The organism is Phyllobacterium sp., assembly GCF_037994405.1.
Taxonomy (GTDB): Bacteria; Pseudomonadota; Alphaproteobacteria; order Rhizobiales; family Rhizobiaceae; genus Phyllobacterium.
In genome coordinates this window covers 1-46,299 of sequence record NZ_JBBNAN010000043.1, presented here as the reverse complement: position 1 = coordinate 46,299, position 46,299 = coordinate 1, and the positions used below count along the sequence as shown (strand labels likewise).

Genomic DNA, 46,299 nt, shown 5'->3' with positions numbered 1-46,299 from the left:
CGGTGAGTGGATCGATGATCTTCAACTGCTCGATGATGGAGCCGGGCCACCCATGCGTGACGATCACTGGCAAGGCATTCGGACTTTTCGAACGAACATGGATGAAATGAATCTCCAGCCCGTCGATGGTCGTCATGAATTGCGGCAACGCGTTCAGCCGGGCTTCGAGCTTGCGCCAATCGTAATCTGTTCCCCAATAGCGCGCGAGTTCCTGAATTGTCGCGAGTTGCACGCCTTGCGATGCATCCGCTACCGTTTCCTGCTTCGGCCACTTTGTCGCGGCGATGCGTCGGCGGAGATCGACGAGTTTCTCGTCCGGAACGTTGACGTGGAAGGGGCGGATCTCGTCACTCGTAGCCGCGGACGCCGCCCGATACGCAGGAAAAAAGCTCGCGGCACCCGCAGCTGCAATTCCCATCGCGGCGGCGCTCAAGAGCTTGCGCCGGTCCTGATTGATAGCTTCGGAACCCATTCGCGTACGCATCCTAACCGTGTCGTCGCGGCCGCTCGGATTTTCCTTGTCTTTCATTGTAGTCCTCCCGTTGGTCAGGCCAAAAACAAAGAGACATGTTCCTGCGGGTAATCCGACATCGTTACGCCCGTAGCATCTCGTGTGCTCTGTGGGTGCGGCCCTGCAAAACTGCACGCCGCTGATAACAGGAGTGAGCGGCGTGCCAATGATCGTTTCCGGATGTGTAGGGGGGCAAGTACGTAACGGTAACATCCATTTCTCTTGCGTCAGTGGCATTATCGTCGTCATTCGCAACGGGATGCAGTCCCCAACTTGGCCACACGCCTGCGCTGCTTGATCGCAAAATTGGTAGGTCCTGGTCAATTTTCAGTATCGCTCAAAAATATCGGCGCAACGCGGACTTCAAGAAGTTCCACGCAATCAAAAGGTCTTTCAACTGATGCAGCGATAGAAGACTTTCAGGAAAACAATCAAAATCGGCTATAGGCATTTCCAAAAAGGAACGTTTGTTGGTGCCGCAATTGTTGTACGACATTGTTTTTCCACGCTCCCTAAATGGCAGCGGCAATTTGTTCATGACGCGAGCACGCGGCATAGGATCAAGCTACAGTCGAATTCGCAGCGATGACCTTTAAACTGCGCATCCTTCCAGAAACAAATCTGCACACATTTTTGCCCGATGTGCAATTTCCTCGGTCTTGGGCGCGGGTTTCTGGCGTAGCATCGCGGCGCGCTGTGGCTCCATGATCATCATTCCCCGCAGCATGCCGCACGCGGCGTGTGGGTCGTCAAGCGCAATTAGCCCTCGTTCGACCTGCGTACGGAGCCAATTCTCCATCAATGTGTTGGTTTTGACGATCGCCTGTTCGTAGAACGATGCCGCAATTTCTGGAAAACGGTCGGATTCGCCGATAACCAGGCGCATGATAGTGACGGTTTCTTCTGAGAGTGTGAGCCTGCCATAGGCCGTCAGCATCCGCTCGAGGCCTTCTCTTAGGTTCGCGGTTGCGAGTGTGCCCGCGTCCACTGCCAAAAAGAAACGACCGATACGATCCGATATCACACTTGTGAACAGATCTGCCTTGGTCGGGAACAGCCGGTAGAGTGTCTTTGTCGAAACGCCTGCGTTCTGTGCGATCGCGCTGATGCTTGCGGCCGCGTAACCACTTTCATGAAACTGATCGTTGGCAGCTTCGATAATGACGCTTCTCGTGTCGTCGTCACAGCGCACCTGTGGCCGGCCCCGGGGGCGTTTCTCAATCTTGCGAATTACGACCATGTTGATTTTCCAAATTCTTGTTGACATCCATTTTATAGAGCGTATTTTGGAAAAAAGCAAGTTTCCTAAATATCGACATATGCATCAGAGGCCGCGGCCCTCGTGACAGCGACCGGCAAACCGGAGAGACCACAATGACCAAGCTGCATGCCCTGAACAACAACGTCGCCCACGCCGCTGAAGCTGAAATTCAGCCGATTGTGGCTCCTTCTCTGGACGCGGGTGTTCGCGTTTCCGAAGCACCCCATTCGCCCCTCGTTGATGAGAAGCCCGTCCGCAAGCGCGGTGTCCGTTCTCTGCTGCTCGGCGCAACCGCTATCGCTTTGATCGCCGCCGGCGTCTACTACGGGCACGGCTACTGGACCGTCGGCCGTTTCCAGATTGCGACGGACGATGCCTATGTGAAGGCTGACAACAGCTCCATTGCTCCCAAGGTCTCGGGTTACATCGCCGATGTCATCGTCGGAGACAATGATACCGTAAGGGCAGGCCAGCCGCTTGCCCGCATCGACGATCGCGATTTCAGGGCCGCTCTCGATCAGGCAAAGGCCGACGTCGCCGCCGCAGAGGCAACGATCCAGGCCAAGCAGGCGTCACTTGAAATCCAGCAATCCACAATCGCAGCCGCCCGTGCCACCGTCGAGGTCGATCAAGCCAACGAGACCTTTGCGGAGCAGAATGACAAGCGTTACGCAAGTCTTGCCACCAGCGGTTATGGAGCGATCCAGACGGCGCAGCAGGCAGCATCTCAAATCGCCGCCGCCCGGGCTACTGTCGTTCGGGATGTCGCTTCGCTGGAAGCTGCTGTGAAGCAGGTCGATCTTTTGAAGGCAGAGCTTGCACAGGCGAGGGCGACTCTCACGCACGATCAGGCTGTCCAGCGTCAGGCTGAACTCAATCTCTCTTATGCAACGATTGTTGCTCCGGTCGATGGCGTCGTAGGAAATCGCACGCTTCGCATCGGCCAATTTGTCCAGGCCGGCACGCAACTGATGTCGGTCGTGCCGACCAGGGCGGCCTACGTTGTTGCCAATTACAAGGAAACGCAGCTTACCGACGTTCGTGTCGGCCAGCGGGTCGATATCGACGTTGATATGTTCCCAGGGCGCGTCTACCACGGCCATGTCGACAGTCTTGCGCCGGCGAGCGGTCAGGAATTCGCGCTGCTGCCGCCTGACAACGCAACCGGCAACTTCACCAAGGTGGTCCAGCGCATTCCAGTGAAGATCATTCTCGATGCCGACAGCGCGACTGCAGGTGACCTGCGTCCCGGCATGTCAGTCCAACCGAGCATCGATACCAAGGCCGACGCTAGCCAGCGCCAGAGTCATTGACCGGCGGGATCAGGAGGATCGTGTCATGTCCGCTATCACATTCACCGGCGCGGCGGTTCCGCAACGAGCCAGCACAAAGGAATGGATTGCCGTTCTCGCCAGCATGATCGGCGCCTTCATGGCAATCCTCAACATCCAGATTACCAACGCCTCGCTGCTCGATATCGAGGGCGGCATCGGAACCGGTGTGGATAACGGCGCCTGGATATCCACGTCCTATCTGATCGGCGAAATCGTTGTCATTCCGCTCACCGCGTATTTCAGCAGCGTCTTTTCCTTTCGCCGCTACATCCTCGCGAACTCAATTCTATTTCCGCTGTTCTCGATAGCCTGTGCCTTCACCCATGACCTTGGCTCGATGATCTTGATGCGCGGCTTGCAGGGCTTTGCCGGCGGCGTCCTGATCCCTATGGCCTTCACCATGGTTTTGACGAAGCTGCCAAAGCCGCAACAGCCTGTCGGCCTCGCCATTTTCGCGCTGTCGGTCACCTTCGCTCCAGCCATCGGCCCGACGATCGGGGGTTACCTGACCGAGAATTACGGATGGCAAACGATCTTTTTCATCAATGCCATTCCGAGTGCCATCATGGCCATCGCTCTGGCCGCGACGCTGGAAAAGACGCTGATGCAGCTGCATCTTCTAAAAGAAGGCGACTGGGCGGGTATCTTCACAATGGCCGTCGGCCTCTCGGCATTTCAAACCGTGCTAGAAGAAGGCAACAAGGAAGACTGGTTCTCCTCGCCCTTCATTTTGAAGCTCAGCGCAATAGCCGTCGTATTCCTTGCCAGCTTTATCTGGATAGAGCTGACCGTCGAAAAGCCGTTGGTCCAGTTGCGCCTGTTAAAACAGCGCAATTTCGGCATCGGTGTCGCCGTTAACGTGCTGGTTGGCGTTGCCCTGTTCGGCACGGTCTACATCCTGCCGCAATATCTCGGACAAGTGCAGCGTTATAACGCCGAGCAGATCGGCAATGTGCTCGCCTGGACCGGTCTGCCGCAATTGCTCCTGATCCCGCTTGTTCCAATGATGATGAAGCGCTTCGACGCCCGTTATATCGGCTTCCTCGGCATCAGTATCTTCGCGATCAGCTGCTTCATGAACATCACGCTCTCGGCCGACACCGGGGGCGATCAGTTCTGGATACCGAACATCGTCCGTGCAATTGGTCAGGCACTGGTTCTGACGCCGATCACTGCCATCACCACGGCGGGCATCGCCGCCGCCGATGCTGCTGCGGCGTCAGGACTTACCAATATGCTGCGCAATCTTGGTGGTGCTGTCGGAACGGCAACATTAGGAACCGTGCTGACCAAGCGCGAGCAGTTCCACTCAAACATCATCGGCCAATCGATCACCTTGACGCGCGATGAGGTTCGCCAGCGTCTCGACCAACTGACAGGTTATTTCATGTCGCATGGTGTCTCCGATCACGCCACTGCGGCACAGCAAGCCGTCATCGCGCTGGGTCGAGTGGTTAAACGCCAAGCGTTGATCATGGGCTTCAGCGACACGTTTGCCGTGATCGGCGTCCTGCTCGCCCTTGCTGCAATCGCTCTGTTGTTCGCCGAGAAACCCAAAGGAGGGGGCGGGGCCGGTGCCCATTAGGGTGACAGGACGGTTCCTTAGCAACAGCCCGACGGCGCCGTTTTGGTGCAGAATCGTTTATCTTTTACCTGTTCTTTTGATCACCGAGAGCATCGTCAAGAACACTGGCACGGACCCAAAATACATCTACGTCTTGTTCGAGGACATCGCCCCATCAGACTGGGCGGGAGCGGGCCAGCTCTTCGGCGAGGAAGCCGAGAACGCCTGAATCACCTGGTCGGCGCGTCCGATCGCGCCGACATCATTGGTAGGAGAACTTCACACGCGTACGATGAAGGCCGTCGTGATTAAGGAGCCGGCGGACCCGAGGTCCTGCAACTTGAGGAACGGCGCCATCCGGGCGCCAGAAAGGGGCTGGGTCAGGATCGCGGTAAAAGCGTTCGGTTACTGATGGGCCGCGGCTCGGGCTGGAGAAGGTCTTCGTAAACCACAAAGCGATCTACCAGGGGATCGCCGATGGCCGTCGGAGACAATGGTCGGAAGGAATGCAAAGAGTGGCTATTTTCGTGCGAGTCTCTTCATCGAACCGAGGATTAGTCGCCGGGGAGATTGTAGCCGGCATGTTCCTTGCCCCCCGTGTGCCCCGACGCTTTGGTAATTGGGGGAAAGTCCGCTGTGTGTATGGCGCGCCCGAAAGGATTCGAACCTCTGACCCCCAGATTCGTAGTCTGGTGCTCTATCCAGCTGAGCTACGGGCGCGTGCCACAGTTGCGCGTTAGTCTGCGCAGCGCGGTTCGTAATGGGTTGAGAACTGAATTGCAAGCTGCTTCGGCAAAAAAACCGCAACTATTTTCCACAGGACTGATACCTGGTGAATTCTTCGGCGGCTTAGCGGTTGAAACAGGCACTTGGCCAAGGCGCGTGTCACCCTGAACAAAAAGGCCCGGACTTTACCGGGCCTTATCGTAAACTCGATCCTACAGATTGCGGCCAATAGCCAGATATTTATCGCGCCGATCCTGTCTCAAGGTGTCGCCGTCCATGTTGCCCATGGATTTGAGTGCGACATTGATGATATTGCCGGTCGCTTCGATCGCCGCATCCTTTCCGCGGTGAGCGCCGCCCACCGGTTCGGGAATGATGCCATCGATGATCTTCAGCTCGTAAAGGTCTTGAGCGGTGATGCGCATTGATGTGGCAGCGTCTTTGGCCCGGGTCGAATCATGCCAGAGGATGGATGCCGCCCCCTCCGGAGAAATCACCGAATAGATCGAGTGTTCGAGCATGTAGACCCGATTTGCCGTCGCGATGGCGATGGCGCCGCCGGACCCGCCTTCACCAATGATGACGGAGACGATCGGCACTTTCAGATTGAGGCATGCGGCGGTCGAACGGGCAATGGCTTCGGCCTGCCCTCGTTCTTCTGCCGCGATGCCCGGAAACGCGCCTGCGGTATCGACAAGGGTCAACACCGGGAGCTTGAACCGGTCGGCAAGCTCCATCACGCGCACGGCCTTGCGGTAACCTTCGGGCATAGCCATGCCAAAATTGTGCTTGAGCCGTGTCTTCGTATCGTTACCCTTTTCCTGTCCGATGATAGCAACGGCCTGGCCGTTGAAACGCGCAAGACCGGCCTGGACAGCATCGTCATCAGCGTAATTGCGGTCACCGGCAAGCGGCGTGAAGTCGGTAAAGAGCTTGGAGATGTAGTCCACGCAATGCGGACGGTCTGGATGACGGGCAATCTGCGCCTTCTGCCAGGGGGTCAGCTTGCGATACAGATCGCGTAGCGCCTCAGCAGACCTTTTCTCCAGTCGTGTGATCTCGTCATTGGTATCGAGAGCATCGCCTTCTTCGGCGAGTTTCTTCAATTCTATAATCTTGCCATCGAGATCGGCAACCGGCTTTTCAAAATCAAGGTAGTTGTACATGGACGACGTGTCTGCCTGCAAAACGGTGGATTTTTCATGGTCTAACTGGCTGTTGCCGAAGCGCATGTCAAGGAAGCAAGCCCATATGGCGCATTGGCCGCGCAAGTTATAGGGGTAATTCCGGCGAAGGTGTGGTGGTTACTTCGCTCTGCTCTCGCGTTTTGTCGTTTTCGCAGGTGCAGGTGCCTTGGTTACTCTACGCCGCTTTTTAGGCTTGGCATGCTGCCAGCCGATCCACTGCCCTTCGCCTTCATAATTGTGAAAGCCGACCGCCGCGGCGTTGAGTCCTTGCCGCAACACATGCACGTCAAGTCCCTGCATATGGCGCAGAAGGGGCGGAGGAAGATGGTTTATATCAAGCCACTGCACATCGAAATAGATATGCTCAGGTCCGTTTTCGCTGGTTACCGTAAAGAACCACTGGCTCTCCATATAGTCGCCGAACCATGGGTCCGGGAACATTGCGGGTGAAAAGGCAAAACCAAATCCAGTGATCTCTTCCCAGCGCCAGCTTTGCCGCCACCCCATTGACCGTATCAGGTGGCTGGAGCGGCTGAACCCCGTGTCGTCAAACCGGATCACCTCGCCGTCCGGTTCAACAGGCGGTGGCTCAGGTCTGGAAATTATCTTCTTCAACAGTTGCCACATGGACAGTCCGCCAAAAGCTTCAAGGTCCGAAGCCTAGTCTGCCAGAGGATGGTGCTCCGTGACAAGGCGATGCAGGCGTTCTTCCATGACGTGCGTATAGATCTGCGTCGTTGAAATGTCTGAATGACCCAGCAATTGCTGGACAGCCCGCAAATCGGCGCCATTTTGCAAGAGATGGCTGGCGAAGGCGTGGCGCAGCACATGCGGGGAAATTGCAGATGTTTTCAGCCCGGCCCGTGCCGCAAGCCCCTTCAATTCTCGCGCAAACACCTGCCGTGCCAGAAAGCCACTTTCGGAAAGGGCAGGGAATAGCCACTGGCTATCGGAAAGATTGGGCAGCGCATCCCGCATCGCCAGATATTTGGTCATGGCGTCGCGCGCTTTTCCGGAAAGGGGGACCATGCGATCTTTTGACCCTTTGCCACGCACCATCAGGAAGCGGCTATCTGACCGCGCCACGGTAACCGGAAGTCCGACCAGCTCGGAGACGCGAAGACCCGTTGCATAAAGTATCTCAAGAAGCGCGTGCAAACGAAGAGCGTTAAAATGTGCCGTATCGGATGCTTTCGCATCCTGTGTTTCGAGTTCTGCGCGTGCTAGCAGCTTTTCCACATCGGCCTCGCTCATAATTTTGGGCAAAGAGCGATCTTTCTTTGGCGTATCCAATGTGCTGGTAGGGTCGTCGGTGCGGATATTCTCGGTATAGAGAAAACGGAAGAACTGACGCAAGGCGGACAGGCGCCTTGCCTGCGACGTCGCAGCAAAGCCCCGTCCGGCGATATCGTCGAGATAGGAGCGGATGATAGCGGGCTCCGCCAGGGTAAGTTGCAGACCGGCTGTGGCGGTGAAAGCTGCGGCATCTTCGAGATCACGGCGATAGGACTCAAGCGTGTTTTGAGCTGCGCCCCGTTCGGCGCTCATCATTTCGAGAAAGGACTCTATGGCGGCTGCAGCGCGCATGGCTTACTTCGGCATATCGGGTTTGGGATTGAGCTTCTCAGCCGGGATTCTAATGGTCATCTCGGTCTGTTTTGGATGCACGAAAGTCACCAGCGCAACCATGCCCGCGTAAACAAGCCCTGCGAGGACTGCGAGAGTGATGATCAATCGTGTTAGCGTTGGCATTTTCTGTTCGAATCGTTGTTGGCTGGGGTTTCGGTTCCATAATCTTGCAATCAAAACCCTTATGATTTGATGAAGCTGGCGAAGGAACGTCCAACACTATAGTTTGCTTGACGGCAGCGCTGTTTTCCTGTCGAAACGCAATCATGAACACCACTGAAGACATTCCTGGGGCAGCCCAGATACCGGAGTTGGCAAAATCCATTCGAGAGCGCCTTGGACACAAGTCAATCGTGCTTGTCGGGCTAATGGGCGCAGGTAAATCCACCGTTGGTAAAAAACTCGCGACCCTTGTCGAATTGCCTTTTTTCGACGCGGATCACGAGATTGAAAAAGTCTCGACCATGACGATTCCGGAACTCTTCGAATCCTATGGCGAGGCAGAGTTTCGCGATCTCGAGCGGCGTGTCATCGCCCGCATGCTCGAGGAGGGGCCAATCGTGCTGGCGACCGGCGGTGGGGCTTACATGAATGATCAGACGCGCAGGACGATCGCGTCGGAAGGCGTTTCGCTCTGGCTCAAGGCGGAACTCGATGTGCTGATGACCCGCGTGGTCCGCAAACAGAACAGGCCTCTTTTGAAGAACGACAATCCACGAGGCGTAATGGAACGGCTGATAACCGAGCGATACCCTGTCTATGCCCTTGCCGATCTGACGATTAATTCTCGGGAAGAAAAGAAGGAAGTCATTGCCTTCGAGGCGATGCAGGCGATTGCCAGTCACCTTGATGGTATCGTCGTGACCAATGAGGAAACCGGTTCATGACGGATCTGCCAGGCCACAATGCAGTTACCACCGTTCCCGTCAAGCTCGGTGACCGTTCCTATGACATTCTCATTGGCGCGGGTCTGATCGATCAGGCGGGGCGCGAGATTGCCGACCGGGCAAAATGTGTACGCGTCGCCATTGTGACCGATGAGACCGTTGCTGGTCTGCATCTCGATCGCTTGACGCGCAGTCTCGCAGCTGCCGGCATCGATTCCACCCCAATTCTTGTAGCGCCCGGCGAAAAGTCCAAGGGGTTTGCGACGTTGGAAACTGTGACCAATGCAATCTTGGCCGCGCGTCTTGAGCGCGGCGACGTCGTCGTCGCGTTCGGTGGCGGTGTCATTGGGGATCTCGCCGGTTTCGCCGCCGGGATTGCTCGCCGCGGCATGGGGTTTATCCAGATGCCTACGTCGCTGTTGGCGCAGGTCGATTCTTCCGTCGGCGGGAAGACTGGCATTAATACGGCCCACGGCAAAAATCTCGTCGGCGTGTTCTATCAACCGCAGCTTGTCCTGGCAGATACGGATGTCCTCGATACACTTTCGCCGCGCGAATTTCGTGCTGGCTATGCAGAGGTAGCCAAATACGGCCTGATCGACAGACCGGATTTCTTCGCCTGGCTCGAAAAAAATTGGCGCGGGATTTTCGATGGCGGCCCTGAGCGGACGGAGGCGATCGCCATATCGTGCCAATCAAAGGCTGACGTCGTGGCACGGGATGAACGTGAGACGGGGGATCGCGCGCTGCTTAATCTTGGCCACACATTCGGTCATGCCCTGGAAACCGCCACGAACTACGATTCCGGGCGTCTTGTGCATGGCGAAGGCGTTTCGATCGGTATGGTGCTCGCCCACCAGTTTTCCGCCAAGATGAATTTGGCAAGCCCAGATGATGCTGCCCGGGTCGAGGCGCATTTGCGTGCTGTCGGGCTTCCGGTTTCCATCAGTGACATACCAGGGGATTTACCACCGGCCGCGAAATTGATGGACTATATTGCTCAGGACAAGAAAGTAGCGCGTGGAGCGCTGACTTTCATTCTGACGCGCGGCATCGGTCAGTCATTTATTGCAAAAGACGTACCACCATCGGCTGTGTTGAGCTTCTTGCAGGAGAAACATCCACAATGAATCTGGAAATCTGGATCTTTTGCGGAGTTATATTCGGTTTGATCCTGATATCTGGACTTTTTGCAGGTTCGGAAACTGCTCTGACTGCCGCGTCGCGCGCGCGCATGCACCGCCTTGCCAAACGCGGCGATCGCCGCGCCAAAATCGTAGATGTCCTGATCGAAAAACGTGACCGCCTGATCGGTGTCATGTTGATCGGCAACAATCTGATCAACATTCTTGCGTCATCTCTGACCACGAGCCTGCTGCTCGACCTCTTCGGTCAGGCGGGTGTCGCCTATGCGACTGCGATCATGACTGTTCTGCTGGTCGTGTTCGCTGAAGTTCTGCCGAAATCCTGGGCGGTTTCCAGCCCGGATCGCAATGCTCTGGCGCTCGTCCGTTTTGCGCAAGCGACGGTGTTCATCTTTGGCCCGCTCTCGGATCTCGTAAACTGGATCGTTCGCCAGATCCTTGGATTGTTTGGTATCAACCTCGCAGCCGGAAAATCCATGCTTTCGGCGCAGGAAGAACTGCGCGGTGCAATTGATCTGCTGCACAAGGAAGGTTCCGTCATGAAAGGTGATCGCGACCAGATCGGCGGGCTGCTCGATCTGCGCGAGCTTGAAGTTTACGACGTAATGATCCATCGGACCGACATGGATTCGGTCAATGCCGATGATCCGATCGAAACTGTTGTCGGCGAGATTCTGGCGAGCAACCACACCCGTATTCCGGTTTGGAAGGATGCAACCGACAATATTGTTGGCGTTGTCCATGCCAAGGATCTCGTGCGGGCGATTCGCGACGCAGACCGGGATTTCTCCAAGATCAACATCATGAAGGTTGCGACGAAGCCATGGTTCGTGCCGGACACCACGACGCTTCAGGACCAGCTCAACGCCTTCTTGCGACGCAAGGCACACATCGCCATCGTCGTTGACGAGTATGGCGATGTGCAGGGTCTGATCACGCTGGAAGATATTCTGGAGGAAATCGTCGGCGACATAGCGGATGAGCACGACATCGATGTACAGGGTTGCCGCCCGCAGCCGGACGGTTCAGTCCTTGTCGATGGTTCCGTGCCGATCCGCGATCTCAACCGGGCGCTTGACTGGCATTTGCCTGATGCCGAGGCAACGACCATAGCCGGTCTTGTCATTCACGAAACACAGAGCATTCCGAAGGAGAAGCAGGCGTTCACCTTCCACGGCAAACGCTTCACGATCCTCCGGCGTGAAAAAAATCGCATCACGCGTTTGCGCATTCGCCCGATCGAGGATGACGACAAGACTAAGCAGTCCTGAATTCGGCGACCGGCCGGAGTAAGTTTTACTTCCGTGTTTCCTCGCCGGGTGCGGCAGGCTCAAGCGCCAGCGCATGTACGCTGCCTTTCAGCTCATCCTTCAGGACTTCATTGATCGCACGGTGACGGGCGACGCGCGACATCCCTGCGAAAGCCTCCGCGACAATCCGCACGCGAAAATGCGTTTCGCCTGACCCATCAAATGTGCCATGATGATCACCGTCTGAATGATGGTGACCAGCGTGGAGGTGGCTTTCATTGATGACTGCCAAAGAAACGGGATGAAAGGCCTGCGTCAGTTTGTTTTCGATCGCTGACTGAGTGGACATTTCGTTCTCCTGCGCCCATATGGTAGTTTCACTTGGCAAATCCGCACATGATCACAAATTTACCGCCATTTCAGGCGTTAGGTCGATCCATGGGTAAATGTCAATTCATGCTTAGATCAGATAACTTGAGTCGATGACCGCAAATTCGAAATATTTTGACAGCATCCGTATCCGGCCGAAAAAGGCGGAAGAGGAAAAATCACGCACACCGGTGTGCCAGTGGGACGGTTGCGATAAACCCGGCCCGCATCGCGCACCCGTAGGTCGTATGAAGGAAGGCGAGTTTTTCCACTTCTGCATTGATCACGTGCGTGAATACAACAAGGGCTACAATTATTTCTCCGGCCTGTCTGACGCCGAAGTGGCGCGCTATCAGAAGGAAGCGCTGACTGGCGACAGACCCACTTGGACCATCGCCGGTCTGCCGGGAAGCGGCGCTGGCGCGAGCGCACAAGCTGCAGCCGCCGGTGGGGCGAGAACATCACCTGATTTTTCAAAATTGCGCTCGGGCCGTGCGGCCTATCAGAACAGATTCCGTGATCCTAACAGCGTGTTCAACGAAGCACGGGTGCATGTGCGCAAGCCCAAACCTTTGGAAGCAAAAGCGCTGGATACGCTCGGACTTGGCGCAAAAGCCAGTGGCGAAGATATCAAGTCGCGCTATAAAGAACTGGTGAAGCGCCATCACCCCGATGCAAACGGCGGGGATCGGGCTTCCGAGGATCGTTTCCGTGACGTAATCCAGGCCTATCAATTGCTCAAACAGGCAGGTTTCTGCTAACCACGATTGAGCCGAATTCGGAGCCCCTTGGGGGTTTCAAGACTGTGACTACATTTATGCGTCTGCGCGTGCAGTCGCGCTGGAGGCATGATGAACAAGGTTGATCGCGATATTGCGAATTTGCCGGACACAACGGTTTCTGTCGCAAAGCTTTTCGGGTTTGAATCCGACATGATGGTTCCTGCCTACAAGGCAGGCGATGCTTATGTGCCGGAAATCGATACCGATTATCTGTTCGACAAACAGACCACACTCGCCATTCTTGCCGGATTTGCCTACAACCGCCGCGTCATGGTTTCCGGCTATCACGGTACTGGAAAATCGACCCATATCGAACAGGTCGCCGCACGTCTCAACTGGCCTTGTGTCCGCGTCAATCTCGACAGCCATGTCAGCCGTATCGATCTCGTCGGCAAGGATGCGATCGTCGTGAAGGAAGGCATGCAGATCACCGAATTCCGCGATGGTATCTTGCCTTGGGCCTACCAGCACAACGTCGCTCTGGTTTTCGACGAATATGATGCCGGCCGACCGGACGTCATGTTCGTCATACAGCGCGTACTGGAATCATCCGGCCGTCTGACGTTGCTTGACCAGAGCCGGGTCATTCGTCCGCACCCAGCTTTCCGCCTGTTTGCAACGGCCAACACAGTTGGCCTCGGTGATACGACGGGTCTTTACCACGGCACCCAGCAAATCAATCAGGCGCAGATGGACCGTTGGTCCATCGTGACGACACTGAATTATCTGCCCCATGACAACGAGGCGGCGATCGTTGCGGCGAAGGCAAAGCATTACCAGAACAGGGAAGGCAAGGAGATCATCTCCAAGATGGTCCGTGTCGCCGACATGACCCGTTCTGCCTTCATCAACGGCGATCTGTCGACGGTCATGAGCCCGCGTACGGTCATCACATGGGCCGAAAACGCCGATATCTTCAAGGATATCGGTTTTGCCTTCCGGCTGACCTTCCTCAACAAGTGCGATGAACTGGAACGTCCGATCGTTGCCGAATTTTATCAGCGCGCCTTTGGCAAGGAACTGCCTGAATCGACGGCCAATGTCGTCATAAGCTGAGTATTACGCGAAATGGCAGGTCCGGGAGACAACTCACGTGCGAATCCGAAAGGCCCGGTTGATTCCGAGCCCTTCAAGCGCGCCGTTACGGCGTGCATGCGTGCCATCGCCGGCGATCATGAGATGGAAGTCAGTTTTGGCAATGACAAGCCTGCTCTGACCGGACATCGTGCGCGGCTCCTGGATTTGCCCAAGCGCCCGTCGGCCAATGACATTGCGATTACGCGCGGCATTGGCGATTCCATGGCGCTGCGCAAGGCATGCCACAATGACCGTATTCACGCCACGCTTGCGCCGGAAGGCAAGCAGGCGAGGGCAATCTTCGATGCAGTCGAGCAGGCGCGGGTCGAAGCGATCGGCGCGCTGCGCATGGACGGCGTTGCCGAGAACCTGACTTCAATGCTGTCGGATAAATATGCCCGCGCGAATTTCCCGGCAATCACCGACAAGGCCGAAGCTCCTCTCGAAGAGGCGGTGGCGTTGTTGGTTCGCGAAAAGCTGACAGGCCGCAAGGCGCCGCAATCAGCTGGCAACGTGCTCGACCTCTGGCGCGACTGGATCGAGGAGAAAGCCGCAAGCGATATCGATCATCTTGCTGGCAAGATCAACGATCAAAACGCATTCGCCCGTGTCGTGCGCGAAATGCTGGCTTCCATGGAGATGGCGGAAGAGCTTTCGCAGGAAAGTGAGCAGGACGACAGCCAGGACAACGACGAAGACGCACCCGAACCCGAGGAGAACAACGAGGGCGGTTCGGAAGAGGACCAGGGCAGTGATTCATCGGAGAATGATGATTCCGACACGTCCAGCGATGAGAGCCAGGCCGGCGAGACCGAGGCTGCGGATGCGTCCTCCGACGATATGGATGAGGATTCTGATGCCGACGCGGAAATCCCCGGCGAGGCGCGCCGCCCCAATCCTCCCTTTTCCAATCTTGGCAGCGAAAGCGGCTACAAGATCTTCACGCAGGAGTTCGACGAGACGACCGATGCGGAAGAGCTCTGCGACGAGGCCGAACTGGAACGCCTGCGCGCATTCCTCGACAAGCAGCTGGCCAATCTGTCCGGTGTTGTCGGGCGGTTGGCAAACCGGCTGCAGCGGCGGTTGATGGCGCAGCAAAACCGCTCCTGGGATTTCGATCTGGAAGAAGGCTACCTCGATTCTGCCCGTCTCGTGCGTATTGTGATCGACCCGACACAGCCGCTCTCCTACAAGCAGGAACGCGATACGGATTTCCGCGATACGGTCGTCACCCTTCTTATCGACAATTCCGGATCGATGCGGGGGCGCCCGATCACTGTGGCTGCCACATGCGCCGATATTCTGGCACGCACGCTGGAACGTTGCGGTGTCAAGGTCGAGATCCTCGGCTTCACGACGAAAGCGTGGAAGGGCGGTCAGGCGCGTGAAGCCTGGCTGGAGCGCGGCAAGCCGGCAAATCCTGGCCGTCTCAACGATCTGCGCCACATCGTCTACAAACGCGCTGACGCCCCATGGAGGCGCTCGCGTCGCAATCTCGGCCTGATGATGCGGGAAGGTCTCCTGAAGGAGAATATCGACGGTGAGGCCCTGATCTGGGCGCATCAGCGCTTGCTCGGACGTCCTGAGCAGCGCCGCATTCTGATGATGATTTCGGACGGCGCGCCGGTCGATGATTCCACACTGTCGGTCAATCCCGGCAATTATCTCGAACGGCACCTGCGCGCGGTGATCGAGGAAATCGAGACGCGTTCACCGGTCGAACTAATCGCCATCGGTATCGGGCACGACGTGACGCGTTACTATCGCCGCGCAGTCACGATTGTCGATGCCGAGGAGCTGGCCGGTGCGATGACCGAGCAATTGGCGTCCTTGTTTGAAGAGCAGGAGCGGCGCTCCCCCGCGAAATCGGCGCGGATGCGATAATATGAGCTGGATCGCGCTGCATTTTCGGCGCGTTGCCATATTGCTTACAGTTCCCTTTCTTTTTGCAGCACCTTTATTGGCCGCGGACCAAGGGACTGTTGCTGCGGATATCACCTCCCGGACGATCACCAGTTTTCGTATAGGATCATCAGAAACGCGTTTTGGCGCACTGACGTTTGTTGGTGGTCTGGAAATGACTTCCGGCAATCGTGAATTTGGCGGGCTTTCCGCATTCCGTTATCTGGATTCTGGAAAGGAGTTTCTAGGAATTACCGACACCGGCTTCTGGTATGCGGGCAAAATGGAACGGGATGAGCGCGGCCGGCCCGCGTCAGTCAGCGGTTTCCGGCTTGCCCCGATCCAGAGCGAAGAGGGCACGCCGGTCGAAGGCAAGTGGAACTCCGATGCAGAAGGCATGAGTGTGTCTGGCAAGACTGTCACGATGTCGTTCGAACGGATCCACCGGATAGCCGAATTTACACTGGACCTTGAGAACTTCGCATCAAAGCCGCGTGACCTTCCACTGCCGATCCCGAGGAATGAACTGCGCAACAATCGCGGCATCGAGACGATAGCGTATGCGCCCGCCTCCAGCCCGCTTGAGGGAGCGCGTGTTGCGATAACGGAGAAGAGTATCAACAAGGCGGGCGACATGTTCGCCGCTGTCCTTGAGGGGTCACGAAAGGGAACCTTTTACGTCAAACGACGCGATGATTTCGATATCAGCGACGGTGATTTCTTGCCCAATGGTGATCTGTTGCTTCTAGAGCGGCGGTTCAGCATCGCGAGCGGCGTGACCTTGCGCATTCGCCGCATTGCGGCAGACGATATCAATCCTGGGGCAACGGTCGATGGCCCCTTCATCCTGCAAGCGGATATGCGCGATCAGATCGACAATATGGAAGGGCTGGACGTCTGGCAGGCCGAGGACGGGAGTACGCGTATCTCAATGGTCTCAGATGACAATCATTCGATCGTCCAGAGAAATCTCTATCTGGAATTCCGGTTGGCCGAATAGATCGCCGGGGCGAAGATGGCAAGGATAGCGCCGTAAGGCACGAGCATGACGATTGCCATCACCATCTTGACCATCAAGTCACCAAAACCAAGCGACATCCACAGCGGAATTTCCTTGCCAAAGAATGGTACAAGCATGGCCAGCGACGAATCCGCTTGACCGGTCATGGCATCAACCCAGGCGAACCTGGCTGCAAAGGCAATCGAGAAAAACAACAGCGTATCGAGGAGCGAACCGAAAATGGCGGAGGCAAAGGGTGCTTTCCACCAGGTCAGCTGCCGCAATTTGTTGAAGACAGTAATATCGAGAAGTTGCGCGGTCAAAAAGGCCGTACCGGAGGCAATCGCAATGCGCGGCGTAGCCAGCCAGATCGACAGGATAACCGCGATCGTAAAGCCGACATAGACGACTTTGCGCGCAAAGGCGGGCCCATAGCTGCGATTGGCCAAATCATTGACCAGAAAGGCTATGGGATAGGTGAAAGCACCATAGGTGAGTATGTCACCCAATCCGAAATGATTGAAAGGATACTGAACCAGAATATTGGACGCAGCAACGACCCCGCACATGGCGAGGACTGGAAGGATAAAATCCGATGGGGAATAGGCGCTTTTGAGCTGCATTTTTTTATCCTGGGTAATGGAACCAGCGGCGGTTGAATCAACAATAAGGCCAGCGGAAGCTGGCCTTATTGAATACAAAAGGTCGCGTTTGCTGATTAAGCAGCAACCGGGGCTTCGAGAAGCTTCTTGGCGATCTGACGCTTCAGGAGACGGGCGCGCTGCGACAGTTCCTTCTCGTCAGCCTTGACCAGGAACGCATCCAAGCCACCGCGATGCTCGACGCTGCGCAGGGCATGGGCCGATACGCGCAGACGGTAGCTCTGACCGAGAGCTTCCGAGATCAGCGTTACGTGGCAGAGGTTTGGCAAAAAGCGGCGGCGCGTCCTATTGTTCGCGTGGCTCACATTGTTACCGTACTGTACCGATTTAGCGGTCAATTCACATGTGCGGGACATTGGGTCTCACCTTCAAATTTCATTACCTATAGCCCGAATGTTTCTTGTTACCATCGCACGTCGCCGTGCAGCGGCGCGCTTATCGGACAGGCGGCCTATTGGGAAGTCGCGTTTCTATAGTGATATGAGCCGCGCGCGTCAAGTGCGCTTCTGCCATGTTTGGCATGGCTTTTGCGTAAAGACGCCTGCATTCTTATGTTTATCACAACTTTGCCTGCTTTATACAGTCGAAGCCTAAGGACAGGGACCGCTTTGGACGGGAATGACAGAGAATGAAAGCCAGCAGGCATTTTGCCGGTCGAACAGTTTGGACTATTCCCTTTGCTGCACTTGCGCTGATGGCGGCAACGCCGGCTCGACCGGCCGATTCCTATCAGACAGATTATCGCGTTTCGCTATTTGGTTTGTCGATTGCCAAGGCAAGTTTCTCAACCAAAGTCGCGGATGGCACTTACGAGGTGAAGGGCACCCTTTCCAGTTCCGGCCTCGCCAGTCTGTTTGACGACACAAAAGGCAAGCTCGATGTCACGGGTCAGTTTGCCAAGAACGGTCCCGTACCAGATTCCTACGTGGTCAAATACAAGCATGGCAACCGCGACAAGAGCACGTCGATTGCCTTTACCAACGGGAATGTGACCAATACAACCAATGTACCCCCCATCAACAAGAAGAAAAACTGGGTTGAACTTTCGCGCGCCGATCTTCAAGCCGTTGCCGATCCAATCTCAGGCGTGATGGTGGCCGCCAGCAGTCTGAACGAGGTCTGTACCCAGACGCTGCATATTTATGATGGCCAGACTCGCGTCGATCTTAAACTATCTCCCTCTGGCGGCGCGCAGCCCTTCTCCACCAAAGGTTTCAAGGGTGACGCTATCACCTGCGCGGCCAAATTTATTCCGATTGCCGGTTATCAGTCGGGTCGAAAGGCGATTGAATATCTGAAAAACTCCAGCAGGATCAGTCTCACCTTTGCATCGCTCGGCAAGTCCGCTATCTATTCGCCGGTGCTGGCGAAGATCGGCACGCAGGTCGGCACGGTGACTGTTTACGCAACCCGTTTCGAAAAGACACAATAGACGCGGCTGGGGCGGCCGCTTTCGAATTGGGGGCGTCGTGGCTACGTTTGTCGGGTTTCTTGCGATCATCATGTGGGCGATGCTCGCGCTTTTCACAGATGTGTCGGGTAAGGTTCCGCCATTTCAACTGACAGCCATGACATTCGCCATCGGCGCAAGCCTTGGGCTGATCTCGTGGTTCTGGCGGCCGGGCGCGGCACGGCATCTGCGGCAGCCGGCGCGAGTCTGGCTGCTCGGTGTTGTCGGGCTCTTTGGCTACCACTTCCTCTATTTCACGGCGCTGCGTAACGCACCGGCCGTCGATGCCAGCCTGATCGCTTACCTTTGGCCGCTGTTCATCGTCGTTGGATCGGCGCTGATGCCGGGCGAACGCCTTCGCTGGTTCCACATTGTCGGCACGCTGTTGGGGCTGTCTGGTACCGTGCTGATCATCACCAAGGGCGGCGGCGTAGGCTTCGATGCCCGGTATAGTTTCGGCTATGCCATGGCGGGGCTGTGCGCGTTGACCTGGGCGGCCTATTCGCTGTTGTCGCGGCGTTTTGCAAACGTGCCGACCGATGCAGTCACCGGCTTTTGTGTTGCAACGTCGGTTCTTTCGCTAATTTCGCACCTGCTGTTGGAACAGACGGTCTGGCCGGAAGGAATTGTTCAATGGCTCGCCGTGCTGGGGCTTGGCCTTTTTCCGGTGGGTGCCGCCTTCTACGTTTGGGACTACGGCGTTAAACACGGCAATATCCAGGTCCTCGGCGCGTCGAGCTACGCTGCGCCACTCCTGTCGACGCTCGTGTTGATTATCGCTGGCGTAACCGAACCAACAACACGTGTCCTCCTCGCTTGCCTGCTGATCACACTTGGCGCGGTGTTGGCGGCCAAGGAAATGCTGCTCAAGCGACGCTAGGCTCCCAGCCTGGCTCAGCCAGCTCGAACTGAGCGAAGTCAAAGCCCGGTGCCACAGTGCAACCGACCAGTGTCCAGTCGCCTAGGCTTGTTGCTGTCTGCCATTGTCCGGCTGGAACAATGGCTTGCGGGCGCTCACCCGCTGCAAGATCGAGCCCTAGCCTGTGCGTTTCATGCGGAGAGCCTTCGGCCGCGATTGTCAGGAGCAGGGGCGCACCGCCATACCAATGCCAGACCTCGGCCGCATCCTTGACCCGGTGCCAGGCGGACACTTCGCCCTTCTCCAGCAGGAAGTAGATCGCGGTGGAATGGCCACGCCCGCCTTCTGGCCACTCGCTCTGGTTGTCGCGGAAGGTTTGCACATAGGAGCCGCCTTCGGGATGCGGTTCAAGGCAGAGATACCGGCGGATTTCGTCTGGCGTCAGTGTCATCAGAAATTATCCTTGCGCTTGCGGATCTCGGCGAAGACCGCCTCGTCGCTAGCCTTGTCCATGTTCAGATTCCGGCGAATCGAGGGGTCATGCCAGCGAAGGAACGGGTTTGTGGCCATCTCGCGCAGGATCGTTGTTGGCAGGGTCGGCAGGCCCGCCTCACGCAGTGCGGTGATTTGCCGGGCGCGTTCCTTAAGTGCCGAGTTGTCCGGGTCGATGGTCAGCGCAAAGCGTGCATTGCTTTCGCTATACTCGTGGCCACAATAGATCTCAGTCTCGGCCGGCAATGCGATCAGTCGCTGCAGCGACCTGAACATCGTTACCGGAGTCCCTTCGAAAAGGCGGCCGCAACCAAGCGAAAATAGCGTGTCGCCGGTAAATACGACCTTGGCGGCAGGAATATAAAACGAGATTTCACCGGCGGTATGACCCGGCGTCGAGATGACATCCACGCTGAAATTGCCGAATTGAAACCGCTCGCCGTGGCTGACGGCGCGATCGATGCCCGGTATCTGGGCCTTCTCGTCCTGCGGTCCGATGATCTCCACGCCAAAACGCTGTTTGAGTGCGAGATTGGCCTCGATATGATCGCCGTGATGATGGGTGGTGAAGATATGCGTCAGGTTCCAGCCACGACGCCTGAGCGCGTCGAGAATCGGCTGCAGTTCCGGCGCATCTATGGATGCGGTCAGATTGGCATCCGGATCGTGGATCAGGACGCCGAAATTGTCGCTACGGGCGGTAAATTGTTCGATTTGCAGATTGGACATGGTCGTTCTCTTCATGCTTGCTCTGTGCAGGATAGTCCCCCTTTAAACAGGTGCAACCCATGTCACAGCCATTTCTTGATGTTCCCGTTTCTCATGGTACGTTGCGCCCATGCATCTCGACATCATCGATCTTCGCTCCTTCTACGCTTCCACGCTCGGCCACCTGACCGAGCGTTCGATTACCATGGCGCTGGCTTCGATCTGGCCCAAGCTGCCGGGCGAGCGGCTGGTTGGCCTTGGCTATGCCGTTCCCTATCTCGACCGGTTTCGCGGCGATACGGAGCGGACCTTTGCCTTCATGCCTGCCGGGCAGGGTGCAGCCAGCTGGCCACCGGCTGAACCATCCTCTACCGCATTGATTTTTGAAGAAGATTTGCCCCTGCCGGATTCTGCCGTGGACAGGGTGTTGATGGTGCATGCCCTCGAACATGCCGAGGATCCGCGCGAAACACTGAAGGAAATGTGGCGGGTCCTGGCTCCGAACGGCCGCCTGGTCATTGTCGTGCCCAACCGGCGTGGGCTTTGGGCGCGCTTCGAGCACACGCCGTTCGGCAGCGGCCGCCCTTATAGCCGGGGGCAGTTGACCCGGATATTGCGCGAAGCGAATTTCACCCCGGGTCCATGGGCCGAAGCGCTGTTTTTCCCGCCGTCGTCGCGGCGCTGGATGATGCGCCCGTCCGGTCTGTTGGAGCGGATGGGCCGGCGCTTCTGGCCGATGTTCTCGGGCGTGGTGATTGTCGAGGCGCAGAAACGCATCTACCAGGGCTTGCCTGTGGCCAAGCGCTCGTCACGTCGCGTGTTCGTACCCGTCCTCTCGCCGTCAGGCACAGCAAGCGCGAGTTCGCGTTGATACAACCAGATTACCCGCTTTGGTTTAGATTCTTGTCCAAGAAATCGAGGATTCTTGTGTGAGAATCGCCTATTTCTGTGAAAGATTTGAATCGTGCTCTGCAATCCTTCAGGAAGGCCGGATTATCGTTTGAGCAGGAATACCGCCTGCTGACCGAAGAGATTCCAGAAGCCCCAGGGCATGTTGAAGCCGAGCCGGCTGCCAAACGCGTTGAGCGCCACAGCCGATTCCACCTGCGCACCAACTTCCCTGGTCATGTCGACAAAGTCGTTGATAGTGCAGAAGTGAATGTTCGGCGTGTCGTACCAGCTGTAGGGCAAATCCTTGGTCACCGGCATACGGCCATTGATGGCGAGCGATGCACGCACCCGCCAATGACCGAAATTCGGAAAGGAGACGATGGCCTTTTCGCCGATGCGCAGGAGTTCCGTCAGAACGTTCTTCGGGTTGCGGGTAGCCTGCAAGGTCTGTGACAGGATCACATAGTCGAAGCCGGCATCGGGGTAGTATTTGAGGTCGCTGTCGGCGTCGCCCTGGATAACCGAAAGGCCGCGGGCGACGGACTCATTGACGCCCTTTTGCGACAGCTCCACACCGCGGCCATCGACGCCCTTGGTCGTCTGCAGCAGCTCCAGCAGTTCGCCGTCACCGCAACCGACATCGAGTACGCGCGAGCCGGGTTCCACCAGCGAGGCGATGACATCGAAATCGACACGGGGATGAATGTTGACGCTCATGATGGCAAGAGCCCCTTGGCGCGGGCCGCCGAGCGAATGAAGCCATTGATGGCTGAGAACATTTCCGGCTCATCCAGCAGGAACGCGTCATGGCCGCGGTCGGATTCGATCTCGACAAAGGAGACCGAGGCGCCGGCAGCATTGAGCGCATGGGCGACAGTGCGGCTTTCACTGGTCGGGAACAGCCAGTCGCTGGTGAAGGAGACGATGCAGAAGCGTGTCTTCGACCCAGCAAAGGCATCCGCGAGCACACCCTCATGCTCCGCCGCCAGATCGAAATAGTCCATGGCGCGGGTCATGTAGAGATAGGAATTGGGATCGAACCGTTCGACGAAACTCATGCCCTGATAGCGCAGATAGCTTTCGATCTGGAAATCGGCATCGAAGCCGAATGTCACGTTCTGCCGGTCCTGCAGGTTGCGGCCGAATTTACGGTGCAAGGCAGTCTCGGACAGATAGGTTATGTGCGCCGCCATTCGGGCCACTGAGAGACCCTTGCGTGGCAAGGTCCCTGCTTCGAGATAGCGGCCGTCCTTCCACTCGGGGTCAGCCATGACTGCCTGGCGCCCGACTTCATGGAAGGCGATGTTCTGCGAGGAATGACGCGCACCGGTTGCGATGGCAACGGCAGCAAACACCCTGCCGGAATGGCTGGACGCCCATTCCAGAACCTGCATGCCGCCCATCGATCCGCCGATGACGGCAAAGAGCTGTTCGATGCCGAAATGGTCGACGAGCATTGCCTGGGCGCGCACCATGTCGGCAATGGTGATGACCGGGAGATCGAGCGCATAGGCCTTGCCGGTCTGGGGATTGATCGAGGCTGGACCGGTCGAACCCAGGCAGCCGCCGAGCACATTGGAACAAAGGACAAAATAGCGATCAGTATCCACGGGCTTGCCCGGACCGACCAATGTTTCCCACCAGCCGGGCTTGCCGGTCACGGGATGCACATTGGCGACATGCTGATCGCCGGTCAGCGCATGGCATATCAGGATCGCGTTGGATTTATCAGCATTGAGCTCGCCGTAGGATTGGTAGGCGATGCGGAAGGGCGACAGCGAAACACCGCTATCCAGATGCAGCGGCTTGTCAGCTCCAAATTCCACCACAGGGCTGTGGGGATTTGTGGCTTCCTGGCTTTTCTGATCGTTCTTGGGCGTTGAGCGGCTGGCTTTGGTCATGATCACGCAATTTAGGGTGCGGGGGTAGGTATGGTCGCACATTGCGCAAAGTCAATGGTTTCTTTGCGTTTCAATCGTTCTGCAACCTGTCCGCAGCAACTTGTTCTCGACATCAGCCTCTTTGGCAGCTATGTCCGCACGGTCGCTTATAGCGAGATGGTGTATTTGGAATAAACGTCGCCGCACTTATCTCCCCGCTTGCGGGGGAGAAAGCAATTTCAGCATCTTAGCTTTGCTAAGTGCTAGAAAGCGCAAGAGAGGGGGTACTTCGATGATTTCAAATCCCCTCTCTTGGATTTTCCAAGAATTTACCAAAGAGGCTAAATTCAAGAAAATCCTTTCTCGCCCACAAGGGGAGAGATAAGGCGGCATCGGTTTGAACACCAATCGAACGATGTTACGGATCAATCATGACCTCGACACTTAAAGACATGCGCCCAACCCCTAAAGCCGGTGTGCTCGACATAGCAGCCTATGTCCCCGGCAAGGAACATGCTCCTGGTGTTGCAAAGGTCTATAAGCTGTCGTCCAATGAGACGCCGCTCGGTGCCAGCAAGCATGCGATCGATGCCTATCGCGCGGCGGCAGAGCGCCTGGAAATCTATCCGGATGGGCAGGCGACAGCGCTGAAAAAGGCCATCGCCGATGTGCACGGCCTGAATGCCGATAACATTCTGTGCGGCAATGGCTCCGACGAGCTGCTTGGCCTTCTGTGCCAGACCTACCTTTCGCCAGGCGACGAGGCGATCTACACCGAGCATGGCTTCATGGTGTACAAGATCTACATCATGGCTGCCGGCGCGACGCCGGTCGTTGCCAAGGAAGATCATGAGCGCGCCGAGGTCGACTCCATCCTGAGCGCGGTGACGGCGCGCACGAAAGTGGTGTTCCTCGCCAATCCGAACAATCCGACCGGCACCTATCTGCCTTTCGAAGAGGTGCGCCGCCTGCATGCCGGCCTGCCGAAGAATGTATTGCTGGTGCTGGATGCCGCTTATGCGGAATATGTGCGCCGCAATGACTACGAAGCCGGTGTCGAACTGGTTTCGTCATTCGAGAACGTCGTGATGACGCGCACCTTTTCCAAGATTCATGGCCTTGCCGCGCTTCGTATCGGCTGGATGTTCGCTCCAGCTCACGTCATCGACGCGGTGAACCGCATTCGCGGCCCGTTCAATTTGAACTCGGCTGCAATCGTTGCCGGGGCCGCGGCAATCCGCGACCGCGCGCATGTCGATCAGGCCGTTGCCTTCAATGAAAAGTGGCTGCCCTGGCTGGCGGAACAGCTGACGGCGCTTGGCCTGCGTGTCACTCCATCGGTCGGAAACTTCGTTCTGGTGCACTTCCCCGACAATGCGGCGAAGTCTGCCGAGAAGGCGGACGCCTACCTGACGGGCAAGGGCTATATCTTGCGCCGCGTCACGGGATACGGATTTCCGAACGCGTTGCGCCTTACCATTGGATCCGAAGAAGCCAATCGCGGCGTAGTCGCTGCACTCTCCGAATTCTTGAAGTAGAACATGTCCAAAATCCATTTTGATAAAATCGCACTGATCGGCATCGGCCTTATCGGTTCGTCGCTGGCACGCGTCATCAAGCGCGAAGGCCTGGCCGGTCATATCGTCATTTCCACGCGCAGCGAAAACACGTTGGCGCGGGCGCAGGAACTAGGCCTCGGCGACAGCTACACGCTCGCCAGCGCCGAGGCGGTCAAGAACGCCGATCTCGTCATTGTATCGGTCCCCGTCGGGTCGTCTGGCGCCATTGCCAAAAAGATTGCCGGGTCGTTGAAGCCGGGGGCAATCGTGACAGATGTCGGCTCGACCAAAGGCTCGGTCATCGCACAGATGCAGCCGGAACTTCCGGCGACCGTCCATTTCATTCCGGGTCATCCACTTGCCGGAACGGAATATTCCGGTCCCGACGCCGGGTTTGCCGAACTTTTCGCCAACCGCTGGTGCATCCTGACGCCATTGGAAGGGACTGATCCTGTTGCCCTGGACCGGCTGACGAAATTCTGGCAAGCCTGCGGTTCGCGGCTCGACACGATGGATCCGGTACACCACGACCGCGTCCTCGCCATCGTCTCGCACCTGCCGCATCTCATCGCCTATAACATCGTCGGTACGGCCAGCGATCTTGAGGAAGTGACGAATTCCGAGGTCATCAAATACTCGGCGTCTGGTTTCCGAGATTTCACCCGTCTGGCTGCGTCGGACCCAACCATGTGGCGCGATGTCTGTCTGCACAACAAGGAAGCTATCCTTGAAATGCTGGCGCGGTTTTCCGAAGACCTGGCGTCATTGCAGCGCTCTGTCCGCTGGGGCGACGGCGACGCGCTGTTCGACTTGTTCACGCGGACCCGTGCGGTGCGTCGCGGCATCATCGATGCCGGCCAGGAAGTCGATGCACCGGACTTCGGCCGCCAGAAAGCAACGCAGGTGCCATCCAAATAAAGGCAGCTGTCAAAGCTATCTCCCCCGTTGCGGGGGAGAACGGATTTTAGCTCTTCTTGCCGAATGTTATCCCCTCGCTTGCAATTTCTAGCACTTAACAATGGCTAAGATGCTGAAATTGCTTCTCCCACAAGGGGACAGATCATCGGCACCGTCTTTGCAATCCTTGTCTTGCACCTATTATAGCGATGGCAGCCGGCCGATATTGATAAAACCCACTGACATTTTGCCGTTCTTGACTGTTATAGGCAGCGTCGGTGCGCCGGTTTCATCCTTCGGCACAAAGGCCATCGCCTGAAGCACTGAGGAAATCGTGTTGCCTGCCTCGGGGAATATGCCCTGGAGCGCCTTGGCGACGCCTTCCGGATTACGCATCGTCACTTTGAAGTCACCGCTGATACGGCCATCATCGGCTATCGAAAACGGTCCGGTGACGGCTATTCCGCTGCCATCATCAAACGCCACATCGATTTTGCGCAACGTGCCGGACTGGCCGCGCAGCACCGTCAAATCCCGTTCCGGTTTGCCGAGCAATGCGAAGCCATTGGCCAGTTGCACATCCGCGGCGCCGGTCAATTGCGGGAGGGACCGGTTATCGATGAGGTTGTCGGCAATCTTCAATTTGTTGAAAGAGAGAGCGACGTCCATTTGCGGTTCGTTGGCAACGAAGTGCAACTCGCCGCCCTGCACAACGGCCATTGGAGCATCGCCGGCTGCGGCGTTGCGCTGATTGACAATGACATTGCTGCCCTGGATGGAGATTTGCCTGGGAAGCGGCCTATCCAACCGGATGCTCGAAGTGAGATTGTCCCATTTGGCATCGAGCGGGATGATGCCGGGAACGTCGATCGCTGCCGGACCATCGATCCTGCTGACAATCTGGAGCGGGTCGTAGATCTGCGCTGCGGAGCGGAAAGTTCCGGCGGTAATGGAAAGGTTCTTCGCCGGATCGGCCCAGCCCACCTTGGTGCAGTCGAGACCGACGCGCAGGGGGTAGCCATTTGCCCTGGCGTTTTCGCAGGTGGCGTCGATGCCCTTTTCCTTGAAAGCCGCGATGTTCGTGGCAACGCGGCTTTCCAGCTCGTTAGCCAGATAGTACCAGCCGCCGGTATAAAGCACCCCGAGCAGAACAATTCCGCCGCCGAGATATTTCAGAAGTCTTCGCCGTTTCGGGCTGTTTTCGGTGGTGCTTGACGGCATGGTCCGGCTCTCGCTATCGATCAGGGAAGACGCTTCACAGTTTCAAACTGCTATCAGGACGGATATGGGCGATTTTTGGGTCTTTGGCTACGGCTCTTTGATGTGGAAGCCAGGCTTTGCACATGTGGAGACGATGCATGCCCGTTTACACGGCTATCGCCGTGCACTCTGCGTGCGCTCCTATGTGCACCGGGGAACGCCGGAGCGGCCCGGTCTGGTCCTCGGTCTTGACCGTGGCGGGTCCTGTTTGGGGATGGCGTTTCGCGTGCCGGGCGATTTCGAGGATGAGGTGGTTGAATACCTGCGGGCGCGCGAGCTGGTGACGCATGTCTATCTGGAACGACGGCTCGGTGTACGGCTGGAGGACGGGCGCAAAGTTGAGGCACTGACCTACATCGTTGACCGCAGCCATGTGCAATATTCCGGTGCGCTTTCGGTGAGCGAGGCGGCAACCGCCGTGCGCGGCTCCGTCGGTCAGTCAGGGCGCAACGAAGACTATGTGCACAATACGCTGGAACATATGCGCAAGATGAATATTCGCGACCACTGGATGGAGGCGGTCGTCGCGGCGGTCGACGCTGGCCGTTAAACGGTGATGCGGAAGCTGTCAGGTGCTTCGCCAACATCAACATGCTCGGATGAAACACGGGAAACCGACGCTCCGGGCGGGCCTTGCCAGAACTGTTTCAGCATAGCCGACACGGCCGCGTCCGGTCCTGCGACGAGGGCCGTTACCGTTCCATCATCTTCGTTGCGCACCCAGCCGGTTAGTCCGAGCCTCTCCGCCTGCATGCGTGTCCAGACACGAAAGCTGACGCCCTGAACCCGACCGTGAATTCGAACCAGCATGGCTTTTTGTTCGTCTTCCATTGCGGCCTCCCGCAAAAAGATTCGCTGTCCACCTGTATAGTGAGAGGCAAGACTAACCCCGGATCAACCGACCCGCTAGTGGGTGGAGCGTGACCAGCTAACCGCTGACGTTAACGCCAAGCTCTCTCAGCCGGTTGATTGCCGTCGGGGGCATAGGGGGTGGATTTTCGGATTTCGCGGCCTCGATCAGGAGATCGTCGCACGCCGCTTCAGTGACCTCTTCGAGCTTCTTCAGAAAGGCGCCATTGTCGAGGCCGGGCTCAATCGGTGGCAGGATACGACAGCGGATGACGCCAGGATAGCGCATGAATTTGCGGCGCGGCCAGTAAAGTCCGGCATTGTGCGCGATCGGGACGACTGGGATACCGAGTTCTCCATAAATATGGGCGACACCATATTTATAGCGGGGTGCGGCACCCGGAGCCGTGCGCGTGCCCTCGGGATAAATCATCAGCTGTCTGTTCTCGGCGACGGCCTGACGAGCCCCCCTGACAGCGGTCTTCATGGCGGCGGAACGTTTGCCGCGATCGATCGGCACCATCTTCATTTTCTTGATGTACCAGCCAAACAGCGGGATCCAGGTCAATTCGCGCTTGAGAATGTACACCGGGTCGGCGATGTGTGGCAGGAAGGCATAGGTGTCCCAGAAGGATTGATGTTTGGCGGCGCAGATATAGGGGCCATCCGGAATGTTCTCGAGCCCGTCAATGTAATGGTCCGTGCCGGCAATCACTTTTTGCAGCCAGAGATTGGATTTCGCCCAGTTTTTCGGAACACTCCACGCCTGTTTGCGGGGGCTCAGAAAATAATAGGGGGTAAAGATGATCATCTGGATGATCAGGTTGAGATAGAACACAGCGTTGAAGACAATTGATCGGATGATCGTCATGAGGGTCTCGGGTGGCGTCGATGGGTCTGGGGCCTTCGTTATACTATATGGAAGGCGCAGTGAACCTGGATCCTACCCCTTTATGCGATGCAGCAGAGAGGCAGTGGCGTCTGACAGGCTGTCGGGCAGTTCAGACCGGATAACGGCGCCGAGATATTTGACATACTCGACAAAAAGAACCCGAACAATCAGGCCGCGGGTGATCCAGTCGCCGTCCCGCAGATTGCTGTTGACAATGGGGTAGGGGATGAACTCGATATCCTGCGAGGCGCGCCTGAGTTCGACCATTGTGCGCGGAATATGATAGTTGTTGGTGACGACAATGACCCGCTTATAATGGTTTGCATTGGCCCATTTGACGCTTTCGGCGGCATTGCCGATCGTATCGAGGGCGGATCGGTCGATATCCACACAGCACTCGAACAGGGTGGCGTCCCCACCGGTGACGCGTTGCAATTCATTGCGGTTCGTGGAGGCGTGGACGCCGCTGATGAACAGCCGTTCGCCCCGCTTGTTCTTGAGAAGTTCAAGGGCACCTTCGATGCGGGAAAAGCCCCCGGTCAAAACGACGATACCATCAGCGGGTTCGACCAGATCCGGTGTCTCCAGCATGCTGACGTGATCACTGAAGACGATGAAGCCGCCGATGAAAAGGCCGAGTGCGAGAATGCAAAGCAGGAACAGGGGCAGTATCACCCGTGTGCGCACGAATGAGATCAGTCGTTCACCGCGGCTTTCCTTGCCGGTATCGCTATCGTTCACGCCGTCCATTTTGCGTCGCAAATTGCCTCGTTTGTGGTTCGGTTTTTATAGAGGGTTAAACAGCAGCTGTGCCGGAGCTTTTGTGAAATCCATAGTATCAAAATAAACGGAAAGAACTTACGTTTCGTGACTTGCCCGTGACCGTCCGTCCACCTGTCTCAAATGCGCTATGACTGTCATTCTCGTCGTGATCATGGTCAGAACGCTTACCGCCAGTATGATCAGAACGACGCCGGTATAACCGCCGGATCCAATGGAAAAATTGCCGAAGAGCGCCGTTGCCTGATCGGCCTCGGGCGTCGCCAGGTTACGGGAAGACCACCAGGCAATGCCCAGGAAAATTGCCATGGCAAGAGCGCCGCCGCAAAGTGCGCCTTTCATGGCGGTCCAGAAGAAGTGTCGCTCGAACTGGCGGGCGACGAATTTCTGTTCAGCGCCGATGAAATGCAGCACCTCGATGATATGTTCATTGCCGGCCATTGCGCCGCGCGTGGCAAAGATCACGGTCAGGACCGTTGCAGCGATGACCAGCCCGAGCACGGCCATGCCGATGAGAACCGTCGAGCGCGCCATCGAAACGAGCCGGTCGACCCAAGCGCGGTGATCGTCGAAACTTGCGCCGGGAACGTCCTTGACCAGCGCACTGCGGATGGCGGAAAAATCGGGCGGCGAGGCTTCATCGAGCGTAACAACGACGAGGCGCGGTACCGGCAATTCGTCGATATCGAGGCCAGTGCCAAGCCAGGGCTCCAACAGCCGCGCAGTGGCAGCGCGATCGATGATGCGGGTGGATTTCACGCCGGAAAAGCCTTGCGCGATCGTACTCGCCTGGTTCAGCAGAGCTTCCATGTCCTGGCCTTCGACAGGCCGGATCTGGATCGTCGCCTCGGTCGAAATCTGGCTCTGCCAGGTGGCGGCCGTCGACTGGACAAGGCTGACGGCACCGATGGTGAGGCAGGCGAGGAAGGTCATGATGGCAATGACGATCATCAGGGCATGACCAACGACATTGCCAGCCGGAACGATCGGTGCCTGGCCGCTCTTGCCGCGTACCAGCTCCACGGCCCTTCCGACGAGATCCAGCGCCATATCCTTGAGGCGGGCGGCATCAATCATAGATGTCGAGCCTCCCCTGATCGAGAATCATGCGCCTGGCGTTGATCTGGTCCATGAGTGTCAGGTCGTGGGTCGCGATGACCACGGCCGTGCCGGAGCGGTTCAACTCGCCGAAAAGCCGCAAGAGCCGCCTCGCGAGCGGAGGATCGACATTGCCGGTTGGCTCGTCCGCCAGAAGGATTTCCGGCTGATCGATCAAGGCGCGGGCAATGGCCGCGCGCTGCTTCTCGCCGCCGGACAGGACTGGTGGCAGCACATGCATGCGCTCACCGAGGCCGACCCAATCCAGCAGTTCCTCGACCTCGGCGCGGTAGGTTGCCTCCTCCTTGCCGCGCACACGCAGCGGCAACGCAACATTCTGATAGGTGGTCATGTGGTCGAGCAGGCGGAAATCCTGGAAGACCACGCCGATACGGCGACGCAGCAGCGGCATTTCCTTCGATGAGATCGTCGCAATATCCTTGCCAAAGACGTTGATCAGACCGCGCGTCGGCTTCAGCGTCATGAACAACAGGCGCAGCAGCGAGGTTTTGCCGGCACCCGAAGGCCCGGTCAGGAACTGGAACGATCGCGGCGAAATATGGAGGCTGACATCACGCAGAACCTCCGGGCCCATCCCGTACCGCAAACCGACATTCTCAAAACGAATCAAGCGTAATTTTCCAATCTCGTGTCCACGTGTGTTTTATTTTGCGCGGACAGATTTGACCACCCATCAAACGTCACTCGTCAGCAGCCGAAACATTAATTTTTGTGGGCTAGCCTCCGCTGCATGATTCGGAGAAACATGACTGCAACAAGGCACGATGATCGGAAAACTGTGTGATAGCGCAATCGAGAGCATCGGCAGGCAAGAACGATGCGAATATCCTCACAACAAAGGCCTTTGACAGGGCCTGCGCAGAGGAAGCCTGTTTCGAGACCATCATGTTGTCCGCGGACAACATGGCAACTGAAAGGCCCGTAGAGCGCCCGTTGCCAGGCGACAGCAAGATCACAATCCTGCAACGTTCCGAAAAGACGCAAGGCAAGATGCCGGGCTTCGGCTATTGGCTCTTCGTTGCACTGGTTGCCCTTTCCGCGTTCTGGATCACCGGCGGCCACACGCTGTTCACGGCAAGGAACTAAATCGCGATCAGCTTTTGCTTTTTGGGCTTGGATCGGGCTATAGCAGCCTCTTCCATTCCCTAATGACAATCAGGAACGCGCGCATGCCAAAGGTCGGCGGAAAAAATATCGAAGTTCTCTTCAGTGCGGAGACCATCGCTGATCGCAATCTCGAACTCGCCAAGGCGATCGTCGCACGCAATTTTCAGAACCTACTGGTGATTTCGATCCTCAAGGGGTCATTCATTTTCGCGGCCGACCTGATCCGGGCCATGCATGATGCCGGGGCGGAGCCGGATGTCGAATTCATCACAGTTTCAAGTTACGGCAAGGGAACTGAAAGCGGCGAGGTCCGCCTGCTGCGTGATATTGACAGCGATGTGCATGGGCGCGATGTCCTTCTCATCGACGATATTCTGGAATCAGGAAAGACCCTGAAGTTCACCCGTGAACTGATGCTGGAGCGCGGTGCGCGCAGCGTTTCCATTGCGGTCCTTCTCGACAAGAGCGTGAAGCGCAAGACGGATATCGAGGCCGATTTCAAAGGCTTTGAATGCCCGGACTATTTCGTCGTCGGGTACGGCATGGATGTCGGCCATTCCTTCCGGCAATTGCCTTATGTCGGCGTGGTCGTGGATTAGAGAACACACAAGGTTAGCCGTCTTTACCATTCCCCTTGTAGGGAAGCAGCAGGGAGGGGCCTTCTCGGCAGCAGGGGGCGTCTCAATCAAACTTCAGCAGCCGTTCCAGATAGTCTTTTTCCATCTGTGGGCTGAGCGCATTGCCGAGGCGGCGGCGGATCTCTTCAAGAATTTGGCGGGCGCGCTGGATATCGACATCCTTCGGCAGCATATCGTTGCGCTCTGGTCCGGGTCCGCCCTCGTTGTTTTGCGGCCGGCCGAGCGGGTCGAAACGGCCATTCTGCCGTTGACCGCCCTGGCCGGTCTGTCCGTCCTGGCTCATCGCCTGCTGCATCTGCTTCATCATGTCCTGACCGCCGCGGCGCAAGGCATCAAGCGCATTGCTCTGCTGATCCAGGGCCTGGCCGCCATCGGCTTCGCCAAGCGATTGTCCAGCCTCGCCCATGGATTTGCCTGCTTCGCCGAAATCCTTGCCTGGTTTGATTCCAAGGCCTTGCAAGTCCTTCATCATTTGGTCGAGGTCTGACTGAAGCTTATTCTGTCCCTCCTGCAGCCCGCGCAAAGCCTTGGCGATATCCTCTTCGGACATCTGACCCTGCTTGCCTTGCTGATTTTGTCCGTAATCCTGTTGCATGCCGTTCTGGCGCTGCTGTTCGAGCCTGTGGGTCTCGTTCATCATTTGCTTCTGGCGCCGCATCAAGTCGCCAAGCTTGTCCATCTGCTGCTTCATCGCGCCTTGCTGGCTGTTCTGCCCCTGCTGGTTCTGGCCGGCCTGCAGATTGTTCAGCATATTTTCGAGTTCCGACAGCAGCTGCTGGGCCTGGTCCTTTGACCCTTGCTTGGCCAGATCCTCGATCTGATCCAGCATGCGGTTGATATCTTCCTGCCGAAGCTCCATCACATTGGGGTTGGGCATGTGCGCCATATTCGGGTTCTTTTGTGCCTTCTGGGCGAATTCACGCAAATATTCATTCATCGCGCTGCGCAGTTCCGCCATGCGCTTTTCGATCTCCTCCTGGCTTGCGCCCCTTTCCAGCGCCTGTTTCAGCGCTTCCTGCGCTTCGCGAAGCCGGCGTTCTGCGTCGGACAAGGCGCCGTCCTCGATGCCGCGCGCAACCTGCCACATATAAGCGACGACTTCGCGCAACTGATCATCGCTGCGCGCCAGATTGAGGCGTGAGCGAACGCTGCGCAGGGCGAGATAATGCGAGGCGTTCTTGATCGTCTCTTCCGGCCACAGGGTGATGGCGTCCAAGGTGTTCAGCACATCAGGCTTCGCATTGGCATCGAGAGCCAGGATGCGGCGCTGTTCCACGACTGCCCGTGCCAATGGATTGGCGAAGGGCCGTTCCGGCATGACAAGCGTCCTCGTTTCGCTGCTCGCTTCCTGTTTGGCGTCGTCGGTAGCCATCAGGGTCATATGAATTTCGGAACCGGCCCAAGGGTGCTCAGTGAGGTCCTTTGTCGTCTTCATCTCTTTTGGCTGTTCACCGCGACGGGGTAACGCAAGAGGCAAATCCGGTGCTTTAAAGAGGGGCCGTGCGTCTTTGTCGGCGGGCACTGCCTGTTCAATCCGCGCAAGAGCGCTCGAAGCGCCATAGTCATCCTTCAGCTCGTAGAAAACTTCCATCGTCCCGTTCGCGGCGCTGGTAGGGTCCTTGGTAAACCGGATCGAGGGCGGCTGGTCGGGGATGACAGTGAATGACCATGTGGAGCGCGCGGTGCCATCATCATAAAGTGTAACGGTGCTGTCGGCGGTGAGACGGACTTCAAAGTTTCGGGGCTTGCTCTTGGCCGCCGCCGCGTCTTCCGTCGCTCCCTGTTCCTTTACGGGGGCAAAGTCGGTCGCCTCGCCATCGCTGGAAGCCAGTGTGGCTGTTTCATATCCGCTGCCGCCGATGATGCGGATGATGAGCGTGCTGTCCTGCGGGATGGTGAATTGTTTTTCATCGGTACTGGCGGCCGACGTCAGGAACAGTGGGGCGCGCCCCGTATAGCGCGGCGGATTTACCCAGGCATCGATGCGGGGCGGGATGGCGTCGCTCCTGCCGTGACTGCGGAAAACGTCGCTGAGGTGGCCGCCGAGCGGACCACCCGAAAACGCAAATGCAACGACAAGAAGAAGTCCGACGACTGCGCGCAGTCCCCACGGATCGTGCTCCGGGACACGGGTTTGTGGCGGTCCGCTCTTCAAATCCCTGATGCGTTCGGCCATGCGCTTGCGATGTTCTTCCCACAGGGCCTGTGCGAAAGGATCATCCGCATTGGTGGCCAGCCCTTCCGACTGCACACTGATCGGCTGGTGGTCGAGGGTGTTGACTTCTTCAAGCCGCCTGCTGATTTCCGTATGTCCGGGCAGACGGAATTTTGACAGGAGGTAAAGGCAGGCCGGGACCGCCAGAATGAACAGTCCGAGCAATCCGAGCCGCAGGAAATCCGGAATCATCCGGAAAATGCCGAACCATGACAGGCAGAGGAAGATAGCGATAGTCAGCAAAAGCGGCAGCAGGAGCGGCCACAGACGCTCCAATACGACGGTCAGCCATGCCGACAAACGGAGGCGATCGATACTCCTGAAAATATCGAATCTGAGCCTTGTCTCGTCCCGGTTGTCGGGGTGTTGACCGGTCATGCGCACTCCATTTCGCTGACATCGACAGTGTCAGCCCTCATAACAATACCATTCATCATGGCAAAGGCGAGACCTTAGGGCAAAAACTCGATCATAGTTTTGTGTAAAGAAAGACAGTTTCATTGCGGACAGATGATGCCGATGATCTCTCCCCTTGCGGGAGAGAAAGGATTTTCTTGGGTTTGGCCCTTGCTGAATCCTTAGAAAACCCAAGAGAGCGCTGAGGGTGTTTATCCCCTCTCTTGCGATTTCTAGGACTTAACAAGAGCTAAGATGCTGAAATCGCAACAGAGGCGAGCCACGGGTCTCGCCCGCCTTCGGCCCCCACAAGGGGGGTGATAAGTCCGGCGTGTGCTAAAGCCACTCAGGAATGGAATCGAGACCGATCAGCTCCTCATAGGTCGTGCGTGGACGGACCACATGGAACCGGTCGCCATTGACCAGAACCTCGGGCACGAGCAAGCGCGTATTGTAGGTGCCAGCCTGGACGGCACCATAGGCACCAGCCGTTCCAATGGCGATGAGATCGCCGGGCGCAGGGCGCGGCAGGTCACGGTCAAGTCCGAGGTAATCACCCGTTTCGCATACGGGACCGACAACATCGCCGCGAATGCGGGGATGCGTGGCGGCCGGCTCGATCACCGGGCGGATCGTGTGGAAGGCGTCATAGAGCGTCGGCCGGATCAGGTCATTCATTGCCGCGTCGACGATGATAAAGTTCCGGGCATGGCCTTCCTTGAGGAAAATGACCTCGCAGACGAGGATACCGGCATTGCCGGAGATGAGGCGCCCCGGCTCAAAAATGGTTTTCAGGCCGAGCGGCTTGATGTGCCTGGCGACGATCTGCGCATAGGCATCGGGCAGGGGCGGCGGGTTGTTGTCGAAGTGGTAGGGAATGCCGAGGCCGCCGCCAAGGTCGACATGCTTGATGTCATGGCCGTCAGCCTTCAGCTGCGCCACGAACTCCGCGAGAAGCCGGAAGGCATTGTCGAAAGGTTCAAGGTCGGTGATCTGGCTGCCGATATGCATGTCGACGCCGACGATCTTGAGGCCGGGCAGCCTGGCGGCGTGCGCATAGACCGTACTCGCCTTGGCTAGCGGAATACCAAACTTGTTCTCGGATTTGCCGGTCGAGATCTTCTTATGGGTCTTGGCGTCAACGTCAGGATTGATGCGCAGGGAGACCGGCGCGATCTTGCCGGCTGCGACGGCACGGCTCGACAAAAGCGCAAGCTCGGGCTCGGACTCGACATTGAAACAGTGGATGCCAGCAGCCAGGGCATAGTCCATTTCGCCGGGCTTTTTGCCGACGCCGGAGAAAACGATCTTGTTTGCAGGTATGCCCGCAGCCAGCGCCCGGCGCAATTCGCCTTCAGAAACGACATCGGCACCGGAACCAAGGCGCGCCAGTGTTTTCAGGACGGCCTGATTGGAATTGGCCTTGAGGGCATAACAGACCAGCGCGTCCATCTCGGCAAAAGCGGCCGAAAACACCTTGAAATGGCGTTCTATGGTCGCTGTCGAGTAGCAATAGAAGGGTGTCCCGACCGCCTTGGCGATATCGGGAATGCTGACGCCCTCGGCGTGAAGGACACCGTCCTTGTAATCGAAATGGTTCACGTAAAAATCAGCCTAAATCAACGGGTCGAGAATGAAACGCTTGTCCGGAGCCGGCGGGGTTGCCTGTTTCGGTTCGCCGGGCATCGAAGTGACGGAAGCCGGCGGCGGTTCGAGCGGCCCCTTGCGGCCACAGGCCGAAACGGCGCTCACAATCGCAACGGCCATCAGAATTGTCGTCATAAAAGAACGGCTTGTCATAGATATTGATCCTGTCGTCCGAATGGGTTCTGCTTTGTCTAGAGCATGAAGGGTTCATATGGAAGGGTTCTCATTGATGCTCTATTAGCCGATGCCGTCTGCCTTATCCTCTCCGTTGTGGGGAGGGCGGCTGCAAGCAGTGGGAGGGGCCTTTTATAGTCAACAAGACCCCTCCCTGTCGCTTCGCTCCTTCCCTCCCCACAAGGAGGAGGGCAAGGGGTCGTGCTTTTTACAACTTCGCGATGCGCTTTTGCCAGAATTTGACCTGCCGGCGAACCTGTTCAGGCGCCGTGCCGCCAAAGGATTTGCGGCTGCGCACGGATTTGTCGATGGTCAGATAGCCGAACACCGCATCGGTAATGCCGGCGTGGATCTGCTGCAGGTCTTGAAGCGACAGTTTGCCGAGATCGCATTTCTTCTGCTCGGCCAGCGCGACGGCGCGCCCGGTCACATGATGCGCCTCGCGGAAGGGCAGGCCGAGTTCGCGCACAAGCCAGTCGGCGAGATCGGTCGCGGTGGAATAGCCGGAGCCCGCGGCTTTCTTCATGGCAGCCGTGTTGATGGTCATGTCGCCCACCATGCCGGTCATGGCCGCGATGGCGAGTTCCAACGTTTCGGCGGCATCGAAGACGGCTTCCTTGTCTTCCTGCATGTCCTTGGAATAGGTCAGCGGCAGGCCTTTCATCACAGTCAAGAGACCGACGAGCGATCCGGTGATGCGCCCGGTCTTGGCGCGCACGAGCTCGGCTGCGTCGGGATTCTTCTTCTGCGGCATGATGGAAGAACCGGTCGAGAAACTGTCTGACAGGCGCACGAAACCGAATTGCGGGGTCGACCAGATGACGATTTCTTCCGCAAGCCGCGACAGATGCGTCGCGGTGATCGCGGCGGTCGACAGGAACTCGAGCGCGTAGTCGCGGTCGGATACACTGTCGAGCGAGTTGCGGGTCGGTTCGCGGAAACCGAGGGCCTTGGCGGTCATGTGGCGATCAATCGGGAAGCCGGTGCCGGCGAGGGCGGCCGCCCCGAGCGGCGACTCGTCCATGCGGCGGGTCGCGTTTCTGACACGGCCCAAATCACGGCCGAACATTTCGACATAAGCCATGCAGTGATGGCCGAACGTGACAGGCTGGGCCGTCTGGAGATGGGTGAAGCCGGGCATCAGCGTTGCGGCGTGCTCTTCGGCGCGTTGCAGGAAGGCTTCGATGAGCTGTTTCAGCGCGATGGCTGTCTTCTCGAATTCCGCCTTCACCCAGAGGCGGAAATCGACTGCAACTTGATCATTGCGCGAGCGGGCCGTGTGCAACCGGCCAGCGGACGCGCCGATCAGTTCGGCCAGGCGCGATTCGACATTCATGTGAATGTCTTCAAGTTTGCGTGAGAATGTGAACTTTCCGCTCTCGATTTCTGACAATATCGTGTTCAGCCCATTTGCGATCTTGTCGTGATCCTCCGCCGCAATTATGCCGGTCTTGGCAAGCATGGCAGCATGGGCAAGCGAACCCTGAATGTCCTGGGCGTAGAGTTTTTGGTCAAAGCCGATGGAAGCATTGATTTCTTCCATGATCGCGGCGGGACCGGAGGCAAAGCGGCCTCCCCACATTTCATTGCTGTTCTTCTTGTCGGACATGATGCGCCTTGGGTGAGAAGCGAAAAGAGTAGAAATGACTGACGGCTACCAGATACAGAAATCGCCACGAAACGTGAGCAGGAAGATCATCCTTCTTGCAGGTCTTGCAGGGATCATTGCTGGTGCGGTTGCGGTATACGTGATGGAGCGGCCCTCTGGCAATATTGTCGCCAGCACAAACCCTTCCGACCAGTGCACGAATAAAACCGACGCAGCCAAGAAGATCGATAGGGCGGCGACAGGGGCGGTTGCGGCGATGCGCGGAGCCGATGTACCGCAGTCGATGTCGGAGCTGACGTTCACCGGGCCCGATGGAAAGCCGGTCCGGCTGGTGGATTTCAAGGGCAAGACGCTGCTGGTCAATCTCTGGGCGACATGGTGCCTGCCATGCCGCGAGGAAATGCCGGCGCTCGATGCGCTGGAGACCAAGAAGGGCGGTGATGATTTTCAGGTCGTGACGGTCAATATCGATACGGGCGACGATGCAAAGCCCAAGGCCTTCCTGAGTGAGATCGGTGTCAAATCACTGCAACTCTATCGCGATCCTTCAATGGGTGTGTTCAATGATCTGAAACGCAAGAACCTGGCATTTGGCCTTCCAGTGACCATGCTGGTCGATAAGGAAGGCTGCCAGATTGCGGCCATGAATGGACCGGCGGACTGGTCGAGCGATGATGCCGCCCGCTTCATCGATGCAGCGAGGGCCACGAACTAGGCATGAAAAAAGCCCCATCCGGGGATGAGGCTTTCTTAGATCATGCGAACGCGCTGAATTACTCAGCTCCTCCTGCTGCGGCTTTCTTCGCCTTCTTGGCTTTGTATTTCTCAAAGCCATGCAGTTCGCCTGGTTTGCGTTCTTTAGGTATTTTCTTCGGTTTTTCAGGCTTTTCTGTGGTCCAGCCTTCCGGCTTCGCCTTGGCCGGCTTGGCGGCCCAATCCGATTTCGGCTTGTCGTCGCGGAAACGGGGCTTGCGGTCGTCCCATTCGCGCTTCTCGCCGAAGTTCTTCTTGCCCTTGTAATCGCCGCCTTCGCGACGCGGCGAGGAAGAACCTGGGCCTTCGCTGCGGGTGATGTTCACGCCCTTTTCGCCGGTACCGTACTGCTTGATGCGCGCCATGAAATCGTCGGCTTTGCTGGCAGTGATTTCAAACCGGGTTTCCGTTTCCAGAATCTTGATCGAGCCGACATCCGTCTTGGTGATATCGCCGGCCTTGCAGATCAGCGGCAGCAGCCAGCGTGGCTCGGCGCGCTGCTTGCGCCCGACGCTCAAGGAGAACCAGGCGCCGCTCTCGAACTCTTCGAACCGCCCGCTGCGCGGTGCGCGCTCGCCCCGTTCCGGGCGATCTTCAAACCGGCCCTTGCGGCCCGAATCGCGCATGGGTTCGAGTACATGCGACGGCGTGCTCGAGAGTTCCTCCGGAGCAGGGCGCGCGGCCATCTGCTGGCGCAGATAGGCGGCAGCGATCTGTTCGGGGGAGTGCAGGCTCAGCAGCTCGGTTACATAGCCGGCTTCATCCTCGCCAATGACTTCCGTCAGGGAAGGATCGTTGAGAATGCGGTCGTGGTTGCGCTTGTTGATGGCAGCCGCGTCCGGTGGCGGTACCATGGTCGTCGCAAGTTTCGCTCCTTGCAGCAGGCGCTCGGCAGTGCGGCGGCGTGATGGCGGCACGATCAGAACGCAAATGCCCTTGCGGCCAGCGCGTCCGGTACGGCCGCTGCGATGCAGCAGCGTCTCGGAATTGTTGGGGAGATCCGCATGAATGACGAGATCGAGATTGGGCAGATCGATGCCGCGCGCGGCAACGTCGGTGGCAACGCAAACCCGTGCACGGCCGTCGCGCATCGCCTGCAAGGCATTTGTGCGTTCGGCCTGACTCAATTCGCCCGACAGCGAGACAACCGAGAAGCCCCGATTGGACAGGCGGCTCGTCAGGTGCTTCACCGCCTCGCGGGTCGAGCCGAAGATGATGGTGTTCTGCGCATCGTAAAAAAGCAGCGCATTGATGATGGCGTTTTCGCGCTCGCGCGGCGCCACCGGCATGATGTGATATTCGATGTCGCTGTGCTGTTCCCGGTCATTCGTTGCGGAAATACGCAAGGCATTGTTCTGGAACTGCTTGGCGAGCTGGGCGATGGGTTTAGGCACCGTTGCCGAGAACATCAGCGTACGGCGGTCTTCCGGTGCTTCGCCGAGGATGAATTCAAGGTCTTCGCGGAAGCCGAGGTCGAGCATCTCGTCGGCTTCGTCGAGTACGACCGCGCGCAGTTCCTTCATGTCGAGTGAGCCGCGGGTGATGTGATCGCGCAGACGGCCGGGCGTGCCAACGACGATATGCGCGCCCTGGGCAAGCGCACGGCGTTCCTTGGTCATGTCCATGCCGCCGACACAGGAGGCAATGCGCGCGCCTGTCTGCTCGTAGAGCCACTCCAACTCGCGCCGCACCTGCAACGCAAGTTCGCGTGTCGGGGCGATAACGAGCGCGTAGGGCGCGCCGATGGATGGAAAGCGATCCGTGCCTTCGAGCAGCGTCGGCGCTATGGCAATACCGAAGGCGACGGTCTTGCCAGAGCCGGTCTGCGCCGAGACGAGAAGGTCCGCGCTTGCCGCCTCGGGCGCCAGGACGGCGGTCTGTACCGGCGTCAAGGTCTCATACCCACGGGCTGCCAATGCACCGGACAGCGCCGGGGCGATAGAATCGAAAATAGTCATTAATGAACTTTCAAGTACGTGTTTGGGCTGGTGTTTTGGGCTCGGCGTCAATGGGAGCACGAGCGGCACGCAAATAGCTTTGTTGCGCTCTCGTAGAGGTTATAGCGCATTTCGTCAATGGCGAGGTGCGTAGGGTAATTGCACGGGAGCTTTGCAAATTCGTTGTGCCATGCACAACGTATATGCCAGGAAGTTGGTTCAGGTGGTAAAGCCCGCACGTTTCAACCGCACGATAGCGAGGTCGAGCGCCGACAGAAAGCTCGAACGGTCTTTGGGTGAAAAGGGGCGCGGGCCGCCAGTAATTTGCCCCGCGGAACGTAGCTCATCCATCAGGTTGCGGGTTGCGAGGGTGTTGCCGATCGAGGCTTCGGTAAAGGCGCGCCCCGACGGCGAAATGGCGTCGGCCCCGGCTTTGACGCAGCGGCTGGCGAGCGGAATATCCGCCGTCACCACGACATCGCCGCGGGAGACGCGCTCGGCGATCCAGTTGTCGGCGGCATCGAACCCGTCGCTGACGATCACCCGCTCGATCATTGGATCGCGAGGAATTGCCATCATGGAATTGGAAACGACGAACACTTTCACACTATATCTCTCAGCCACGCGATAGATTTCCGCTTTTACCGGACAGGCGTCGGCGTCGACGTAGATTGTGATTTTCTTCTGTTCTGCCATGGTCAACCAAAAATATGCAGGGCGGCGAGGCCGACTGAAGCACCAAGTCCGATCGCGATACCGGCGGCAAGTGCTGCTACCAGAAGTCCGGTGCCGAGCCAGACGCCGTCCTGTTCGCCAAGGCCGATCGACAGCATAATAATGCTGAGCGCGGGCATCTGATTGATCAGCGGGATCGGCAGGATGACGATCAGCGACATCGACAGCGCCACGATGCCGACGACACGCTCGATGATGATCTGTGGAAAGAGCCAGTAGCGAGGACGGGCCAGTTTCTCAAAGCGAATGAGAACCGGTTCGAGCTTGGCGATAAAAGTGCGATAGGTCTCGATGTGCATCGACTTCTGCCGCATGAAGGGCGGAAACCATGGATTCTCCAGTCCAATCAGCATCTGCACAGATAGGAGAACCAGCGGAATGCCGAAAATCGTCGATGAGCCCGGTGGGAGGGGTAACAGATTGAGCGCCGAAAACAGGATCATCAACGCTCCAAAACTGCGCTCGGACAGAGCGAAGAGGATATTGTCTAACGATATCCTCTTCGCCGTTGTCTCACCAAGCTGAACGAGAACACGAGACAGGCGCCGTGCGTTCGGGTCACCCGAAGGATCCCAATCGGACGGTGTTCCGTCTGCGTTCATTTCGTCCTCCCGTTTGATGGGGTCATCCCCTTTCTGCGGCTGGAAGCGCTGCCTCCATCATTTACGCGGGTTCCGTCTGCTCACGCCGTGTCTTCCAAAGGGAACTGAGAATACCGGCAAGCAGAATGCCCAGCGTAATCGACAGTGACCACATTGGCGGTATCTTTGCCAGTCCCAAAGCGTCAGCGACGAATATCTTTCCGCCAATGAAAACCAGAACCAGCGACAGCGCATATTTCAGATAGATGAAGCGATGGATGAGGCTGGCGAGCGCGAAATATAAGGCACGCAGGCCAAGAATGGCAAAGATATTAGAGGTGAAGACGAGGTAAGGATCGGTGGTGATGGCGAAGATCGCCGGGATCGAGTCGACGGCAAAAATCACGTCGGCAAGCTCGACCATGACCAGCGCCAGCAGCAGCGGCGTAATCCAGGTCTGCCGCTTCATTGTGAGCGGATCTGTCCGCCTGATGATGAATTTCTGACCATGCAACTCTTTCGTGACGCGGAACCGTTTATTCATGAACTTGAAGACGGGATTGGCCGAGACGTCGAATTCACCTTCCCCGGCCATCAGCATTCGAATGCCGGTGAAAATCAGGAACGCTGCGAAGAGGTAGAGCACCCATTCATATTCCTCGACGATGGCAGCACCTGCCGCAATCATGATGCCGCGAAGTATGACAACGCCGAGGATACCGTAGACGAGCACCCGGTGCTGGAATTGTTTGGGAATGGCGAAGTAGCCGAAGATCATGGCGATGACGAAGATATTATCCATCGCAAGGCTTTTCTCGACGACGAAGCCGGTCAGGTACTGCATCCCGGCCTCGTGGCCGAGTTCCCACCAGATGAAGCCGCCAAAGGCGACGCCAAGACTTATATAGAACGCCGAGAGCAGGAGGCTCTGGCGCATGCCTATGTCATGATTTTTTCGATTGAGAACGCCCAGGTCGAGGACGAGAAGAACAAGGACAAGGGCAAAAAAGCCAAGCCACATCCACAGGGGCTTGCCCATGGCATCAGAAAACAGAAGCTCCATGTTGAAAAAGATCCGCCGGCATCGGTTCAAGATTACAGCTCCGACATCACGAGAGAGCCGGTAACTCCCGCCAGAGGGGCCCGGTGCTGCAATTCTGCCTCAGTTGGGGAGTGGCAGCGACCAATGCAAGGACTTGATAAGAAATAAAATTTTGGGGTGATGGGTAGGTAGGTGTTGCTACCGGCGGCGCTGCGCAGAGCCCGATCTATCTCCCCGCTTGAGGGGGGAAATGCGATTTCAGCATCTTAGCTCTTGCCAAGTGCTTAGAAATCACAAGAGAGGGATTTGCTTCCGCCGATTATCTCTCACTTGGATTTTCTAAGGATTAGCAAAGAGGCCAAATCCAAGAAAATCCATTCTCTCCCACAAGGGGAGAGATAATCGGCATCGATATTTGTGCCCGCGTCTGGATTACCGAGTGGGGACCGGATGCTCGCCGCGATAGTCGTAAAAACCGCGTCCGGCCTTGCGTCCGAGCCAGCCGGCTTCGACATATTTGACGAGAAGCGGGCAGGGGCGGTATTTCGAATCGGCCAGACCGTCATAGAGCACCTGCATGATCGACAGGCAGGTATCGAGGCCAATGAAATCCGCAAGTTGCAACGGGCCCATCGGGTGGTTTGCACCAAGCTTCATCGCCGTATCGATCGCTTCGACCGAACCGACGCCCTCGTAGAGCACGTAGATCGCTTCGTTGATCATCGGCAAGAGAATGCGGTTGACGATGAAAGCCGGAAAATCTTCGGCAACGGTGATGGTCTTGTCGAGGCTGGAGACAAAATTTCGCGCGGTTTCGAAAGTCACGTTTTCTGTGGCGATGCCGCGAATGAGCTCGACCAGCTTCATCACCGGAACGGGATTCATGAAGTGGATGCCGATGAAGCGCTCCGGCCGGTCCGTGGTCGCTGCAAGGCGGGTGATCGAGATCGATGACGTGTTGGTGGCGAGGATCGCTTCCGGATTGAGGTTGGGACAAAGCTGGGAGAAGATCTTGCGCTTGATCGTCTCGTCTTCCGTGGCGGCTTCTATGGCAAGATCAACACCGGCAAGGTCCTCGATCCTCAAAGCCGGGCGAATATGCGTCATGGCCTTCGCGCGCTCGGCATCTTCGAGTTTGCCGTGGGAAACTTGCCGGGCCATGTTGCCGTTGACGGTTGCGATGCCCTTTTCGATCTGCTCGGCGGACTGATCGTGGATCAAAACATTGTATCCGGCCAAGGCGCAAACATGGGCTATACCCGAGCCCATTTGCCCCGCACCTATAATGCCTACGGTTTTGATCGGTCCAGTCATGTTTCCATCCGTTTTGCTCTTTATATATCACACAAACTAAATGGCCGGGGTAGCGTTCGTCTACCCCGGCCAGATAATTTCATTTCAAAATTGAATTTAAATTCAAAGAGCCTTTTCGAGCTCCGGCAGGATGGTGAAAAGATCGCCGACGAGACCGTAATCGGCCACCTGGAAGATCGGGGCTTCTTCGTCCTTGTTGATGGCGACGATGACCTTCGAATCCTTCATGCCGGCCAGATGCTGGATGGCACCGGAGATGCCGACGGCAATGTAGAGGTCTGGCGCGACCACCTTGCCGGTCTGGCCAACCTGCCAGTCATTCGGCGCATAGCCGGCATCCACTGCGGCGCGCGAGGCACCAACGGCTGCGCCGAGCTTGTCGGCGACCGGAAGGATGACTTCCTTGAACTTCTCGCTCGAGCCGAGCGCACGGCCACCGGAGATGATGATCTTCGCCGAGGTCAGCTCCGGACGATCGCCGCCGGAAAGCTTGGCTTCAACGAACTTCGACAGGCCCGGGTCAGTTGCAGCGGAAACGTTCTCCACCGAAGCCGATCCACCGTCACCGGCCGCCGCAAAAGTTGCGGTACGCACGGTGATGACCTTCTTGGCGTCGGTCGCCTGAACGGTCTGCAGGGCATTGCCCGCATAGATCGGGCGCTTGAACGTGTCAGGCGCGATCACCTCGATGATGTCCGAGACCTGCATGACGTCGAGGAGAGCTGCAACGCGCGGCAGGATGTTCTTGCCGTTGGTGGTGGCTGCGGCAATGATCGTGTCGTAGTTGCCGGCGAGCGAAACGATGAGCGCTGCACTGGCCTCGGCAAGGCGGTTTTCCAGTTCCGGGCTGTCGGCGAGGAGAACTTTCTTGACGCCGGCAAGCTTTGCAGCCTGCTCGGCGACGCCCTTGGCGCCCTTGCCGGCGACCAGCACATGCACGTCGGAGCCGATGGCGAGCGCCGCCGTCAGTGCCTTGGCGGTCTGGTCGGAAAGGGTCGCGTTGTCGTGTTCGGCAAAAAGAAGAATAGCCATTTTATGTTCCTTTCCTGATCTTAGAGAACGCCGGCTTCGTTCTTCAGCTTGCTGACGAGCTCAGCGACATCCTTGACCTTGACGCCCGCCTTGCGGCCGCCCGGCTCTTCGGTCTTCAGCACCTTGAGGCGCGGCTTGGTGTCGACGCCGTAATCGGCTGCGGACTTTTCGTCCAGCGGCTTCTTCTTGGCCTTCAT

The 46,299-nt window shown here is 57.5% G+C and carries 48 protein-coding genes, 1 tRNA gene and 1 pseudogene; 19 read left to right on the top strand and 31 right to left on the bottom strand.

Annotated elements, in window-relative coordinates:
- A partial coding sequence (locus AAAC48_RS02935; RefSeq protein WP_340652735.1) for an epoxide hydrolase N-terminal domain-containing protein occupies positions 1-484 on the bottom strand: 484 nt, incomplete at its 3' end.
- 619 nt (positions 485-1,103) lie between these two features.
- Positions 1,104-1,751 carry a TetR/AcrR family transcriptional regulator gene (locus tag AAAC48_RS02930; protein WP_340652732.1) on the bottom strand — a complete coding sequence of 216 codons (648 nt, stop codon included), beginning with the start codon at positions 1,749-1,751 and terminating at the stop codon, positions 1,104-1,106.
- 134 nt (positions 1,752-1,885) lie between these two features.
- On the opposite strand from AAAC48_RS02930, the gene AAAC48_RS02925 reads away from it, so the two are divergent.
- The 3 genes from AAAC48_RS02925 to AAAC48_RS02915 are packed head-to-tail and all read left to right on the top strand — an operon-like array spanning position 1,886 to position 4,899.
- Positions 1,886-3,085: an HlyD family secretion protein gene (locus AAAC48_RS02925; protein WP_340652731.1), complete on the top strand. Its 1,200-nt coding sequence runs from the start codon at positions 1,886-1,888 to the stop codon at positions 3,083-3,085.
- A 25-nt stretch (positions 3,086-3,110) separates the two neighbouring features.
- On the top strand, positions 3,111-4,691 hold the full coding sequence (locus tag AAAC48_RS02920; RefSeq protein ID WP_340652730.1) for a DHA2 family efflux MFS transporter permease subunit: 1,581 nt from the start codon (positions 3,111-3,113) through the stop codon (positions 4,689-4,691).
- Positions 4,681-4,899, top strand: coding sequence for a tautomerase family protein (locus tag AAAC48_RS02915; RefSeq protein ID WP_340652729.1), 219 nt, complete (start codon positions 4,681-4,683; stop codon positions 4,897-4,899). Before AAAC48_RS02920 ends, AAAC48_RS02915 begins: the two co-directional genes overlap by 11 nt.
- Positions 4,900-5,313: 414 nt before the next feature.
- Here AAAC48_RS02915 and AAAC48_RS02910 read toward each other — a convergent pair.
- The 5 genes from AAAC48_RS02910 to AAAC48_RS02890 form a co-directional block, all read right to left on the bottom strand.
- Positions 5,314-5,390 (bottom strand) — tRNA-Arg (locus AAAC48_RS02910).
- Between the two features lie 218 nt (positions 5,391-5,608).
- Complete coding sequence (locus AAAC48_RS02905) at positions 5,609-6,562, bottom strand: acetyl-CoA carboxylase carboxyltransferase subunit alpha (RefSeq protein WP_340652728.1); 954 nt, start codon at positions 6,560-6,562, stop codon at positions 5,609-5,611.
- A 138-nt stretch (positions 6,563-6,700) separates the two neighbouring features.
- The gene (locus tag AAAC48_RS02900; RefSeq protein WP_340652727.1) at positions 6,701-7,210 is read right to left on the bottom strand and encodes a hypothetical protein; all 510 of its coding nucleotides are present in this window, start codon (positions 7,208-7,210) and stop codon (positions 6,701-6,703) included.
- Between the two features lie 33 nt (positions 7,211-7,243).
- Positions 7,244-8,170, bottom strand: a complete 927-nt coding sequence (gene xerD / locus AAAC48_RS02895; RefSeq protein ID WP_340652726.1) for a site-specific tyrosine recombinase XerD — start codon at positions 8,168-8,170, stop codon at positions 7,244-7,246.
- A gap of 3 nt (positions 8,171-8,173) precedes the next feature.
- Entirely contained in the window at positions 8,174-8,335 is a 162-nt protein-coding gene (locus tag AAAC48_RS02890) for a histidine kinase (RefSeq protein WP_340652725.1), read from the bottom strand.
- A gap of 143 nt (positions 8,336-8,478) precedes the next feature.
- Here AAAC48_RS02890 and AAAC48_RS02885 point away from each other — a divergent pair, with 143 nt between their 5' ends.
- From AAAC48_RS02885 to AAAC48_RS02875, 3 genes are read left to right on the top strand one after another with little or no spacing between them, the layout of a single operon-like run.
- Positions 8,479-9,099, top strand: coding sequence for a shikimate kinase (locus tag AAAC48_RS02885; protein WP_340652724.1), 621 nt, complete (start codon positions 8,479-8,481; stop codon positions 9,097-9,099).
- Positions 9,096-10,229, top strand: coding sequence for a 3-dehydroquinate synthase (gene aroB / locus AAAC48_RS02880; protein ID WP_340652723.1), 1,134 nt, complete (start codon positions 9,096-9,098; stop codon positions 10,227-10,229). The genes AAAC48_RS02885 and aroB overlap by 4 nt, the downstream gene beginning before the upstream one ends.
- On the top strand, positions 10,226-11,515 hold the full coding sequence (locus AAAC48_RS02875) for an HlyC/CorC family transporter (protein ID WP_340652722.1): 1,290 nt from the start codon (positions 10,226-10,228) through the stop codon (positions 11,513-11,515). Before aroB ends, AAAC48_RS02875 begins: the two co-directional genes overlap by 4 nt.
- Before the next feature lie 25 nt (positions 11,516-11,540).
- Here AAAC48_RS02875 and AAAC48_RS02870 read toward each other — a convergent pair whose 3' ends face one another.
- A complete protein-coding gene (locus AAAC48_RS02870; RefSeq protein ID WP_340652721.1) occupies positions 11,541-11,843 on the bottom strand; it encodes a BolA family protein in 303 nt (100 codons plus the stop codon).
- Positions 11,844-11,976: 133 nt separating this feature from the next.
- On the opposite strand from AAAC48_RS02870, the gene AAAC48_RS02865 reads away from it, so the two are divergent.
- From AAAC48_RS02865 to AAAC48_RS02850, 4 genes are all read left to right on the top strand, one after another.
- The gene (locus AAAC48_RS02865) at positions 11,977-12,624 is read left to right on the top strand and encodes a J domain-containing protein (protein ID WP_340652720.1); all 648 of its coding nucleotides are present in this window, start codon (positions 11,977-11,979) and stop codon (positions 12,622-12,624) included.
- A gap of 90 nt (positions 12,625-12,714) precedes the next feature.
- Complete coding sequence (gene cobS, locus AAAC48_RS02860; RefSeq protein ID WP_340652734.1) at positions 12,715-13,701, top strand: cobaltochelatase subunit CobS; 987 nt, start codon at positions 12,715-12,717, stop codon at positions 13,699-13,701.
- Between the two features lie 12 nt (positions 13,702-13,713).
- Positions 13,714-15,606, top strand: coding sequence for a cobaltochelatase subunit CobT (gene cobT / locus AAAC48_RS02855; RefSeq protein ID WP_340652719.1), 1,893 nt, complete (start codon positions 13,714-13,716; stop codon positions 15,604-15,606).
- Between the two features lies 1 nt (position 15,607).
- The gene (locus tag AAAC48_RS02850; RefSeq protein WP_340652718.1) at positions 15,608-16,624 is read left to right on the top strand and encodes an esterase-like activity of phytase family protein; all 1,017 of its coding nucleotides are present in this window, start codon (positions 15,608-15,610) and stop codon (positions 16,622-16,624) included.
- On the opposite strand, the gene AAAC48_RS02845 is transcribed toward AAAC48_RS02850, so the two are convergent.
- Positions 16,597-17,247, bottom strand: coding sequence for a VUT family protein (locus tag AAAC48_RS02845; protein WP_340652717.1), 651 nt, complete (start codon positions 17,245-17,247; stop codon positions 16,597-16,599). The two genes, AAAC48_RS02850 and AAAC48_RS02845, sit on opposite strands and share 28 nt — an antisense overlap.
- A gap of 95 nt (positions 17,248-17,342) precedes the next feature.
- The gene (gene rpmB, locus AAAC48_RS02840; RefSeq protein ID WP_112523551.1) at positions 17,343-17,642 is read right to left on the bottom strand and encodes a 50S ribosomal protein L28; all 300 of its coding nucleotides are present in this window, start codon (positions 17,640-17,642) and stop codon (positions 17,343-17,345) included.
- A 272-nt stretch (positions 17,643-17,914) separates the two neighbouring features.
- Between rpmB and AAAC48_RS02835 the strand changes: the two genes are divergently transcribed.
- Together AAAC48_RS02835 and AAAC48_RS02830 are read left to right on the top strand one after the other, a co-directional pair.
- Positions 17,915-18,718 (top strand): DUF3108 domain-containing protein, encoded by an 804-nt coding sequence (locus AAAC48_RS02835; RefSeq protein WP_340652716.1) that lies wholly within the window; start codon positions 17,915-17,917, stop codon positions 18,716-18,718.
- Between the two features lie 37 nt (positions 18,719-18,755).
- Positions 18,756-19,616, top strand: coding sequence for an EamA family transporter (locus AAAC48_RS02830; protein ID WP_340652715.1), 861 nt, complete (start codon positions 18,756-18,758; stop codon positions 19,614-19,616).
- Here the strand turns inward: AAAC48_RS02830 and AAAC48_RS02825 are convergent.
- Both AAAC48_RS02825 and gloB read right to left on the bottom strand, forming a co-directional pair.
- Positions 19,603-20,046, bottom strand: coding sequence for a cupin domain-containing protein (locus AAAC48_RS02825; protein ID WP_340652714.1), 444 nt, complete (start codon positions 20,044-20,046; stop codon positions 19,603-19,605). The genes AAAC48_RS02830 and AAAC48_RS02825 overlap by 14 nt on opposite strands.
- Positions 20,046-20,816 (bottom strand): hydroxyacylglutathione hydrolase, encoded by a 771-nt coding sequence (gene gloB / locus AAAC48_RS02820; RefSeq protein WP_340652713.1) that lies wholly within the window; start codon positions 20,814-20,816, stop codon positions 20,046-20,048. The genes AAAC48_RS02825 and gloB overlap by 1 nt, the downstream gene beginning before the upstream one ends.
- A gap of 109 nt (positions 20,817-20,925) precedes the next feature.
- Here gloB and AAAC48_RS02815 point away from each other — a divergent pair, with 109 nt between their 5' ends.
- A complete protein-coding gene (locus tag AAAC48_RS02815; RefSeq protein WP_340652712.1) occupies positions 20,926-21,666 on the top strand; it encodes a class I SAM-dependent methyltransferase in 741 nt (246 codons plus the stop codon).
- A 122-nt stretch (positions 21,667-21,788) separates the two neighbouring features.
- On the opposite strand, the gene metW is transcribed toward AAAC48_RS02815, so the two are convergent.
- Positions 21,789-22,403 carry a methionine biosynthesis protein MetW gene (gene metW / locus AAAC48_RS02810; RefSeq protein WP_340652711.1) on the bottom strand — a complete coding sequence of 205 codons (615 nt, stop codon included), beginning with the start codon at positions 22,401-22,403 and terminating at the stop codon, positions 21,789-21,791.
- Entirely contained in the window at positions 22,400-23,587 is a 1,188-nt protein-coding gene (locus AAAC48_RS02805; RefSeq protein WP_340652710.1) for a homoserine O-acetyltransferase, read from the bottom strand. Before AAAC48_RS02805 ends, metW begins: the two co-directional genes overlap by 4 nt.
- Before the next feature lie 410 nt (positions 23,588-23,997).
- On the opposite strand from AAAC48_RS02805, the gene hisC reads away from it, so the two are divergent.
- Positions 23,998-25,104, top strand: coding sequence for a histidinol-phosphate transaminase (hisC, locus tag AAAC48_RS02800; RefSeq protein ID WP_340652709.1), 1,107 nt, complete (start codon positions 23,998-24,000; stop codon positions 25,102-25,104).
- A 3-nt stretch (positions 25,105-25,107) separates the two neighbouring features.
- Positions 25,108-26,043 (top strand): prephenate/arogenate dehydrogenase family protein, encoded by a 936-nt coding sequence (locus AAAC48_RS02795; RefSeq protein WP_340652708.1) that lies wholly within the window; start codon positions 25,108-25,110, stop codon positions 26,041-26,043.
- Positions 26,044-26,223: 180 nt separating this feature from the next.
- On the opposite strand, the gene AAAC48_RS02790 is transcribed toward AAAC48_RS02795, so the two are convergent.
- On the bottom strand, positions 26,224-27,243 hold the full coding sequence (locus AAAC48_RS02790) for a DUF2125 domain-containing protein (RefSeq protein ID WP_340652707.1): 1,020 nt from the start codon (positions 27,241-27,243) through the stop codon (positions 26,224-26,226).
- A gap of 64 nt (positions 27,244-27,307) precedes the next feature.
- On the opposite strand from AAAC48_RS02790, the gene AAAC48_RS02785 reads away from it, so the two are divergent.
- On the top strand, positions 27,308-27,832 hold the full coding sequence (locus tag AAAC48_RS02785; protein ID WP_340652706.1) for a gamma-glutamylcyclotransferase: 525 nt from the start codon (positions 27,308-27,310) through the stop codon (positions 27,830-27,832).
- Here the strand turns inward: AAAC48_RS02785 and AAAC48_RS02780 are convergent.
- From AAAC48_RS02780 to ftsE, 5 genes are all read right to left on the bottom strand, one after another.
- Positions 27,829-28,113: an acylphosphatase gene (locus AAAC48_RS02780; RefSeq protein WP_340652705.1), complete on the bottom strand. Its 285-nt coding sequence runs from the start codon at positions 28,111-28,113 to the stop codon at positions 27,829-27,831. The genes AAAC48_RS02785 and AAAC48_RS02780 overlap by 4 nt on opposite strands.
- A 97-nt stretch (positions 28,114-28,210) precedes the next feature.
- Positions 28,211-29,002: a 1-acyl-sn-glycerol-3-phosphate acyltransferase gene (locus AAAC48_RS02775; RefSeq protein ID WP_340652704.1), complete on the bottom strand. Its 792-nt coding sequence runs from the start codon at positions 29,000-29,002 to the stop codon at positions 28,211-28,213.
- Positions 29,003-29,074: 72 nt separating this feature from the next.
- A complete protein-coding gene (locus AAAC48_RS02770) occupies positions 29,075-29,785 on the bottom strand; it encodes a YdcF family protein (protein WP_340652703.1) in 711 nt (236 codons plus the stop codon).
- 96 nt (positions 29,786-29,881) lie between these two features.
- A complete protein-coding gene (locus AAAC48_RS02765; RefSeq protein ID WP_340652702.1) occupies positions 29,882-30,880 on the bottom strand; it encodes an ABC transporter permease in 999 nt (332 codons plus the stop codon).
- On the bottom strand, positions 30,873-31,532 hold the full coding sequence (ftsE, locus tag AAAC48_RS02760) for a cell division ATP-binding protein FtsE (RefSeq protein WP_112523496.1): 660 nt from the start codon (positions 31,530-31,532) through the stop codon (positions 30,873-30,875). The genes AAAC48_RS02765 and ftsE overlap by 8 nt, the downstream gene beginning before the upstream one ends.
- 170 nt (positions 31,533-31,702) lie before the next feature.
- On the opposite strand from ftsE, the gene AAAC48_RS02755 reads away from it, so the two are divergent.
- On the top strand, positions 31,703-32,008 hold the full coding sequence (locus AAAC48_RS02755; RefSeq protein ID WP_340652701.1) for a hypothetical protein: 306 nt from the start codon (positions 31,703-31,705) through the stop codon (positions 32,006-32,008).
- An 83-nt stretch (positions 32,009-32,091) separates the two neighbouring features.
- A complete protein-coding gene (gene hpt / locus AAAC48_RS02750; protein WP_340652700.1) occupies positions 32,092-32,628 on the top strand; it encodes a hypoxanthine phosphoribosyltransferase in 537 nt (178 codons plus the stop codon).
- Between the two features lie 82 nt (positions 32,629-32,710).
- On the opposite strand, the gene AAAC48_RS02745 is transcribed toward hpt, so the two are convergent.
- The 4 genes from AAAC48_RS02745 to argH form a co-directional block, all read right to left on the bottom strand.
- Entirely contained in the window at positions 32,711-35,260 is a 2,550-nt protein-coding gene (locus AAAC48_RS02745) for a TIGR02302 family protein (RefSeq protein ID WP_340652699.1), read from the bottom strand.
- A 354-nt stretch (positions 35,261-35,614) separates the two neighbouring features.
- The gene (gene lysA, locus AAAC48_RS02740) at positions 35,615-36,880 is read right to left on the bottom strand and encodes a diaminopimelate decarboxylase (RefSeq protein ID WP_340652698.1); all 1,266 of its coding nucleotides are present in this window, start codon (positions 36,878-36,880) and stop codon (positions 35,615-35,617) included.
- A gap of 12 nt (positions 36,881-36,892) precedes the next feature.
- Positions 36,893-37,078 carry a lipoprotein gene (locus tag AAAC48_RS02735; RefSeq protein WP_340652697.1) on the bottom strand — a complete coding sequence of 62 codons (186 nt, stop codon included), beginning with the start codon at positions 37,076-37,078 and terminating at the stop codon, positions 36,893-36,895.
- A gap of 229 nt (positions 37,079-37,307) precedes the next feature.
- A complete protein-coding gene (gene argH / locus AAAC48_RS02730; RefSeq protein ID WP_340652696.1) occupies positions 37,308-38,708 on the bottom strand; it encodes an argininosuccinate lyase in 1,401 nt (466 codons plus the stop codon).
- A gap of 34 nt (positions 38,709-38,742) precedes the next feature.
- Between argH and AAAC48_RS02725 the strand changes: the two genes are divergently transcribed.
- Positions 38,743-39,423, top strand: a complete 681-nt coding sequence (locus AAAC48_RS02725) for a TlpA disulfide reductase family protein (RefSeq protein WP_340652695.1) — start codon at positions 38,743-38,745, stop codon at positions 39,421-39,423.
- Between the two features lie 58 nt (positions 39,424-39,481).
- Here AAAC48_RS02725 and AAAC48_RS02720 read toward each other — a convergent pair whose 3' ends face one another.
- The 7 genes and pseudogenes from AAAC48_RS02720 to AAAC48_RS02690 all read right to left on the bottom strand — a co-directional run.
- Positions 39,482-41,419: a DEAD/DEAH box helicase gene (locus AAAC48_RS02720; RefSeq protein WP_340652694.1), complete on the bottom strand. Its 1,938-nt coding sequence runs from the start codon at positions 41,417-41,419 to the stop codon at positions 39,482-39,484.
- Positions 41,420-41,617: 198 nt separating this feature from the next.
- Positions 41,618-42,094, bottom strand: a complete 477-nt coding sequence (locus tag AAAC48_RS02715) for a YaiI/YqxD family protein (RefSeq protein WP_340652733.1) — start codon at positions 42,092-42,094, stop codon at positions 41,618-41,620.
- 2 nt (positions 42,095-42,096) lie between these two features.
- Positions 42,097-42,735 (bottom strand): exopolysaccharide biosynthesis protein, encoded by a 639-nt coding sequence (locus AAAC48_RS02710; RefSeq protein WP_340652693.1) that lies wholly within the window; start codon positions 42,733-42,735, stop codon positions 42,097-42,099.
- Between the two features lie 61 nt (positions 42,736-42,796).
- Entirely contained in the window at positions 42,797-43,777 is a 981-nt protein-coding gene (locus AAAC48_RS02705) for a TerC family protein (protein ID WP_340652692.1), read from the bottom strand.
- A 411-nt stretch (positions 43,778-44,188) separates the two neighbouring features.
- Positions 44,189-45,070: a 3-hydroxybutyryl-CoA dehydrogenase gene (locus tag AAAC48_RS02700; RefSeq protein WP_340652691.1), complete on the bottom strand. Its 882-nt coding sequence runs from the start codon at positions 45,068-45,070 to the stop codon at positions 44,189-44,191.
- Positions 45,071-45,172: 102 nt separating this feature from the next.
- Complete coding sequence (locus AAAC48_RS02695; protein ID WP_340652690.1) at positions 45,173-46,102, bottom strand: electron transfer flavoprotein subunit alpha/FixB family protein; 930 nt, start codon at positions 46,100-46,102, stop codon at positions 45,173-45,175.
- A gap of 20 nt (positions 46,103-46,122) precedes the next feature.
- Positions 46,123-46,299: pseudogene (locus AAAC48_RS02690) on the bottom strand (electron transfer flavoprotein subunit beta/FixA family protein); the annotation flags it as partial.

Bases quoted from the DNA above. Each gene is read 5' to 3' on its own strand.
- AAAC48_RS02930 (WP_340652732.1), bottom strand. From the start codon at position 1,751: ATGGTCGTAATTCGCAAGATTGAGAAACGCCCCCGGGGCCGGCCACAG.
- AAAC48_RS02925 (WP_340652731.1), top strand. From the start codon at position 1,886: ATGACCAAGCTGCATGCCCTGAACAACAACGTCGCCCACGCCGCTGAA.
- AAAC48_RS02920 (WP_340652730.1), top strand. From the start codon at position 3,111: ATGTCCGCTATCACATTCACCGGCGCGGCGGTTCCGCAACGAGCCAGC.
- AAAC48_RS02905 (WP_340652728.1), bottom strand. From the start codon at position 6,562: ATGTACAACTACCTTGATTTTGAAAAGCCGGTTGCCGATCTCGATGGC.
- AAAC48_RS02900 (WP_340652727.1), bottom strand. From the start codon at position 7,210: ATGTGGCAACTGTTGAAGAAGATAATTTCCAGACCTGAGCCACCGCCT.
- xerD (WP_340652726.1), bottom strand. From the start codon at position 8,170: ATGCGCGCTGCAGCCGCCATAGAGTCCTTTCTCGAAATGATGAGCGCC.
- AAAC48_RS02890 (WP_340652725.1), bottom strand. From the start codon at position 8,335: ATGCCAACGCTAACACGATTGATCATCACTCTCGCAGTCCTCGCAGGG.
- AAAC48_RS02885 (WP_340652724.1), top strand. From the start codon at position 8,479: ATGAACACCACTGAAGACATTCCTGGGGCAGCCCAGATACCGGAGTTG.
- aroB (WP_340652723.1), top strand. From the start codon at position 9,096: ATGACGGATCTGCCAGGCCACAATGCAGTTACCACCGTTCCCGTCAAG.
- AAAC48_RS02875 (WP_340652722.1), top strand. From the start codon at position 10,226: ATGAATCTGGAAATCTGGATCTTTTGCGGAGTTATATTCGGTTTGATC.
- AAAC48_RS02870 (WP_340652721.1), bottom strand. From the start codon at position 11,843: ATGTCCACTCAGTCAGCGATCGAAAACAAACTGACGCAGGCCTTTCAT.
- AAAC48_RS02865 (WP_340652720.1), top strand. From the start codon at position 11,977: ATGACCGCAAATTCGAAATATTTTGACAGCATCCGTATCCGGCCGAAA.
- cobS (WP_340652734.1), top strand. From the start codon at position 12,715: ATGAACAAGGTTGATCGCGATATTGCGAATTTGCCGGACACAACGGTT.
- cobT (WP_340652719.1), top strand. From the start codon at position 13,714: ATGGCAGGTCCGGGAGACAACTCACGTGCGAATCCGAAAGGCCCGGTT.
- AAAC48_RS02850 (WP_340652718.1), top strand. From the start codon at position 15,608: ATGAGCTGGATCGCGCTGCATTTTCGGCGCGTTGCCATATTGCTTACA.
- AAAC48_RS02845 (WP_340652717.1), bottom strand. From the start codon at position 17,247: ATGCAGCTCAAAAGCGCCTATTCCCCATCGGATTTTATCCTTCCAGTC.
- rpmB (WP_112523551.1), bottom strand. From the start codon at position 17,642: ATGTCCCGCACATGTGAATTGACCGCTAAATCGGTACAGTACGGTAAC.
- AAAC48_RS02835 (WP_340652716.1), top strand. From the start codon at position 17,915: ATGAAAGCCAGCAGGCATTTTGCCGGTCGAACAGTTTGGACTATTCCC.
- AAAC48_RS02825 (WP_340652714.1), bottom strand. From the start codon at position 20,046: ATGACACTGACGCCAGACGAAATCCGCCGGTATCTCTGCCTTGAACCG.
- gloB (WP_340652713.1), bottom strand. From the start codon at position 20,816: ATGTCCAATCTGCAAATCGAACAATTTACCGCCCGTAGCGACAATTTC.
- AAAC48_RS02815 (WP_340652712.1), top strand. From the start codon at position 20,926: ATGCATCTCGACATCATCGATCTTCGCTCCTTCTACGCTTCCACGCTC.
- metW (WP_340652711.1), bottom strand. From the start codon at position 22,403: ATGAGCGTCAACATTCATCCCCGTGTCGATTTCGATGTCATCGCCTCG.
- AAAC48_RS02805 (WP_340652710.1), bottom strand. From the start codon at position 23,587: ATGACCAAAGCCAGCCGCTCAACGCCCAAGAACGATCAGAAAAGCCAG.
- hisC (WP_340652709.1), top strand. From the start codon at position 23,998: ATGACCTCGACACTTAAAGACATGCGCCCAACCCCTAAAGCCGGTGTG.
- AAAC48_RS02795 (WP_340652708.1), top strand. From the start codon at position 25,108: ATGTCCAAAATCCATTTTGATAAAATCGCACTGATCGGCATCGGCCTT.
- AAAC48_RS02790 (WP_340652707.1), bottom strand. From the start codon at position 27,243: ATGCCGTCAAGCACCACCGAAAACAGCCCGAAACGGCGAAGACTTCTG.
- AAAC48_RS02785 (WP_340652706.1), top strand. From the start codon at position 27,308: ATGGGCGATTTTTGGGTCTTTGGCTACGGCTCTTTGATGTGGAAGCCA.
- AAAC48_RS02780 (WP_340652705.1), bottom strand. From the start codon at position 28,113: ATGGAAGACGAACAAAAAGCCATGCTGGTTCGAATTCACGGTCGGGTT.
- AAAC48_RS02775 (WP_340652704.1), bottom strand. From the start codon at position 29,002: ATGACGATCATCCGATCAATTGTCTTCAACGCTGTGTTCTATCTCAAC.
- AAAC48_RS02765 (WP_340652702.1), bottom strand. From the start codon at position 30,880: ATGATTGATGCCGCCCGCCTCAAGGATATGGCGCTGGATCTCGTCGGA.
- hpt (WP_340652700.1), top strand. From the start codon at position 32,092: ATGCCAAAGGTCGGCGGAAAAAATATCGAAGTTCTCTTCAGTGCGGAG.
- AAAC48_RS02745 (WP_340652699.1), bottom strand. From the start codon at position 35,260: ATGACCGGTCAACACCCCGACAACCGGGACGAGACAAGGCTCAGATTC.
- AAAC48_RS02735 (WP_340652697.1), bottom strand. From the start codon at position 37,078: ATGACAAGCCGTTCTTTTATGACGACAATTCTGATGGCCGTTGCGATT.
- argH (WP_340652696.1), bottom strand. From the start codon at position 38,708: ATGTCCGACAAGAAGAACAGCAATGAAATGTGGGGAGGCCGCTTTGCC.
- AAAC48_RS02725 (WP_340652695.1), top strand. From the start codon at position 38,743: ATGACTGACGGCTACCAGATACAGAAATCGCCACGAAACGTGAGCAGG.
- AAAC48_RS02720 (WP_340652694.1), bottom strand. From the start codon at position 41,419: ATGACTATTTTCGATTCTATCGCCCCGGCGCTGTCCGGTGCATTGGCA.
- AAAC48_RS02715 (WP_340652733.1), bottom strand. From the start codon at position 42,094: ATGGCAGAACAGAAGAAAATCACAATCTACGTCGACGCCGACGCCTGT.
- AAAC48_RS02710 (WP_340652693.1), bottom strand. From the start codon at position 42,735: ATGAACGCAGACGGAACACCGTCCGATTGGGATCCTTCGGGTGACCCG.
- AAAC48_RS02705 (WP_340652692.1), bottom strand. From the start codon at position 43,777: ATGGAGCTTCTGTTTTCTGATGCCATGGGCAAGCCCCTGTGGATGTGG.
- AAAC48_RS02700 (WP_340652691.1), bottom strand. From the start codon at position 45,070: ATGACTGGACCGATCAAAACCGTAGGCATTATAGGTGCGGGGCAAATG.
- AAAC48_RS02695 (WP_340652690.1), bottom strand. From the start codon at position 46,102: ATGGCTATTCTTCTTTTTGCCGAACACGACAACGCGACCCTTTCCGAC.